The sequence below is a fragment of the Streptosporangium sp. NPDC051022 genome (genome assembly GCF_040683035.1).
Taxonomy (GTDB): domain Bacteria; phylum Actinomycetota; class Actinomycetes; order Streptosporangiales; family Streptosporangiaceae; genus Streptosporangium.
Genome location: NZ_JBFBCF010000032.1, coordinates 55,193 through 106,319 on the forward strand (window position 1 = coordinate 55,193; position 51,127 = coordinate 106,319).

Here is a 51,127-nt window from a genome sequence, read left to right on the forward strand (position 1 = left end):
GGGAGCCCGTCCGCCCGCTGGCTCAGGAGCTCAGGAGGAAGTAGCTGAAATACCAGCCGGGACGAGGGACATCGTCGGCGGTGTACTCGCACGGTTCGGCGTCCAGGACGGGGCGGTTCGCGAGGATAAAGTCCCGGTGGTCGTTGCACGTTCTCCTGCTGGCGAAGGGGCCTGCCAGCACAAAGCGTGGGACGGTCTGAGCAGTGACGGAGCTGATCTGAACGGCGGAAGCGGGCGCGGCACCGGCCAGGACGGCGGCGCCCAACGCTGCCGTCAGCAGGGCTGCGGCTGAGAGTTGGCGAATCTTCACGGGTGGCTCCTTACGGCTGGGCAGAAGGACGTCTTCGGATGGGTACTGATCCAGAGGGGACAGGGAGTTCGCGCTTCCCTGGGCTGGCGCGGGACGTGAATGGCGCTACGGAAAGCCGCTCGGGCCTGACCGCGTCGCTGGACTTCTCCGCCCACTGGCTCAGTAGGCGAGGAGGAAGTAGTAGCCGTCCGGAGTGCTCTGGCTGCCGCCGGAGCCGTAGTAGTGAAAGCAGGGGGAGACATAGCCGAAGTAGCCATGTGTGCTGGCGTACATCTGCCGGCTCTGGCACTCGGCGTCGGTGGTGTAAGGGCCCTGCGGATCAACGCGCATGGCGGCCTGAGCGACGGCGGAGCCGATCTGGGGGGCGGCGGAGGTAGGGGCGGCACCGGCCAGGACGGCGGCGCCCAGCGCCGTCGCGAGCAGCACGGCAGGTAATCGGCGGATCTTCATGGTGGCTCCTCAGTCGGGCGGAAGGACACCTTCAGAGGAGCACCGATCGGCCAGGCCGGGGAGCTCTCGGTTTTCCATATTTCGGCTGCATGGCGTGCCGTCCGCAGGCTGTTTCGCCAGGCCTGAACGGCAGAGCGCCCTGCCCGCTCACGACTCATCGGCACCGGGGACGGGACCTGGTCTTGCGAGCCGTTACATGATCATGACGTGGCGATGACAGATCAAGTACAGAGGCGGGTCAGGGTGATGGGCGGTCAGTGACCTGCTGCCACCCCATCCACTCGGAGGTCGATCGAATGATGCGCTCTCTCACCCTGTCCACCGCCGTGGTCTTCACGGTGACGGCCTTCAGCATGGCCCTCGCGCCCGCCGCGGGCGCTGTCCCGTCTGCTCCTGGCAGCGCCGGGCAGCGCCCACCCGGCGGCAAACACTGTGTGGTGCACCTGGCCCCCGGCTCGCACTCGGTCGCGCCGTCCGGCCAGCGTTTGGTCCTGCTGTCGGTCCAGAACAGGACCTGTTACCGCACCTTCACCGAGGCCATCGCCGACGCCACTGGCGGGAGGATCACCGACGCTCCCCGCGAAGCCGCCACCGCCATGGCCGACCCCGAATTCGACCGCCGCATGAACGCTCTTGGCCAGACCAACGACCAGGCGACCATGCAGGGTAGTTGGGTCCCTCTCAGTCTTGAGTTTGAGCACGGCAACTACGGCGGTGACAGCACGGCCATACACATTTCGTATCCTGCCTGCACTCCCAAACACGATGTCTTGACTCTACTCAATCTGGATGGTTCTGATAAATTTGGCCGGTGGAACGACAAGATCTCCTCCTTCCGTTCCTATGGTGACTGCGAGGTCAATCACTACGAGCACTTCGACTTCGGGGGTGACAGCACCGGCTGGAGCCGCAACGCCGGGTGGCTCGGCTCCATGAACGACAAGACCAGCTCCATCGCGTGGCAATAAGGGATTGACGTCCCCGGGCCGGGCTGACGCGTGCCCCCATGAGCACCCTTCTTGAGCTGAAGGGACACGCGGCGCTGGGGATGGCAGACGTAACGGGCCTGAACAACAGGACGCCCTGCTCGCCCTCCTGCGTGGAGGGCGAGCAGGGCGCTTGTTTCTCGTATCAGCCCTAATCTCTCCGAGTTCCAGGGTGTATTGATTTGCGCTACTTGTTGCCGTTTTTGGCTGATGTGGGCAGGCATATAAAGGTAGCCCCTTGCGGAAACGGCGCATAGTCGCCTGTGAAAACTGTCTCCGTGGAAAGGCGTGGTCAAGTAGCCTTTCCTCGCATGGGTCACAAGACGCTCACCTGAATGTTTCTCACGTCTGTGCCACGTCATCGGGTCGGTACTACCCGGTGAACACCAGGCGGAGGACGGCCGGCCTTTCCGGCCATCAGGTGAGGAACCGTCGCGTGACGTCAGCACCCCTCCCGTCCCCCGACGGGGACAAGCGTGAGAGGTCGTCGCGGATCTACAGCACAGCGAAGAAGGTGTTTTTCTTCCTGTTGGTCCGCGGGCTCTGGGAGATGATCCGCCTGCTGTGGCGGGGCACTCCCTGGGACGACGTCCTGTAAGGACACCGCCCCAAGAGAGCCATCTCATGCCGCTTGCGTGCCCGTCAGGACGGTGATCAAGGGGGACTCACGGGGAACCATGGGTACTCACCCCCCTCCCCAGCAGGTCAGCGTCTTCCCAGCTCAGTGACCGGGTGCGATAGAGACTTCCCAAGCTGACAGCGCGGGTTCGATTCCCGGAGAATGGGCGAATGACCCATGATCCAGTCGAACCTGTCCTTGTTATCGGCTCAGACGAGCCCATCGAACTCGTCGGCAAGGAGCTGTACACGGTCGCGTTCGTGAGGGACTACGTCGAGTTCCACTTCAACGAGGCGAAGCTCACGGCATTGACTGACCCCCGTATACAAAAGGACTCCCAGGCTTGGGTCTTCCCTCAGTCAGGATCACGAGACGCTCTGTGCGCTCTCATTGATAAGACAGTTCAAGCTGTCAGCCTCAGGGGCGATGAGCACATCTTGCTTGACTTCGGAGATGCCACCCTCACCATCCCTCTGGACGAAGGCAGTCGCCTTCCCGGCCCAGAGGCTGCACACTTCTTCCTTCTCAGCGAAGATGGGACAGCTCGAATTAAAGAGATGAGGGTCTGGTAGCGCCGGCGGTCATCTCAGCCCGACCCATTGAGTCCAGGGTTGCAGTTCGGGTTGCAGTACAGGGGCATTCAGAGCCGTTCGGGGATGTTCCCAGCCGGCGTCAGTGTTGGGTGATCGCTGAGAAGTCCCGTACGAAGCGGGTCAGGAGGTGGGCAAGGGCGGCTCGGTCTTCGGCGGTCCAGCCGACCGTGGCCTCGGCGATGATCCCGCAGCGGAATGTCCGAATCTGTGCGAGCACGTCCCCTCCTTCGGGGGTGAGGGCCAGCAACGACCGGCGGCCGTCGTGCTGGTCGGCCTGACGTCGCAGCAGCCCGGCCTGGAGGGCCTGCGAGGCGAGTCGGCTTGCCCTGGGCTGGTCGACGCCGAGCAGGGCTGCGGCCTCGGTGACGGTCAGCGCCGAGCCCGGCCTCTCGGCCGCCTCGACCGCGTCGAGTAGCTCGAAGACCGCGTCGGGCAGCCCGGCGTGGCGGCCGGCCTGCTCGCCGCGACGCTTCGCCAGCCCCGCCAGTGCGCGGCGCTGCCGGCTGCGGCGCAAGGCGACGACGGCCGTCTCGATGACCGCCACATCCGTACTCGGCTTGCCCGCCACGATCCCTCCATGCATAATCGAAGACAATTATATGTAATCTTACATGCAACTTGGAGGGTTCGTGGACGCACCCAAGCCCATCGGCTACTGGCTCAAGCACCTGCACAACCTGCTGGAGAGGCAGCTCGACGTGACCCTCGCCGACCTCGGTCTCGGACGCCGGCACTGGCAGATCCTCAACACCCTCGCCCGCGGCGAGGCCACCCGCGACGAGCTCAGGGCGGCCCTCGCCCCCTTCTGGACACCGGGTGAGCCGGACCTGGACAGAGTCCTGGAGGACGTCACCGCCCGCGGCTGGACCCGGCCCGGTCACTCTCCCGAGGGGAACCTCCTCGCCCTCGCCGACGAGGGACGCGCCGCTCACGCGGACATCGCAGTACGTGTTGATGCGACCCGCGCAGCGGTGCTCAGGGACCTGACGTCCGAGCAGTACACCGAAACCGTACGGATCCTGTCGGTCATGGCGGGCAATGTGGAAGCGGATCTCGCCACCCGGTAGTGCCGGTGTCCGGTGGTGTCCGGTGGTCAGGTCGTGGCCCGGATCGCCCGGCCACCCCGGCGGATGCCTTGATCGGCCGAGGCTGAGCTGTGGCTCCGCAGGTCGAGCAAGATCGGAATGCGTCTTTGCAAGCGGGAGGTCGCGGGCGGCGAAAGCTCAAAGGCCGTTGTGCTCCGCCCACTCCGCCAGCGTCTGTATCGGCCCGTTCATCAGCTTGCGGGCGATCTCTGTCTTCGTGGCACGGTCAAGATTCTCCGGTAACCGGTCGAACGAAGCAGGTAAGACATCCAACAGGGCGTAGACCTGCTGGCCGTCTCGTACGGTCAGCAGCAGCATGCAGCGCCAATGCGGCGAATACTCTGGCCGATGTTCCAAGCGATGAACAAGCGCCGGCCACAGATAGTGAGTCGCTGTGCGGTCGGCATGCTCAGACAGTAACGCGACGCCTTGCAACTGGCTCAGTCCGCACTTCTCCGCTTCCGCGTTGAGTTGGAGGAGCTCGGTCGTGTCGACTGCCCTAACCGTTCGCGGGATCTCTGAAGACACGGTTCAAGCATTCCGCAGTACTGATCGTGGGGAGGACCGGATCGGGGCCAGATGTTCCCCCGGCCGGTCTCATGAACGCATGGTGTGGCGGCTGATCACTGCTGTCCTGCGAGGGCTCTCACGTCTTGGCGGGGACGGGCCATCGGTGCCCGGCGGCATGCAGCGCGCCGAGAGCGGTGAGGTCGTTCGTCACCATCACTTGTGCCAGCCGGGCGGCAGCGGCCAGTACGGCCGGCCATCCGGCCGATTCCATGTACGCCTCGTCGGCGGCGGTCGCCCCCACGAACTCCTGCACTTCGACATAAGCGGCGCCGAGGTCGGCCATCAGCGCAACCTCCTCATCGGTGCGGAGACTTTTCCCCAGCCAGGGCTCCGGCGCGGATGCATCGCAGAAATCGTCGAAGAGAACGTGGACCACATAGTCGAGATTCTCAAACGTGGTGGGATCCAGCCACACCTCACGTTGCCAGGACGGACTCGCGAGTGCGACGACTGCGGGAACTATGTGCAGGCGGTACTGGGGGAGCTCGATGCCGTGATCGACCATTCGGCCAGGGTAGTAAGAGGCTGATCGTCGGGCTACGCATAGTCGTGATCCAGCTCCGTACGCCCCCGTTCCAGGTGGACCAAATGGGCCGATCGATTGACGTTCACCTGCAGGATGTTCGCCACCGAAATTGTTCGGGTGACAGCTGACATGATCACTGTGAATCTCGGACCAGCCGACGCGCTCGTCGTCAACAACGCCCTCAACGAGATCTGCAACGGTGTTCACCTCGACGGACGGGATTTTCAGCCCCGCATGGGGATCGACCGAGAGCAGGCGTTCGCCGTACTGCGCATGGTCAACGGCTCCATCAAGGTGATGAGGGAACGACGCCTGGCCGAGGGCAAGGAGGGGGAGACCGCCGGGCCGTCAGGCGGAGTGACCAGGGGCGGCCGTGACCGTTCACCGCTGGTCGAACACCCGGTTCGGTCGCCCCGCCTGCCGTACCGGAGATGAAGGCGAGATCGGGATTCCCCCGCGCGTCCCCGGTCCCTGATCCGTTCGGTCACCACGCGGGAATCGTGTCGCCTTCCGGGTTCCTGTCAGTCGATCGGTTCGAGGAACTCCAGGCGGTTGCCGTGGGGATCCTCGCTGTGGAAGCGGCGCATTCCCGGAATGTCGTCGTTGAAGACGACGGGATATCCGGCCTTGCGCAGGCGTTGGGCCCATTGGTCGATGTCGCGGACCAAAAGGCCAGGGTGCGCCTTGCGGGCCGGGCGGAAGTCGGCCTCGACCCCAAGGTGCAACTCGATGCCGTCGTGACCGCGGAACCAGCATCCGCCGCGCGAGGCGAGGGCGGGAGGCTTGGGAATCTCCACCAGCCCGAGCACGCCTTCGTAGAAGGCCCGGAGGGCGGGTTCACTGTTGGGGGGACAGGCCAGCTGGACATGATGAAGCATCGCGACTCCCTCCATGTATCTTGATATGAAGATACTTCATCGTGTTGTGAGGCGCGCTCTACCAGCCCATACTCGGCGAGGCCCGGTGAGCTCCGAGAAGACCCGACAGGCCTCGGTGGGGCTCGGCGGGGTTGGGCGGGGTTGGGCGGCGGGTGGCGCGGCCGGTGAACGTCACGCACACGGCCGTCCCGTCGCCGCGGCCGTTCACCGCCGCAGGCGGCCGCACTGCCGCCCACGGCCGTTCCGGGCGGCTCTCGGCCGCCATCCGCCATCCGCCATCCGGCGTTCGGTGTTCCGTGTCGCCAGATCGGCCCGGAAGCCGTGGAAAAGCCCTCCCGGCACATGACGGGGCGATCTTCCACAAGCTGGGACGGAGCCGGAATCGTGCCGCCATAATCCGGCCTGTGAAACTCGAAATCGACCCGGAACGCAAGATCCACACGGGAACCTGCGACTGCTGCGGAACCCCCTTCGAGCGCGTGACGGGGTTCATCAACAACGACGACGGCGCCTACGCCATCTACTACGCCTCCTGCTACCACCACGACGGAGTCCACGAAGCCTGGATCGACGTCGTTCTCGACGACGCGTGGAACCCCGACGACCCCGTGAGCACGCCCGGCCCCAACCGCGTCACCATCGGATGCCGTGTCGGCCCCGTCGCCAACGACCCCGACCCCGCGTGCACGCTGGTCCCCGCCGCGTCCGTCGCCCCCGACACCCCTTTCTACGGCCGCAAACTGGATCGTGACGAGGCGCTCCGGCACCCGTGGCTGCCCGCCTACTGGCAGACCGTCGACCACATCCTGGAACACGACGGCACCGTCCGGCAGCACATCTACGGCATCCCGGCGGACACTCCCTGACAGGGCCGGGCCGAGCGCCGGGTGTGGCGCCGGACCTCCGCCGATGACGGCCGAATTCCCGAAGCCACAGGTGGCGGTTGACCTGGTACGCCATTCCTGCGGATGAGCGCTGCCGTACGGCCCGCCGAATCGGTCCCGTGTTCGATGCCCTGAAGGCGCCGTGTCGATCAGAGTGACGGCCTGGGGTCGCCGCTGTCGGGTGATCCGTGAGTTGTGGCCGGAGCCGGGCCGATCACCGAGGCCCGTACAGGCCCTCGGCGTCGAACGGCGCGACCGGCGTCCGACCGTCTCGGGGCAGTCACCCGGACGCGGCCATCGGACCGTGCGGTCCGTCCCGGCTCGACGTCGTTCACGATGCCCGTGGCCGGTACGGCCGGCCGCGAGCAGTCGCGGCACTCATTGTTGGGGAACGCGACACCGGCCGGACTCTCCGTACTGTCCAGAGGGGAACGGAAGTGACAGCCACGCTTCAAGACATATGGTAATAAAGAGTTATTTTTGGGATTAAAGGGATTGAATGATAAAAGATTGAAAATCGTGTCCCTTTGGGAGTGGGGGAGAACTTAAGCTGGCCACGTTTGGGAACGATCCAAGGTGGTGTGCGTGTACGACCAGAATCCGCCAGGATTTCACCAGCCTTCATATGGCTACGGGTATGCGGGGCCGCCGACCCTTACTCCCCCTCCCCCCAGGAACACCAGTGGTCTTGCCGTCGCCTCCCTGCTTCTCGGGATCTTCTGGCTGTGTGGCCTGGGAAGCCTTCTCGCTGTCATTCTCGGGCACATTGCTCTCTCGAATATTCGGACTGGCCGAGAAAAGGGCCACGGGATGGCCGTAACCGGTGTGGTGTTCGGATACGTCGGTCTTGTGGCCACGCTGTTCTTCTTCGTGGTGTCCGTGATGAGCTCCGGCTCCCCTGAGGAGAGAACCGCGGTCGTCGCGACGGAGACGGCCGGAGCCCGAGAGGAGGTGGCCGGACCGCAGGGGAAGGACGCGGAGGAGGCCACACCCGTACCGTCGCCCACCAGGTCGGCCTTCGCGTGGAAGAGCTACAAACAACTCTCCGGCAGGGGGTTCGACAAACTGGTCAAGGACCCGGATGCCTACACCGGTGAGCGGTTCATCCTCTACGGCGAGGTCTTCCAGTTCGACGCGGCCACGGGGAACGACGCGTTCCTGGCGAATATCGGGCCCACCAAGCTACAGCCGTCCTCCGGTTACGTATCTTTCGATCAGAATGCCGCCTTCACCGGGCCGAAGTCCCGGCTCTCGGATGTGGTCAAGGGCGACCTGTTCCAGGTTTACGTGACCGTACTCGGAAGCTTCAGCTATGACACGCAGATGGGAGGAAACACGACGGTGCCCAGCTTCCGGATAGACCGGATCAAAGTTTACGGCAGTACCAAGTAGCGGGCCGTCGCAGCGGACTTTCTTCCCCGGAGTGCTATGACCGCCGGTTCACCCGAGCCTTTCGGGTCACATCGGCCGCCGTGCCCCCGGGGCGCCGCCTGTCCGCTGCCGCCCGCTGAGCATCGGGGCGGGGCGAGCAGGGCGGCCGGGCGGATCTCACCGATCGTCGTCGTGGGTCGCGGCGGCCGCAGGGCGTGGTGACCTGAGGTGTGGACGGCGGTAGCCGCCCCACCGGGGCATGGCCGCTCCGCCCGGCTGGGACGTATTCTTGCTGTCGCACACGAAAACGCGGTCCGGTTGGTAGCCCGGGCAGTGCTCGTCTCTCGTATCCGCCCTCTCCAGGGATGTCCGGTGTGCCGGAAGCGGCCTCGTCAGGCCGTCCTTCGGTATACCCCTGGGAGGGCGTCATGGTTTCGCTGTCGGTTTACTTCGAGGGCCCCTTCTGGGTCGGTGTCCTGGAACTCGTCGAGGACGACGAGATCCGCGCGACGCGGTTCGTCCTCGGCTCGGAGCCCACCGACCCGGAGCTCTACGAGTTCCTGATGCGGCACGGGAGCGCCCTCCTGGAACAGACCGCCAACGCGCGTGCCGTACCCGCCGGAACGCGCGCCGCGGGGGCCGAGGGGAAGGTCAACCCCAAGCGCGCCGCCAAACTCGCCGCCCGCGAGGCCGCCCGCGTGTCCACCAGGAGTACGGCCTCGCAGGAGGCCATGCGGATCGAGCTGGAGAGCCGTAAGCGGGAGGCGGTGACCGACCACCGGGCCAGGAAGCAGGAGCTGGCCGAGTACAAGCGCGAGGTCGCCAGGAGGAAGCGCATCGAACGCCGCAGGGACAGGTGACCGGACACCGGGCCGGGGTCGGAGGCCCCCGGCCACCCAGACGTCATCGGCCACCCAGACGTCATCGGCCACCCAGACGTCACCGGTCGCCTAGGTGTCACCGGTCGCCCAGACGCTGCCGATCGCTCAGGCACCGCCGGTCGTTCAGATCACCGGTCGTTCAGACGCCGCCGGTCACGGAGATCGCCTGGCCGGTGATGCCCGTGTTGGCCGCGGAGCCGAGATAGACGACCGCGTTGGCCACCTCGGCCGCGTCCAGCAGGCGGCGGATGGGCGCGCGGTCGCTGTAGGCGTCGCTGATCGGTTCGAGCCGCGACCTGTTGCGGGCGGTCGTGGTGAGGCCGGGCATGACCACGTTGGACAGGATGTCGCCGTCCCTGCCGAGGCTGAAGGCCGCCGAACGGTTGAACCCGTGCAGCGCGGCCTTGGCCGCCGCGTAGTACTCCGCGCCGATCATGCCGTCGGTCACGAGGCCGGAGGAGATGTGCACCAGGCGCCCGAAGCGGCGTTCACGCATGACCGGGGCCACCAGGCGGCTCAGCCCGATGTAGCCCTCGATGTTGCACCGCAACGTCTCCACCCACTCCGCGTCGGGCACGTCCTCGAAGGACTGGTCCGGCGAGGGCCTCCGGCCGCCCGTGCGCAGGGCGTTGTTGACCAGCACGTCGATCCGGCCGGTCCACTCCAGGGCGGCGGCCACCAGGGCGGTGGCGGAGGTGGGGGCGCCCAGTTCGTAGGGGACCACCAGGGCGCGCTCGCCGATCTCCTTCGCCAGCGTCTCGACGTCGTCGCGTGCGTTCCGGTAGGTGAGCACCACGTCGGCGCCCTCGGCCGCGTACCCGCGGGCGATCTCCCTGCCGATGCCTCCGGACGCCCCGGTCACGATCACCGTGCGTCCGCTCAGTCCGAGGTCCATGGGAAGCTCCTTGGTCGGTCACCCGGAAATCGGTTACCTGGACAATCGAAATCGAGCCGTGTGTTCCCGATCACTTCAGCCGGAGGAGTGCGTCGCGCTGGGGTCGGGTCAGTTCGGACAGGAAGGCGTTCTCGGCGGTTCGCCACAGTTCGGTGACCGGTTCCTGCAGCGCCCTGCCCGCGTCGGTCAGCCAGAGCCGCTGGACGCGGGCGTCGGCCTCGTCGCGCCGCCGTACGACCAGGCCCTGCTTCTCCATACGGCGCAGCACCTGCGTGATGTTGGCGGGGGTGACTCCCGTCCGGGCGGCGAGAACACCCTGGCACAGGCCGTCCTCGCGCCAGAGCTGGGCCAGGTAGATCTCCTGGCCCAGGTGCAGGCCGAGAGTCTCCAGGCCGGCGGCGATCCGGCGCTTGTGCGGGCCGAGCCGGGCCAGGAGCGCGTACATCGCGCCGTCCAGCAGGCAGTAGCCATCCTCCACTTCTCGGAAGGTAGTTAACCCATTAACTGATGTCAACGGGACTCCCGCCCACAATCCCACGGGGCCTCCAGCCCCGGCCGGACCGGAGGCCGACCGGAGGCTGGAGCGGAGAGAAGGGCCCCGCGGCCGTTCGGAGGCGGGTCGCTCACAGGTGGACGCGGGGGTCGGCCGACAGCGGGCGCGACAGCCGTACGGTGATGAACTCGTCGTCGTCGGGCCTGCCCGGCGTACGGCCCGCCGAGAACGGGAAGTTGTTGTCGTTCAGCACGCCGAGGGTCCGGTCGTCGAGGATCACGACGTCCTCGATGGTCTGGAACGGGAAGCGGAAGGTCTCCCCGAACCCACCCAGGCCGCGGGGGTTGGCGAGGTCCAGCAGGTCGGCGACCTGGGTCTTGCGCAGGTTCTGGTCGCGGGTGTCCACCAGGTAGATGCGCTTGGTCCTGGCCGCGTCACCCTGGAGGTTGTCGCGCTCGATCACCAGGAACCGGTGCCGGTCGACCGCGATCATGTCGCCGATCGAGTTGTCCGGGCTGTCCAGCGGGTAGGTCCACCTCCTGGCGGTGTAGGACCGCTTGCGCAGGTCGAACTCGTACAGCCGCAGCGTCCCGGCCGGGTCGCCCGCCACGGTCCCCTCCAGCAGCGGGTAGAGGGTGCGGCCGTCGACCGAGCGGGCCATGCCCTCGAAGCCCTTGCTCGACGCCAGGTTCGGCTGCTCGCCGTTCAGGAACGGGTTCTCCGGCGCCTTCACGCCGGGCAGCGAGACCGGGGTCTCCAGCAGCCTGCCCGTGGACGAGAAGTGCAGCAGGAACGGGCCGAACTCGTCGCCGATCCAGTAGGTCCCGTCGGACGTCCGCACGGTCGACTCCACGTCGAAGTCGGCGCCGGTCAGCCTCCGGTCGGGGCGGGTCAGCGGCCAGGTCACGTGACCGTCCGGGTCGCTCAGGTCGAACCCGCCCAGCACCTCGACTTCGCCGCTGCGGAAGTCCGGCCTGATCCGGTGGACCCGCAGCAGGAAGTCGGCGCTGTTGGCCTTGGCGCCGTAGCCGTTGTCGGACAGCACGTCGAAGGTGCCGTCATGGCGCCGTACGACACCGCTGAAGCCCTGCACCGGCTGCCCGGTGAACGGCGGGGTCACCCCGTTGATCGGGGTGGTGCCGAGCAGGCCGCCCGACGGCTCGCTGCCGGGCACGAACGTCTGGGCGGGCAGGGAGGCCAGCCCGGTCAGGGTGGCCCGCCCGAAACCGGGGTTCCGGGGATCGCCGAGGCCGGGGTTCCGGGGGTCGGCCATCGCAGGCGCGGACATCGCCAGCGCCAGTACGGCCACGCCAAACGTGATCGCCATGCGTCGTCTCATGGCGGGCACGTTAGGCAGTCCACGTGAACGGCCGATGTTGTGCCGCGGGCCGTACAGCGAAGAACCCCGCGCCCCGGAGACGCGGGGCCGCCCGGGGAGCGGGACCGGAGCGGGACCGGAGCGGGACCGGGGCGGGATCGAAGGGGGGCCGGGGCGGGATCGAAGGGGACCGGGCGGGGAGCAATGGGGCCATGCCGACGCCGAGGCACTCCCGCCGAGGGGCCAGGGCGCGTCCGTCGCCATCCGGTCCGTCATGGAGGTCTGGCCCGCGGCGGCCCCCAGGATTCCCGCCAGGACGGCGGACGGCTGGAGGCATCGGCCGATCATCGGGCTGAGCGCCACGCAGCCGCTGCTCTCAGCCGCTGCTCTCCGCCGAGTCGTCGTTCGAGAAGGCGGGCAGGCTGGAGCTCTACGGCACGGCGGCGGGCCGGAGCACCGTGCTCGCCCGGACACCCGACCTCGAGGGAGTACGGGGCTACTGCATACAGGACGTCGAGGTGGGGGCCGACGGTATCGTGTGGTGGGGCAAGACTCCCAACGACCCGGGCGACCGGGCCGACTTCTGGGCGGTGCCCCGGACCGGCGGTGAGGAGTGCTCGCGGGCCGACGCCACCGCCGTCCCCCGCCCTCCGAACGCCCCCGTTCCCACGGGCAAGGTCAGGACGTGCACGACGGTCCAGAAGGGGGCGGCGAGGAGCTCACGGTAGTGAACCTCCTCGCCGGGAACTGACCCCGCCCTCCAAGGGGGCCCGGATCATCGTTCCGACGAGAGCTCCTGGGCCAGGATCGCCGCCTGGACGCGGCTGCGGAGCCCCAGCTTGTTCAGCAACCTGCTGACGTGGGTCTTCGCGGTCGCCTCCGCCATGTCCAGCTCGACGGCGATCTCCGCGTTCGACAGGCCTCGCCCGATGCAGGCCAGCACCTCGTGCTCGCGCGGCGTCAGGCTGTCGATCTCGTACGGCCTGCGCTCCGGGACCGCCGCCCCGAACGCCGAGATCAGCTTCCGGGTGACCGACGGCGAGATCAGCCCGTCCCCCCTGGCCACCACCCGCAACGCCTCGACCAGCGCGTCGGCGTCGGTGTTCTTGAGCAGGAACCCGGCCGCCCCGGCCCGTAGCGCGCCGAAGACGTACTCGTCGATGTCGAAGGTGGTCAGGATGAGCACGTCCGTGACGCCGCTCAGCTCGCGGGTCGCGGAGATCCCGTCCAGTTTCGGCATGCGGATGTCCATCAGCACCACGTCCGGCCGTAGCTCGCGGGCCATCGCCACGGCCTGCTCGCCGTCCGAGGCCTGCCCGACGACCTCGATGTCGTCGTGGCCGTCGAGGATGAGGACGATTCCGGCGCGGACGGCCGCGTGATCGTCGGCGACAAGAACCCTGATGGTCAAGAGATCTCCTCGGTCGGCAGCGCGGCGTGGACCCGCCACCCGCCGTCGTACGGCCCGGCTTCGAAGACACCGCCGAGCAGGGCGGCCCGTTCCCGCATTCCGATGATCCCGGCACCCGCGCCGGGAAACACCAGCGCCGTGTCCCCGGAGCCCGGATCAGTGGAAGATCTCGGACCCCTCTCGTACGGCTCCCGCCGGCTGTCCGAGAGCCTCCGTCCCCTCCTGGGGGATTTCCTCTCCGCGCCACGAGATCCCTGTCCCCGGCGGGGGAGCCCGCGCCCGGCGAAGGACGACCACACGGTCCCCGGCGGACCGGATAGACGGGAGAGAGCAGGGAGACCGGTGGAGCGGGCAGAAGGGGTGGTACCGGAGAAAGCCTGCGATACCGGCTCCTCTTCCGCCTTCGTCTCCTTCTTCGAGAGGGATGCGTGGAGGACCTCCTCCGAGAGGCCTGAGAGGCCTGAGGGATCTGAGGGGTCTGAGAGATTCGAGAGCTCCGGGAGGGAGACGGGGAGGACCTCGGAGGGACGCTCGGGTGTGGGCGAGCCCACGACACCCCGTCTCGCGTCGCCCACCGGATTGTCCGCGGTGAGCGTGAGGATGCCGGGACCGTACCCGATCACCAGGTCGACGGTTCCGCCGCCGTGTTTGAGCGCGTTCGTCAGCGCCTCCTGGACGATCCGGTATCCGGCGAGGTCGACCGCCGCGGGCAGTTCCCGCGCCTCGCCCTCCACGCGCAGCCGTACCTCCAGGCCGGCCTTCCGCGCCCGCGCCACGAGGACGTCCGCCTCGGCCACCCGCCGCCGGGTCGTCTCGGCCTCCTCTCCGTCGCGCCGGAGAAGTTCGATCATGCTGCGCATCTCGGCCATGCCCTGGACGCTGTTCTCCCGGATCGACTCCAGGACGCCCTGTACGGTTCGCGCGTCGAGGTCCTTGCGGGAGAGCACGGCCGTGGACTGGATGGCGATCGCGCTGAAGTGATTGGCGATCATGTCGTGCAGTTCCCTGGCCATCCTGGTCCGCTCGGCGTCGACCGCCGCCCGCCGGTCCAGTTCGGCCAGCCGCGCGACCTGTTCGGCCCTGGCCCGCTCCGCCTCGGCCTGCTCGTGGGACTGCCGCACGATCAGGCCGGTGGAGACCGGGGTGGTCCCGACCAGGCCCAGCTCCACCACGATCATCGCCATGTAGCGCAGATCGTGCAGGACGACCCAGGCCACCGCGCCGCCGACGACGGCGAAGGCCGAGGTGATGCCGAGCAGCCACCTGCCCAGTCGGGGCGGGCCGTACCGGGTGGCGGCGTAGAGGTTGTCGGTGAAGATGACGATCGTGCCCAGGGAGTATCCCACCAGCAGGTCCGCCGTGAACGCGACCAGCCCCAGCACGAGGGCGGCGACCGGGAAGGTGCGCCGTACCGCGACCCCGAGGCAGGTGATCAGCAGCGGTCCGGCGAGCACGTAGGCGGGCACCGTCGCGGGAAGGTCGGGCGCGATGGCGTGCAGGTAGCCGGGTGTCGGCCGATACGTGTAGGCGCCCACGGCGAGCAGGACGAGACCGCCCGCGAAACACACCGCCGCCCACAGCGCGTCGTCCCGTCTCATGCCCCTCATCCCATCATTTCGGGAGGGAGACCGGATCCGGCTGGGGGCGGGCTCGCCGTACATCGAAGGATGTAGGCCGGTTCGTCAGCGCAGACGATGTTTCGCGGGGACGCGGCACCGACCATGAAACCATGATTCTGGCGGTAATCATCGGTTGCGAGATCGGCTTCTGGGTCCTTCTCGGGCTGGGGCTCGCCTCTCGCTACCTGTGGGGCCTGCGGCGGCTCAGCACGGTCCTGCTGATCTCGGTGCCACTGCTCGACCTGGTCCTGCTGGGCGCCGCGGTGATCGACATGCGGGGTGGCGCGGAGGGAAGCTGGCGCCACGGCCTGGCCGCGGCCTATCTCGCCTACTCGATCGTCTTCGGCCACCGAACCCTCCGCTGGGCCGACCAGAAGTTCGCACACCGCTTCGCCGGAGGCCCGGAACCCTGGAGGCCCCCGGAGGGCGGCATGGCCAGGGCCCGCTACGAGTGGGCCATGTGGCTGCGGATCGTCCTGGCGTACGGCATCGCCTGCGCCCTGCTGTTCGGCCTGATCTGGATGGTCGACGACCCAGCCCGGACGACCGCCCTGATCAGCTTCATGCGCGACCTTCTGCGAGTCCCGGTGATCGCCCTGCTCTGGCCACTGGGCTACACGCTGTTCCCGAAGAAGGCCGAGAAGGACCGGGGCGCGGAGGAGTCGCGGACGCCGGACGACGACAGGACGAAGACGCCGATCAGGAAGTGACCGTCCCCATAAGGCGGACGGCGTCCGAAGGCGGATGACATCTGGGGGCGGACGGAACCCCGAGGGCGGACGGCACCTGGGAGGCGGCGGACGACACCCGGAAGGTCACCAGCGGAAGGTCACCAGCGCTCCCAGTGCGTGACCTCCTCCATCGGCACCCTCCGCGCGGGCCGGAAATCCGTCCCGATCGTGTACGCGACGGGTACGAAGGCCACCTGCATGACCCGCTCGTACGGTATGCCGAGAACCTGAGCCCCCTCCCGCTCCAGCCGCAGCGGCCCCAGCCAGGCCGTACCCAGCGCACGGGCCCGCGCGGCCAGCATGAAGCTCCACACCGCCGGCATGATCGAGCCGAACGTGTTGGCCTGCTCCAGCACACTCGCGTTCTCGGTCCGCCCGGTGATGCACGGGATGAGGAAGGCAGGCACCTCGTGAATGTGGTCGTAGAGGTGCCGTAACCCCTCCCAGACCCGCTCCATCGACCCGGGGAACGCGTACGCCCGCCGCGCGTCCTCCTCCGGTATCGGCGCCCCCGGAAGGTTCATCCCCGCCCGCCACACCGCCGCGAGCTTCTCCCGCTGCTCCTTCTCGGTCACGACGACGAAGTGCCAGCGCTGGCGATTGCGCCCGGTCGGCGCCTGTACGGCCAGGCTGAGGCACTCCTCGATGAGCTCGCGAGGAACCGGCCTGGTGAGATCGAGTCGCCTGCGGACGGCTCTGGTCGTGGAGAGCAGCTCGTCTGGGGTCATACGGCCTCCTCGCAGATTTCGATATCAATCGAATTGTGCGACTAGATTTCGATGCTTGTCAAAGTCCCGAAGTAGCATGGTCGCCATGCGCGCCCTGAACCACCCGGACATCTCCGCCGTTTCCCTGCCCAGCGTGCTGAACGCCCTGGCGGACGAGATCCGCCTGACGGTGGTCCGTCAGCTGGCCGAGGCAGGAGGCGTGGTCTGCGGCCAGTTCGACGTCCCCGTGAGCATGTCGACCCTCTCCCACCACCTGAAAGTCCTCCGCGAGGCCGGCCTCCTCCGCGTCACCCCCGAAGGCAGCTTCCGCCGCCACGAACTCCGCCTGTCCGAGATGGAGGCACGCTTCCCCGGAGTCCTCTCCTCCATCCTCCAGGCCTCCTCCTGACCCACCCCCCTCCCGGCTCCCATGGCCGGCCGCCCCCAACGACTCGCTCCTCGGCGGCACGCCGAAGGCGGATCCTTTAACCGGTTCGAGGCATCGCCCGGAACCCGCTATGATTACTTACGCAGCGAGCGGCCGTAGCTCAATGGATAGAGCATCTGACTACGGATCAGAAGGTTAGGGGTTCGAGTCCTCTCGGCCGCGCAGATGCAAGAAGGCCTCTGAGCAGGGATTTCTGCTCAGAGGCCTTCTGCTTTTCTTGATCGTCTCGGCGCCTTGCTAACACCCTTGCTAACAGCGGGTCCCTCACTGTCCGTTGACGGCCTTGGCGAAGACGTCGGCCGCGGAGGCTTCCGCCGCCCGGATCACATGGGCGTAGACCCGGAGCGTGATGGACGGGTCGGCGTGACCGAGGCGGGCCGCGACGACGTGAACCGGGACGCCGGCCAGGAGAAGCGTCGTGGCGTGAATGTGCCGAAGGTCGTGAAGCCGGGCGTGCGGAAGCGGCTCTTTGGGCTTCGGCCCGGTTTTCGGGTCGTTGTGGCGGCGGATCGTCGTCGCGACGAGCGAGCTGACCGTGTCGGGGTGGATCGGCTCGCCCCAGCCGGTGGTGAACACGTGGTCGCTCGTACCTTTCCACTCCTGTCCGACCGCCAGCTTGTCGGCGGCCTGCCTGCCCCGCTGCGTCTTCAGGACTTTCACCGTCCCGTCGTCGAGGCTGATGATGCGTTTGCGGCCGCTCTTGGTGGTCCCCTCGATGCGCTCGCCGTCGATGAAGGCGGCCGAGCCGGTGATGGTGATCTGCTTGTCGTCGAGGTCGACGTCGGACCAGCGCAGGTTGAGCAGCTCCCCGCGCCGGGCACCGGTGTAGGCCGCCACGTGGAAGAAGGCGAACAGCCGATGCGAGGACATCGCCTGCAGGAAGGTTCTGAGCTGGTCGACGGTCCACACCGTGCCGGGCTCTTGAATGTCCCGTCGAGGGCGCTTGGCCCGCTCGACCGGGCTGGAGGAAAGGATCTGGTCGACCTCCACCGCGTCGCGGAACGCCTTGCGGAGTACAGCGTGCACGTAGTCGATGGTGCGTGGTGAGAGCTTGCGGCCGTTCTTGCCGCCACCGGTCATGAGGTCTCGGTAGAGCTTGGTGATTGTGACGGGGCGGATCCCCTGGAGCCGCTGGCGTCCGATGTGCGGCTTGACGTAGCGGGCGATGATGTCGCGGTAGTCCTTGAGCGTCTTGGGCTTGATCTCGATCGCGTGTGCCTCGATCCACTCGTCGAGGTAGTCGCCCACAGTGATCGAGTTCCGGTCGACGTACTCATCCCGCCGGGCCTTCACTCGGGCCTCGTCACGCGCGGCCTTGGCGTCGTCCTCAGTCTCGAACCCGCCTACCCACTTGGGCTTGCTCTCACCGGTCTCGGGGTCCTTGACACGGACCACGTACGACCAGGTGTTGCCCCGCTTCATGATCCCATCCCGGAGCTGGGGCCTGCTCTTCTTGGCCTTTCTGCCGGTCTTGCCGGGCTCGGGATTCTCAGGAGGCATGGTCATGCGGCGACCTCCTTTTCGGTGAGCTCGGCGAGGGAAGCTACAAAGGCTTCAAGGGCGAACACGGGGATACGGCGGGAACGGTCGATGCGGACGTAGGCCACCGCGCCGGAGGCCATGAGCTGGTAGAGCTTGGCGCGCGAGATGGCCAGCGCTTCTGCCGCCTCGTCGACGGTCAACAGGAGCCGCGTCATACGGCGCCTCCGGTGTCCGGGGAGGAGCCAAGTGGTATCCCAGTAAGCGCTCTTGCCAGAAGCGCGTCACCGGCGGACAGGCCCTTGCCCGCGTACTCCCAGTGGGCGATGACGAGGACGGTGTCCTCGTCGAACAGGGGCAGGCGGCTGGCGGTGATCTCGTCGGTGCGGGTGTGGTCGCGGCGTTCGTCGCGGATGGCGCCCATGGTGGTGGAGTAATGGCGGGATCGGGTGGAGAAGTGGCCGCGGAATCCCAGCATGTGGGCCCATTGGGTCAGCCGCAGGTCGGCGTATTCGTCAAGGTTGCCCAGGCGCATGCATTCGGCGATGAGGCGGCGCGGGTGGTCGCGCAGGTTGAAGGCGTGCAGGTCGTCGAGGGGGTTGATGCGCCGGTCGAGGGTGCCGACGCATTCGGCGGCCTTGGTAGCGTACTTGGCGATGTAGCCGGCCACCGCTTGGTCCGACAGCTCCCCGTCCATGGTGATCTCGCGGACGTCGAGCTGTCGTCCCCACCGCAGGATCCGGGCAGGCTCGTCAGCGGTGGCGGGGGTGGTTGCGGTGACGGCATGGGCGGCGTGCCGTACGGCGTCGGCCAGCAGGTCAGCGGTGGCCCACGCCGGAGGCGATGAGCTCGGTCCGTCAGGGCCATCGAGGCGGATGACGGCGTGGAAGTGCACCACCCCGCGGCGCTGGTACTCGGCGACCTTAGCGAAGGAGATCGTGCACTGGGCGCGCAGCTCCCTCAGTGTCAGCCCGGCGGCTTTGGCGACGCGGCGGCGCAGGGCGTCGGTGAAGTACTTCCACAACTGCGGGGCCAGGGCGTTGAACAGCACCGAGCCGATGTAGTCGTAGCAGTCCGGGCACAGCGGCTCGCCCAGGCAGGATTCGTCGGCGCCGTGCCGGGCGGTGCAGGACATCACCCGGCCGTGCGGGCAGGTCTCGGCGTCGCGGCGGGCGTAGCAGGGCAGCGGCCTTCCGTTCTTCTCCCGGGGGGTGTGCACGGGGCCGAAGGAGGGGGCGGTGAGGGTGACGAACAGGCATGGATGAGAGGTCACCGAAGCCGGGACGCCCTTGCCGCCGACCAGCCCGGCGCGGATGAGATGGTAGGTGTCGGCCCGGTAGACCTCGGCGCAGGCCGGGCACCGGGAGGCGCGGCGGGTCTTGCACGGCAGCCGGAGCACGCCGTCGGGTTCTCCTGCGGTGGTGTAGGAGTGCAGGAGCCAGCCGGTGGCGCGGTCGACGTGCAGGATGCGGCCCCGCAGGTGGATCGGCTGGCGGCAGCCGCCGGTGGCGCGGAACTGGGCGGCCCAGCGGGGATAGTTGCGGTCGTTGAGGCGGGTGATCATGCCTGCGATCGCGTGCGGGTCAGGGTGGGTTGTGGGCAAGATGGTCTCCTCCTTTCACTCGTTGGGGTGAGGGGGGATGGCCCCCGACCTGGCGGGCGTCTTGGCGGATGTACGGCCAGGCCGGGGGCGCCGACGGGTTTCAGCAGAAGCCGAGGCCGTCGCAGTGGGTGCAGGTGGTGCCGAGGCTGTCGCTGCCGGTGCCGCCGCAGGTGCAGCACCGCCACCACCGGGACGGGATCTCAGCCGCCGTCACCGGCTCCTCAGGCGGGTCAGAACTCATGACGCGGCTCGGGAACGTCGGGACCGGCGGTGCTGAGAATGGCGGTCCACTCGACATGGACAGAGCCGAAGCAGCGCGAGACCGTGTAGAGGCCCAGCGGCAGCAGCCGCGGATCCACGATGGTGCCGCACAGGGCGGCGATCCGGTCGATCTCGGCGCACAAGTCCTCGTCGGTGGCCTGCTCGGGGTAGTAGGTGATGATCGCCGGGTCGGTCGGGACAGGGACGGCGGGGTTGGCCTCCAGGAAGATGGCCAGGTCCCGCAGGCCGCCGATGAAGGCGGTGCGGCGCTGGGTGTCGGTGGACATGGTTGGTTCTCCTTTCACGGGGCGTCCGGCGCGGTGCGCAGGGTGCGCAGCAGGTCGGAGGCCAGTTGGTGGGACACACCCAGACGAGCGCGCAGCGTGTCGCGGCTGATCGGCCTGCTGTGCGCGGTCTGGTATTCCTCGGCCACGCGCCGGGCGTAGTCGAGGAGCTCTGAGGACGGCCCGTCCTGCTCGGCCTCGACGGCCTGGACGGGCGCGGAAACCGGGACTGGTTCGGGGACGATCTCTGGCACGACGAATGAGGCCGGGGACGACTCAGGTCGGGGGCCGGTTGCTCGCCGTTCGAGCATGGAGACGGCGACGAGGAACGCCCCGGCGGGTGTGGCGGCGGTGATCCATCCCCAGGGGGTGGGGTTGGCCTGGTTGAGGTTGGCGGCCAGGGACAGGACGATCCCGGCGACCAAGACGAGGGTGGGCCAGGAGATCCATCCGTTCCGGCTACGTCTGGTGTGCTTGTCGCGCTGGCGTTCCCGGGCGGCCATGACACAGGTCAGGTCGACGCACACGGCCACCGCCCAGGCCATCCACCCGGTCTGACCGTGTTCGGCGGCGGTGTCGCGGATGTGGGTGAACGATCCGGCACCCGCGATGGCGGCCAGCGCCAGGATCGGCCCGGCGTCCAGCAGCCAACGGATGAGGCGTCGCATCGTGCCCCCCTTCCTTACAGCGGATCAGGCGTTGAGGAGTTCGTTCAGGACGGAGTCGGGCAGCTCGATCGTGTGGACGCCCGCGGTGATCTGCCCCCAGGACAGGGTGAGACCGGCGTAGGTCCGGGCCGCATGTTCGGCGGCCTGCTCGGAGACGTGGAAGGAGCGGGCGCGGTACCACTGGCCGTCCTGGGAGGCCACGATCGCCACCCCCGGCGTCTCGGAGGCGATGGCACGAGCCGACACCAGGGCAGCCGGATCCAGGTCGCCGAGCGTCATGGTCGCGGTCTCCGGATCGTTGACCCGGTGGCAGATCCGCCCCGAGCACTGGGCGCGCAGTGCGGTGACGCCGGGGCCGAGGTCGGAGCCGATGCGCTGGCCGCAGCAGAACAGATAGATCCCGAACGCCCGCCCGAGCTGCGCCACCCGCAGCAGGGACGTGGAGGTCTTGGCGATCTCGTCTTTCTCGCTCTTGTCGGCCATCAGGTACAGCTCAGCCAGCTCGTCAACCAGGACCACGACCGGCGTCGGCCGTACGACGGGGGGAAGCTGCCAGATGTTGCGGGCGCCCGCTCTCCGGCACAGATCCATCCGGTTGAGCATGAGCGTCACCAGGTCATCGAGCAGGCCCACACTTTCGGCGCGGGTGGTGGCCAGCGCCGACAGCCGCGGAAGATAAGGGGTGAACTCCACCCCGCCCTTGAGATCGAAACCGACCAACGCCACCGGTTGCGGAGCCAGGCCGACGATGAGGGCATTGGCGAGGTTCGACTTGCCGGATTGCGTCGCCCCGGCGTTGAGCCAGTGCGGCACGGTGCGAAAGTCGATCACCCACGGTGCGCCGGTCTCCAGGCGGCCCACCGTGACCTTGAGCAGTTCCTCCGACGGCGGTAGCTGATCGACCCGCACCAGGGGATCTCGGATGGTGGCAGCCAGGACGACCCGTCCGGGACGCGGGGACGACACCCGTACGGCGTGCACCCCCCAGGAATGCGCGAGCCGCTCGGCGACCTCGGTGTAGTCGTCGGGGATCTGGCCTTCCAGCAGGCAGACGGTGACGCGCCAGCCGTGCCGGGTCGGCAGCGGGAACCGCATCCACGGCGTGGTGTCGACCGCGACCCGGCGAAAGCGGCGCCGTACCTTCACGGTGCCGGTGGAGATGAGCGAGCCGGGGGTGAGGGTGAAGGCCCAGCGGGCGCGCTTCTTGGTCAGCCCGCCCCCCAGGGCGACCTTGCGCCAGGAGGCCCGCACGCTGATCGCGGTGAGCGGGTAGCCGGCCACCGGCCAGAACGACCGAGGATGCAGGCACCGCCAGGCCGCCAGCACGACCAGCGTGCAGGCCAGGACGAGCAGCGACTGCGGCAGGTCAGGCATCGCCGCCCCCGCTGCTTGGTCTGCCGGAGACGGGGACGATGGAGGCGGCCTTGTAGCTGATGCCCCACCGAGGGCCGTTGTTGCCGGGGATCTCCCAGACGTAGCCGAGCATGCCGGTGGGGACGACGTCCTGACCGGGAGCGATGGGCGGTTCTCCGGAGGTTCCGACCTTGACCAGCTCGATCCTGCCCAACTCGTCCTCGGCGAGGAGCACGGATTCGTAGACCTTGTTGCCGTCCTTGTCGGTCTTGATCTTTCCGCTGTCCTGGTCGATGACGCGAGGGCGGGCGGCTTTGACGCAGGTGAAGCGGAGCCGGTGGGTGTCGACGGGGATCGGGATGTTGCGCATGGATGGACCTCCTTGTTCGTCTCGGTCAACATAGTCAACCTAGTTGGCTCAGATGTCAACGTTCTCATGGTTGGCCTGGTCGCGTGTCTGTGCTGAACTAGAGACACCCACGACCGAAGAAGAGGGCGGATGGTCAAGAACACCGGGCGACCCGGCTACCTGCAGATTGCCGACGACCTGCGCGACCAGATCCGGCGCGGCACCCTCGCGCCCGGCGACCCGTTGCCCTCCACCACCCAGCTCGCGACCGCCTACGACGCCTCGCTGAGCGTGGTGAAACTCGCCGTCGGCGTGCTACGCAACGAAGGGCTGGTCATCGGCCAGCAGGGCAAGGGCGTGTTCGTCCGTGAGGATGCCGCCCCCGCCCCGCCGGCCTCCGACGAACTGGCCGAGATTCGCGCCACGCTGCGCGACCTGTCGGCCCGGCTGGAACGGGTGGAGTCGAAACTCGCCGATGAGTAGCACGCTCATCCGCGCACGTGGCAGCCGGTGACCCGACGAGCCAGGCCCGCCGCCCGGCTCGGCGGCGCCGCCCCGAGCTGCATCCGCCGGTCCTCCTGACGCATCCCGACCAGGACGACCACGTAACCGACGACGATCACCACGCCCAGTACCAGGCCGATGATCAGCGGGATCATGGTCGTGCTCACGTCCAGATCACCCCCGCCTCGGCGGTGCCGTAGGGGCGGTTGGCCGGACGTCGCACCTGACCGCGCCGCCGGTTTGCCCTGCGCCGGGCCACCTGGCGCCGGGTCCATCGGTCCCGCGCCCGGCACTTGCGGCAGACGAACTGCCCCTCCTCCAGGACCGCGCCGCACTCGCAGCCGGGTGTTTCGTCGATCGGCCGGATGTAGTTGATCACTGCTGTCTCTCCTCTCGTCGCTGCCGGTGATGCCTTGCGGTATCGAGAGTGCGACGAGGAGTCAGGACGTGATCACTACAGGATGGGACATGTGCAGGACGTCCGGTCTACGATTGCCAGGTCCCTGGACGTCCCCGCTGACAGGCAGGTGAGATGGCGAACGAGCGGTTGCGGGTGGCCCTTCTCGAACACGGCACCACCGTCGACGCGCTGGCCGAAGCCGTCCAGGTCGACGCCAAGACCGTGGAGCGGTGGATCACCCAGGGCCGCATACCGTATCGAAAGCACAGATTCGCGGTCGCCAAGCTCCTCGGCGTGGAGGAGTCCTACTTGTGGCCGGACGCGCTGACCCCCGCGCAGGCTGTGGCCGTGTCCGAGAGCGAGATCGTCACCGTCTACCCGCACCGCTGGGCCGTACCCAAGGACACCTGGGGACGTCTGTTCTCAGCGGCCCGGGAAGAGATCGACGTGCTGGTCTACAGCGGCATCTTCATCGCCCAGGACACCGGCATCATGCGTCTGTTCGCCGAGAAGGCCGACGCGGGTGTGCGCGTGCGCATCCTGCTTGGAGACCCCGACTGCGTAGAGGTCGCCCAGCGCGGCGCTGACGAGGGCGTCAACGACGGCATGGCGGCCCAGATCAGGACGGCGCTTTTCCTCTACCGGTCCCTACGCCAGCACGAGGGCGTGGAGATTCGCCTCCACGACACCATCCTGTACAACTCCATCTACCGCGCCGACGACCAGCTCCTCGTCAACACCCACGTGTACGGCAAGGCCGCCTACGACGCGCCGGTCATGCACCTGCGCAAGGTCACCGGCGGCGACATGGTCTCGACCTACACCAGCAGTTTCGAGGCCGTCTGGAACCGAGCCACCCCGGTAGGGTCATGACCCATGACGGCTCGCCGGATCGACTTCTACGACGACCCCGCCGCACCCGCCCCCAACAGTCTCGTCCCCTCGGTCAACGTCATCGTCGTCAACGACGCCGGCGACATCCTGATGATCCGCCGCTCCGACAACGACAACTGGGCGGTGCCCGGCGGCGCCATCGACCTCGGCGAATCCCTGCCCCAGGCGGCGATCCGGGAGACGCTGGAGGAGACCGGCATCACCTGTGAGATCACCGGCCTGGTCGGCACCTACACCGACCCCCGCCACGTGATCCTCTACACCTCCAACGGCGAAGCCCGCCAAGAGTTCTCCATCGTCCTCACCGCCCGACCCGTCAACGGCGAGCCCACCCCGAGCGACGAGTCCCGCGAAGTCCGCTGGGTCCCCCGCGACCAGATCGACTCCCTGACCATGGATCGATCGATGCGGCTACGGCTCGGCCACTACCTCGACGGCACCACCGGACCACACATCGGGTAAGCACGCTCACGCCGTCGAACGTCACGACGACCCAAGATGCCTGTACGTTCATATCCCTGAACGTTCCCTCGTCTTGGAAGGCGGTCTCATGGCCGAGCGCACCCTCACCGATGAGCTGTACGACGCCGAACGCCGCCTTCAGGCAGCCATGCTCGCCGGAGACGTCGAGGAACTCGATCGGCTGCTCGACGAGCGGCTTGTCTTCACCGGCCCGCCGGACGGAGCGTGCCACCCGCAGGCCAAGCAGCTCGACCTGGACAACCACCGCTCACGCCGACAGGCCATGACCAAGCTCGTCGAGGAAGACCTGACCGTGGTCGTCGCGGACACCACCGGCGTCACCTGCTTCCTCGGCACGCTGGAGGGCATGTTCGCGGGGGAGCCGTTCGCCATGCGGCTGCGCTACACCCGTACCTGGGTCCACACCGACGAGCACGGCTGGCGCATCCTGGCCGCCCACGCCAGCCCGGCGTAACGTCAGGTCCCCGCGTCCAGGGCGGCCTGTACGGCGTGCACGGCCGCGGTGATGCACGGGGTCGCCTTCGTGATCGACCGGCTGACCAGATGCTCTGGGCCGTACCGGGAATGGATCTCCAGCAGCCGGGCCTCCGCCTCGACCGGCAGACCATCCGGACTGGTGGTCATGTCGCAGTAGGTCAGCGCCTCGACCAGTTCGGGGCGTTCCTTGTCGAACTCGGCGTTCAGCACGTCCAGCAGGCCGCGCTCGGCCGCCTCGTACTCCGCGCACGTGTGGTGAGCCACCAGCCGGGCGATTGTGTCGTCGGCCCGGTGGACGTCGCGCAGGTACCGGGCGCCGTCCAGCGCGTGAGAGCCCGTGTCGACCAACGCGGGGGAGTATCCGATGTCGTGCAGCCAGGCCGCCGCGGTCAGCAGGTCACTCTCTGCGCCGAGGATCGGTGTCAGCGATTCGGCCCGCGCGGCCACGCCCTGAGTGTGCGCCCACCGGCGCGGCAGCGGCTCTTCCAACAGTTGCCGGGCCAGGTCACGCGCCCATTCGGCTTGTCCCATGCGCTTCACCATAGAAACCGTCTCCAGAGCCCTTCCAGAGATGACGCCAGACGTCCTAAGACGTCTCAAAGCACTACAGAGCGGACGAAACGCCCCTTACCGTGTCGCGTCACGACCAGCCCCTCACTCTCCAGTTCGGCCAGGGCCTGCCGGACGGTGTTGCGGGATACCCGGTACTGCCGTCGCAACGCGCTCTCACTCGGCAAAGCCGTCCCCGCCCCCAAGACACCCGTCGTGATCTGCTCGCGCAACTCTGCGGCGATCTCCTGGTAGCGGTACAGCGCCGCCCGCTGCTCCGGGTCTTTCACCCGGCGTCCCGCGCCGGGCATCGTGTCGATCAGCCCTTCGTCCTGCAGGACGGCCAGCGCCCGCCGGACCGTGCTGCGGGCCACGTGAAAACGCTGGGCCAGCGCCGCCTCCGAGGGCAAGGCGCCGGCCGGAGGGTAGTGACCGGCAGTGATCTGCGCGCGGAGCCGTTCGGCGATCCGGTCGTAGACCTGTTTGCCGGTCAACCACCCGTCGGTGTCGTCGGTCATCCGTCAGCGGCCGTGTGCACCGTGGATGTTGCCCAGGTCGATGTTGAGCGTGCCCTGCTCGCCCTCACGCCAGCCACGCCGGACCGCTGCGGCGATGTCCTCGGCGGCCATCGGCAGGTGGATTGTCGAGGTGCGCTCGTCGGGCTGGTCGCCCCAGTAGAACCAGTGGAAGACGACCTGGACGTAGATGCGGCGGGTGCGGGCGTTGTGGTCGGTGATCTCCAGGCAGGGCTGGCCGTTGTGATCGGCCGTCAGGAAGGTCGGCACGTACAGCGGGGCGAGGTGACCGTGCAGCGTGGTCAGCAGGTCCTGCTGATAGGCGAGGATCTTCTCTCTGGACATGGTCGGGTGCTCCCGTCGGCTCGAAGGACCCAGATACGAGGTACCGGGTGTGATGCCGCTGAGTTTTCTGCGCGGGGTCGGACACAGGCACCACGACTTGAGGGACGTCCGGGGACGTCTTATGTTAGCGTCGCTGGTACCGACCTGCTCCGGGAGGTACACCCGCATGAACGAGAACCTTCGCCATGCCCTCATACGGGCCCGTCTGCACCCCCTCGACGTGGCCACCCACCTGACCGTCGACCCCAAAACCGTCTCCCGCTGGCTGGCCGGCCGGGTGCCCCACCCGCGCCACCGTCTCGCCGTCGCCGACCTCCTCCACGTCGACGAAAACGACCTGTGGCCCGAAAGCGCCCGCCGACATCCAGGACTGTCGGCCGAGATCAAGGCCGTCTACGCGCACCGCTGGGCCGTACCGGCCAACGTCTGGCGCGCCTTCTTCGAATCCGCACAGACCGAGATCGGCATCCTCGTCTACAGCGGCCTGTTCCTCGCCGAAGACGCCGGACTACTCCGCATCCTGACCCAGCGAGCCGCCACCGGGGTACGGGTGCGCATCCTGCTCGGCGACCCCACCAGCCCCCACGTCGCCACCCGTGGAGTAGACGAAGGCGTCGGCGGCGACGTCATGGTCTCCAGAACCAGGAACGCCCTCACCCTCTACCGCCCCCTCCAAGCCGTCGATGGGATCGAGATCCGACTCCACGACACGATCCTGTACAACTCCATCTACCGCGCCGACAACGACCTACTGGTCAACCTGCACATCTACGGCACCCGCGCCCCCGAAGCCCCCGTCATCTACGTCACCGGCAACGAACCCGACAGCACCGCCGCCACCTACCTCGACAGCTTCGAACGAGTCTGGACCGGCGCAGTACCCGCAGCTCAGAACAGCTGACAGCACACGGACCAAGATCGAAAGAAACTTATCTATCCGTCTTTTCAAGGCGCGTGCCGCCTGCGGCGTCCCGCGCGCGTCGGGCGGTCGCTGGCCGCGCTGCGGCTCTTCGGCCGGTCGCGGCCAGCGCCGCCCACGCGGGGGACCGCAGGGCGATACGCTATGTGGGCGAGTCGCTGTATAGTGCCGCACAGGCCTCGGATCTAGGCCTCAATTGTGCTTGCCCGTAGAGCCGAGTGATCTCGGAGCAGTAGGAGCGCGATAGGTGCCGAGCCCGTTCCCTTCCCTGAAGGCCCGACAGATGCTGAGGATCTTGCTCGGCTTGGGCTATGAGGAAGTTGACCGTGAGGGCTCGCATAGGAAACTTGTCTGCGAGGGAAGACCTCGACTGACGTTCGCGTTCCATGACAGGGATGAGCTTGCGCCGGGAGTGGTGAGGGACATCCTTGTTAAGCAGGTAGGTATGGGGAAGGACGATGCGCTGAAGGTGGTGCAGGGTGACAGCTGAAACTATTCACCTCATCATCCGTGCAGGCGAAAACGACCTTGATCTGTATGCCACCTCGCCGCAAGCTCCAGGCCTTATTTATGGGCGTAAAACTTATAAAGAGCTGCGGGCTGATCTTGAGAGCGTTCTAAGTTTCCATTTTGAGCGACCAGGGCCGTTCGACGTAATCGAACACAATGAACGACACTATGGCCAACTAGGAAGCGAAAATGAACTCGTTACAAGGTTGGCCGTTGACGAACACCGTGATGAGCGCCAGGAAGTATATACGCGGATAGGTCGCGCTCTCGGGATTCCTAGTCAGGCTAAGAGCCTAACGACTGCCCCAGCTAACGCTGTTGGTGAGACGGTTTTCTTGTGTGCAGTCTTTACTGACACGATCGAATGGGTGCTTTCGCAGCTTGACCCTGATGGAGATGTGATCAATGTTGCCGTCGCAACAGCTGATGAACTTCTCGTCACCATCCCATTCGCATATGCTGCGGAGGTTGAAGGAACAGTATCCATGGATAAGAAGGAATATACCATGAATACTACAATGGCTGAAATTGTTCGAGACATTGAGATCGAGCATTCTAGCGCTGATTTGCGCCCCGTTCTCGTGGAGACTAAGGTTCTGGCTGTGCATTAATAAGCTACCTTCGGGCTGCCGCGGGGCTTCCGTTCCTCGGGCCTTGGCGGCCCTGTGGTACGGGTCCCCTTGCCATCGGATGACTTGGGCTAGCCGCCGGCGGGGGTGTTGTGTACAGCGGTGCATACAGTAGATCTGTCCTACTTCCCGACATGGGCAACTGTCATGATTCATCGTTGTCTGTGATCCACTTGCTGATGGCCTGCAGTCGCTGTGCAACTAGACCTATAGCCGCAGTGGGCTTGAACTGCTCTCGATCTGCTCCGCTGAGTGCCGAGAGGAAGGGCGAGCTCAAGAGATGAAGCGCGTTTGATACTAGGTCAGGATCGAGATCGCGTAGATCCCGCTGAACGTCCCTCTCTTTTAGAAGGCCGTCGCCATAAGGGGCTCGCTGCTCGGCTACGAGTCTGCCCAGGACTGCCTTGAGCGCGTTCAGTTGATGAACACGTGCTGTCCAGGAACTCTCGACTATCTCATGTCGCTGCTTAACTGTCAGTTCCGGGTCCAGGAACCTCCGGATCTCCTCTGTTGAGAAGGGAAACTGCTCATGCAGGAGTAGGAGTCGTCCCAAGGTTTCCGTGTGCATGAGTGCAAACCCATGATTCTTACTCGCTTCAGAGTGGGTGTCGGCATGGAACTCAGGACCTATGGCGACAGTGGCTATAGCACCAACCTTTTCCCGGTGCCGCTCGAGCTTAACTGCGCGTAACTCAGATGGCGGAACTGGTCCCGCACTTGCGGTCTTGACCTCAATGGCTATTGGGGGAAGCGCTGCCGAGGTGGAGCAGATGATTGCGTCGGTCTTGCCTGGACCTCCTATCGGCTGAACTTCAAATCCGAGGAAGCGGAATGCTTCACACACAAGCTGCTCAACCTGCTTGTGCTTGGTTCCGTCCCTGCTATCTCGCGCGAGTAGATCCGCTAGCTTAACGGCGGGAGATGACCTAGTAGCCGCAGGACGCGCCTGATTCGTGCCTTCGTCGGCCGCGATTATGGTGACCTGGGCGCGGTCTTCAAGGGGAAGGATTTCAATCAGCCCTCGCCCAACTGGGGTGAGGCGAAACTTCTGATTGGAAACCTTCTCAACAACGTCAGCGTCGAGCAGGAATCGAAGGCGCACGGAAACCGCTTGTGGATTTAGAGGGTCGCGGCTGTATAGCGAACTGAGCTTCGCTAGGTCAGACGCTGATCTATCCGCTTCCTCTAGCTCTCGGAGGAGTTCGCCGACGAACCAGACGGAGGAGTGTACGAGCGCGACAAGATCAATCGTGTCATTGGATTCGAGCCATTGACGCGCACCTTCTGTCGCGCCCCAGTGATTCATTCGGCTCCTGTAGATGAGTCCCGCTGCAAGAAGAGAGTTCCGCGCTTGTCGAGTCGATGCAGGTGCCGATCGGAACTCTGATTGGATTAGTTCCTCGAGTACTTGTTCCTGAATATCAGGGATGGCGGACTCGACGGTTGTGGCCATGAAATCGAGTGGACCACGACCGTCAGGACTAGGGAAGTACAGTGATCGCGCTGTTTCGCGCGACGCGTGTCCAGATGTTCGCAACCCCTCCAGTAGCTTGCCAATGATACCTGTCCGCTGATCAATCTCAGTGGTTTGGCTGCCTACTAATGGCGGATTGCCAAGTGTCAGCCCGGCCAATATCTCCTCTCCCTTGGGTGTGATCCGAATGAGACCGTCATACATTTCAACCGCGCCGGCCCCACGTAGCCACGTAGTGCGCCGCCTGATTTGATCCAATGCGTTCCAGCCCATCGCATACCGCTGGTTCGCGCACTCTAGGAGGGAGTCATGTGATGATGGACCATTTGCCAGATACGCTAATAGTTCTCCGAAGAACCTGACGTCCCTATGAAGATGGCCGACCAAGGCATGCATGGTGGGGTTACGCAGCCAGTCACGCGCGTTTGGAGTGAGGGTGAGGTTTTCACCGGAGCGCCTGACGAATGACTTGCCGAGCATTTTCAACAACTGCTTGGCCGTAACATCATGGTTCTCGTCAACCAGGATCGACGACGTGAGTGCAACGCCATCTACCGTCCGGAGAACGTCGGGCAGTCGCTGCACCCACGTCTCGACCGGTCCAGGCAGAGTAGGGGCAGTTTGCGATCGCTGGTACCAGTCGCTGCTAGCATTATCGCCATCGGTAGGATTACTCATACCATTAGGATGGCAAAGGTAGGGGACACTTGCAACCGCTATATAGTAGCCCCTAGCTCAGATAATGAGGCCTATCGCTGGGTCGCTAACTTTGCGTGCTCTCGGGTGGTGCGGTCCGGCTGCGGAACCATGCTCTGACCTACTGAATAGTGCAGTCGCTGGAGACACGTCCGGGCTGGCCACTGGCTACGGGGCTATACAAGCAGCGGGCGCCCCACACGATCACACGTCACCAGACCGCATCTGCCACGTGACCAGGGCGAGGAGCCCTCTACGTCGTGACTGGCTCCCGTTTGCAAGTAGGCACTCAAGTCCACGGTGGTGATCCGCGTAGAGTCAGTTGCTGTGCAACGGCTTGTGCTTTTCGACCTGGACAACACGCTCGTGAACCTCGACGAGGCGTTTCGGGAGTGGGCCGCGGAGTTCGCCGACGAGCACGGCCTTGGAGACAAGGCGGTTAATTGGCTGCTCGCTCTCGACCAGGCCGGCTGCCCCCATCGTGAGGTCTTCTTCGGCAAGGTGCGCGAGCGCTTCGTCCTGTCCGAGTCAGTTGAGGAGCTGTGGAGCCGCTACCGGAAGCGCATGCCGTATCTCGTTCGCTGTCGGCCTGAGGTGATGGATGGATTGTCCCGACTCCATGCGTTTGCTTGGAAGGTGGCGATCGTCACCAACGGGACCGCGGACAACCAGCTTGGCAAGATCCAGCGAACGGGACTGGCCGAGGCAGTCGACGCTTATGCCCTCTCTGGACTCGAAGGCGTCCGCAAGCCCGACGTCGGCTTGTTCGAGATCGCTGCCAAACGGTGCGGCATGTCCCTTGCTGATGGAGGATGGATGGTTGGGGACTACCCGGTTGCCGATATCGGCGGTGGACGGGCGCCCGGTCTCCGAACGGTCTGGTTCGACCGGGGAACGCGGTCGAACCGGGAGCACGAGGCGGACCACGTCGTTACGGACGTACTCCAGGCGATGGAGATCCTGTACGGCGAGCGTTGACCGAAGGCCGTGCGCAGCTTGCGGGGGAGTGCCGTACAACAGTCGCATACAGCAACACCGTCTTACGCGATCACACCTCACCGAACCGCATCTACCGCCTGACCAGCGTGTGAGCCTCCCGACCTGGCACCCGCCGTTGACTCATAATGAAGGGGGCTGAGGTTTGATTCCCCAAGGCGACTCTAGATAAGAGGCCCCACCGGGTTTCGGTGGGAACCTTTTGCTAACACCCCTGCCGCACCACAATCCACACTCGCTTGACCGCGGTAATGCATCATGTTGGTGCTGCGCCATCGTAGCGATGGAGCCGAACTCTGTCTTTCTTTCCGAACAATGCTTAGAGGCCCGCCCTAATGTTGTTGATCGATTGGAGAATTCTTTCCTTGTGCCAAGTCAGCGCATTAGAGTTGGATTTGGCTGCCAGGGCACTCTCTGGCACGCCACTTTCTAGTAACATGCATACTCTCAAAACGGAGTAGACCGACTCTGAAAGATAGTATAGATCTCCGTTTTTAAAGGTTCGGGAATCGCTCGCTAGGTGGGTTAGCTCATTACGGGTCTGAGAAATGGTTTGCGCCCAGCGTCCAGCATCACCGATTAGGTTACGTGTTGCAGGACGTGAGCGTGTGGCCAACCTTCGCATCCTTTTGCTGAGAGGAGGCTCGTTCCCGTAGCTGAGTTTGTCGGTAAACCAGTCTCTGTGCTTAACAGGAGTGATTTCAGCGTAGGCTTGAACCACTGCGTCATACTCGTCGGGTTCGATATACGATCCTCCTTCTGTCAACCGATGGAAGGCCTCGGCAGCGTACGTGACGTTCAAAAACCTATTTTCTACATAAATTCTGTCCGTATTGCGAACGCTCATAAGTGAGGAAAGAGAGCGCTGAAACTTCGGTGAGGCATCGAGCCATTTTGCTACCGCATTGATGCCACCAAGCTCGGAAAAAGTGAGAAGCATGTCAAAGTCATGGAGGCGCTTATGGTGATCGATAGTAGCTGGTTTCAAGCGAGGCGCACGGTATTCAATTACCTGCTCATATCCCATTGGCGTACCAGCAATCGAGTGAGCGATTAAATCGGGTCGCCCAAGCGATACATTTTCGATGGCGGCATGTCTGTCGATGCATAGCATTACCAGATCTGACAGGCGTGCTATATCTTTCTGGATCTCGTCGAACTCTGTGAGCTTCGAGTAGTCGATGCGAAATACCGCGTCTTGTGTAACAAGCGCACGCTTAAGGTAATCTACATCATATGCCCATTCGTGCTCTAGACTCACGCAACCACGTGAGAAATCAGAAGAGATTCTTTTGGGTTGGGTGTAAGAGATTTCATACCCGGAAGGCGTTGTGGGAGTGCTGGCGCGCCTATTGGCAGTGATGCCGCTGTAGCCTATCCAGTACGCAAGCTGGGTTAGCTTCAGTGACACCGACTGGAAGGCAAGCGTGCTGTCCTCTAGATGCCAGCCGAGGAACATCTCATTAAAATAGATGCTCTGTTGAGGAATGCCTGGGGAGCTGAAGGAGGAGCCCTTACTATAGCCACGATTTAGCGTTACTTCGGCCTTGTCTATCAAGCCAAAAAGGCGAGTTTCTGCACCTGTGGTATCCGAGGCGCTTTCAAGTCTGCCGATTAGCTGTAGTTCTATTCCCTCTTTTGGGTTGAATTGCAATCGTCCTGGAATTCGACTCTCATGATTGCCTGGTAGCCAGAACTCTCCGAAAGAATCAAGATCCTTCATGGGGGTGCCTATTCACGTATTGTCCTTCGGGGAACAAGTAAGCCCTCTCAGGGTACATCGGACGGGTGATGTTCCACAGCAAATTTCCTAGCGAGTGTGCTTGAGGCTATTCCTATTGCGTGCACGCGCCGCTGATCCTGATGATCATTCGGCCACCGCAGCTCAACTGCCTCCTTAGCTGTGTGGAGACTCTCCTTAGGAGCTGAGGGGTTTGGGGTCGTGCAGCCTCAGACAGTCTCGCTCGATATGTGAGACGTGCTTTTGGCAACAATGTTTGCGCGTTGCTTGGTCTCACGGCCGTCACGTTGGGCCACCTGTGACCGGGACATCCGCCGCCGCGTGTAGCGTGCGAAGAGCCTACTTGTGTGACCACATGTCCGGCGCTGGCGAATGAAGGCCCTGGCTACAAAGAGCAATGTCCGGACCCGTTGCGAAAGCATACGATTGCTCTAAGCAGCAGCCGGGGGGTTCCACATATTGGCCCTGCGGTGTCCACTGCGAGCACCGAAGCCTTGTCTGTGTCCGTCGCCGGAACTTCTTGGTTCGGGGTAGTCGGTCACGCTGCTGCTCGCTGGCGAAGATCATTCGCTCCCGGCCCTGTTCCACACTGTTGCGCACGATGCCCATGAGCTTTCCGTTCGCCTCCCGCAGGATGGCTTTCTCTCCCAAGAGGTTGTTACTGAGAGCTACAACGCGGTGTGGACTGACGGGCCAAACAATGTAAGGCGCGGTTAGGAGATTTGGGCGGATGTTTTGCCTGAAGGGGACCAATACTGGTGTGTCACACGTCATGAAGCGGCCCTGGGGATCGTCCCATACCTCGATCTGCCGAGTCGTCAGCACATCTGCAGCATGCCACATGGCCGAGAACAACGACTCGGTATGGATTCCTGCCGCCAAGTGCGGGTCCTTGGGATCGTTCATCGACTTGAAGTCTCGCGGATTTTGCGCGACCAACCACGCGTTGTACTGGCGTTGAAGCCGACGCTCTTGCAGGGTGCGCATGCGCTGGACAGCCATAGTGATCCCGAGCGCGATCAGATCATCGAACTCCAGCTCGTCAGGGTCTTCTAGCTGGTTCAACAAGCTCTGCACCCGCCGAAGCTCGGTGTCTACAACTCCGAAGAGCAGCTCCACCCTGTTGTGGGCAATGTTATCTGGCCCCACGACCCGGTAGAAATGCTCCGCGACACACACGTCACTGAGGCCGAGTGGTCGCACCGTGCCTGAAACTGTGTCGAGGGCCCATACCCGCTTGCCATCGAATGACCACTGTCGAAGATAGGTCTGGGGGACGTAGTGGTGTCGGCGGCTGACTATGTCCTTGGCTTTTCGCAAGTTTAGGAGCTTGTCCATGTAGTCATGCGCACGTCCGGGCAGAGACTTCCCACCTGCCGTGATGGGCACCTGTCCCCACGGGTTCCGGACTTGCTTAAGCATCTGCCAGCCGCCGCGACCGAAAGAATCTGACCCTGTTGTCACGTCGCCACGATAGTTAGTAACACCGACAGAGACACGCGGTGTCAGTCCCGACCTGCGGGGAGCAACTCCACACTCTGCTCAACTGCATGGGTGGAACGCCCGGCGTGCAGAACCCACTTCTGCGACTAGCAGGCAGGCCAGACTGGTGGTCAGGTGTCGTACGAGCCGTCCCAGGGTTCGTAGAAGCCGAGGGCTTCCAGGTAGAGCTCGGCGTGTTCTTGTGCCTTCGGAGGTCTCGATGACGAGGCCGAAGAGCACGTCGTCGACTTCGTGGCGGAAGGGCCGGATGGCGATGTCGCCGTAGCGGAGGCCGGGGAGGGCGTTGAGCCATTGCTTCAGCCGCTCCTGCGCTGTGTCGACGGCGGCCCGGTAGTTGTCGTCGGTTCCGGTGCGCTCGATGCGGGAGTCGAGGTGGTGGCCGGCGGCGTTGAAGGTGTGCAGGACGGCGTGCCAGCGTTTGTGCGTCTGCCAGTCGTCGGTGTGCGTGTAGCCCTTGGGGAAGGCGGCGACGACGGAGCCGAGGAACTGCCCGCCCTCCCAATGGCCGATGGTGTCGGTGCGGTAGTCGGGTTCGTAGCTGATGGGGATGATCTCGGGGACTGCCATGGGCGGGAAAGTAGCGATCGGGTCCGACAGAGCCTCTGCGCTGCGCATGAACTTGCTAACGGAAGTGCTAACACCGTCCCTGGACGCGAGTGGACGTCCACAGAAGGTGATCAAGTGTGAGATGGCTCTGAGTAGGACTTTCTGACACCTGTGGACGTCGGTGGACAGTCTCGAACTGGCTACGGATCAGAAGGTTAGGGGTTCGAGTCCTCTCGGCCGCGCAGCAGGTCAGAGGCCCTCCGGGATCATCCCGGAGGGCCTCTTTCATGTCCGTACAGCAGCGAAATACAGCAACGCCGCCCCACACAGGCAGTCGTCTGTGGACATCACGCGTCGAGGCTGGAAGCTCTCGCAGAGCTGGGGACTCCCGGTCAGGCTTCCGGAACTGGCAAGCTCGCTCAGGCGCCGCCGAGGTCATCCCGGAGGCGGCGAACCCATTCGGCGGGGAAGACCTGTTCAAGCCGCTCCTTGCTGATCTCCAGCATCCCCTCCTTCGCCAGCGGGAGGAGCGCGCCGTTCTGCACGGCCTTGTGGTCTTCAGGAGCCGGGCAGATCAGGACGGCGAGGATCCGGCACGTCCGTTGCAGCTCCTCGACACCGCTGGCGTGGATCATGCCCTTGATGGGCTCCCATGCCGTCCGTACGGCGAGAGCCACGGGCGCTTCGAGAAGAGGGCTGTGCCCCTCGTCCTTCCGAGACTTGAGGATGATCGCCGTCACATATTCAGGCACTTGATCCATGGCTTTGGAGAACCTCTCGATGCCCTCAGCCAGAGCAACGAGGAGGTCGCACCAGAAATGCTCGGTGAGTCTTCTTCGGGTTTCCCGCTGACTGCTTCCGCCGAACCTTTTGTCCAGTTCCTCGATAACGGGGCCGGTGAGGAGGTCACCGACTTCCTGGATGCGTTCGATCGTGCTTGGATTTTCGGCCAGCCAGTCGATGAGATCGACTGTTGCGCTGTCGGTGGCGGCTGCCTGCCTGTGCTTGGACGGGCTCCGGCGCCCCTTGGGAGGTTGAGTCTTCCTCCACGCGAGTTCGCTGCGTTCTCTCGCCTCCTGTCGACCTACGGGAGATGGGGCGCGGGCCAAGGTGAGGCCGTAGGGCCAGCCGTGTTGTGCCCCGCCGTAGTCGGAGCATCGGCACTGGTGCAGCTTGGCGCGCTCGCAGCTCTTGGGGTGCGTCACTCGGCCTCCATGAAATTCGGCGTTGAGGTGAACTGGGCAGCTCACTGGAAACCTCCTCTTTTAAATCACGAATAACGGGCAGTGAAATTGCCGTGATGGCTATCTCGGTTTATCTATTTGGCTATAAGAAAAAGCTCTTGCATGCAAATAAGGTCCTTTGGGGATGATCCCAAAGGACCTTAGGTGACGAGTGATGAGCTATGCCTCGGCTGGAACGTTGAGGCTCTGATTGAGCCGGTCGAGTGCCTTGCGGGTTTCCGGGGTGGGGATCTGGGTGTAGACGTTCATGGTCATCGAGATCTGCGAGTGACGAAGGACGCGCATCGCGACGTGGGGATGGACGTCGAGTGTGGCCAGGAGCGAGGCGCAGGTGTGCCGGGTGTCGTGACGCGGATCGTCAGCACGCCCGCCCGGCGGCAGTGCGCCTCAAGGCCCAGAGGTGAAGTTGCGCGGTTCGATCGGCGTGCCGCTCCATCACACAGGTCAACGTGGAGCGGCTGGTGCTGAATCGCGGGCGGCTACTCGGAGGGCCGTTCGGTTGTCGGAGCCTGGGGCGAGGCGAGCGGCAGGACATACTCTTCGGCCAACTTCGCGAGGTGCAACGGAAGTGGCTGGGAGAGCGGGTGATACTCATCGTGAAAGCGCAGTTGGTGGGCGGCTGCCGCGACCACGGCAGGCCGATCCGGAGAGGTGTCGGTGCGGCCCGCGGCCGCCAGAGCGGCCTTGGACAGGCAGCCAAGCACGGTCAGTTCCAGCGCTTGTGGGTTCCAGGCGGTGGCTGCGGGGCCGTGCGGCCAGTTCTTGTCGGGAACCAGTTTGCGGAGGTCGCGCCGTACCGTGCCTGCGGTCGGCGGCTTGCCGACGGTGCTGAAGAACACCCGGTTGTCCGGGGGAGCGTCTCGTGCCGCCCAGAGACCTGCGGAAAACCCCGGCGTCTCCTCGGCCTCGCCGGGCGCATACCACTGAGGCGTCTCACCACGGGTGTTGGCGTCCCGGAACAACACCATGCGCAGGTCCGCCCCATGAAGCGCGAGCCGGGTAGGCTGCTCCCCACAGAACGTGACCATGTCCCTGACCAATTGCCCGTTGCTCAGGCCGGGCCAAACCTTACGCAGATTGCCGCTGTTCACCAGAAGCAGCGTTGGACGGTCACGCACCTGGTAGAGCAACGACCTGATCTGACGTTCGACTTCGTCGCGCTGTTCCTCGGTGGTCAGTGCGGTTCGGCCTGAGCAGGGCTGCGACGGGTCGTCTGCTGCAATGCTCTTGGCGGCGATGGCGAGCAGCAGCTGAGGGTAGGGTACCCACTTCTTGCGGGAGTCGTCCCAGCCGTGCACGGGGTGAACTCGCTCCCGCGGGCGGATCCGGAGGGCAACCAGATGCTGCCCGGCCTGCCGGGTAGGCCCATTCGCCTGCCGCCGGATGTACCAGAGCGAGAGGTATTGGAGGTCGTCTGCCAGTTCCTCGTCCAGCCGCTGGTCGGGCGGAACCACGGCGCCGAGCTGGCGCATCCCGTCAGCCAATGTGGACCTGGCGCGCTCGCTCAGGGGGCCGTCGGCATCCTCGGGCACGACGATGAACTGACTGACTCGCCCGGCTGCGGCACAGCCATGCCGAAGTGCCGACTTGGGATCGGAGTCTTGCGCCGGGAACCGCTCGGACCCTAACGTCTCCACGATCGCCAACCCCACCGGATCGGTTCGGCCGAGCAGGGCAGCTGTTCGTGTGGCGCGCTCCCGTACGGCCTCGGCCAGCGCCTGAGCTCGTGAGATGCCGGATTCCCGTGCGATCTTCAGCGGGGCGCCCAGGTCCCGAAGCGGCCAGGTACGGAGCACGACGCGCAGGTCTCCGTGCCGCCACTCGTGTTCGCCGTCCGCTCCGCCGGGGCCGACCTGGAGGCCGAGCCACTCAGAGAGCGCCGCGACCAGTGCATCTCGGGTGTCCTCGGTCTGCCAGAGTACGTCCACGTGCAGCGGCTGCCCGTCAAGCGTCGCGTGCACCGCGTCACGCCGGGCTTGTGCGCGACGCTGGGAGTGAATCGCTTGTTCCTCCGGGTCCTTCGGTCGCACAGTGGGAAGCAGCACAGGTTTGGACCGCCGGTGCGCACGCTCAAGGTCAGACACTCGGCGCAGCATCGGCCGGAGACCTTCTTCAACCCAGCGGTCGAGCAGTGACCGTTCGAGCGGCATGAGTCCGGTGCCGACACCGTGCGGGCCCATCGCGGTGCTGTGCACGATGCCCGCGGCGATCCCGTCCCTGCCCTCGATCCAGTCGACCGGCTCGGCGGCCAGCTCGACTGGTTTGGGATAGGCACGCATAACATCCAGTTCGGGGAGCAGAGTGACCAGGCTCTGCCTGCCCCAGGCGAGCATGCCAAGGCGGCGGTCAAAGGTCAGGTAGTTGGCGGTGAGCCGTTGGCGTCGACCGTCGGCATCTGGCCACGGCAGCGGTGCGTCGAGCAGGGCGGTCGCACCGCGGCCCTCCGGTAGCCGGACGGGCGATCCTGTGGCCCAGCGGCGGATCCCGTACGAGACATGTACCCGGAATCGCATGGCGAACGGCACCGTCTGGACGGTGACGGTCACCAGGCCGGAAAAATACCAGGTGCGCCGGCCTCGGGTATACGACCGCGGTGGCCAGCTGACCAGCTCGACCCCCTGGTCGCGAGTGACCAGCCGGAAGGAAAGCTCGGTGCCGTTGAGGTGAAGCGGGCGGGCGGCGAGTCTGGCGCCGATTCGCTCGGGCAGTAGGTCGTACAGCCTGCGGTCGGGCTGGGCTGTGCCGCCCAGCGAGAGCTCCACGGCGGTGAGGTCCACGGACTCGTGTCGCCACCGCGGGGTGTGCTGGTCGATCAGCGCCAGTGCCCGTTCCAGAGCGACCCGGTGGTCGGCCGCTCGCTCGGCGTTGGGGTCGGTGCCGGGCGGCAGGGTCATCACCCACGAAGCCAGCAACGGAGCGACCAGCTCGGCGGGCATGTCAGCGGACGCGTAGATCCAGGGCGCGTCGGTACCGGTTCCGGCTCCCCGGCCCGTGGCCACCATTCCCGGAGCGGTGGCGCGCAGCAGGTCGTTGAGCTTGCTGATCGGCAGGCCTACCGGTTGTTCCCGACGGCGCCATCGTCGGCGGTAGAGGTCCATGAACTCCGTCCGCCATTTCTCAGGGAAGCTGATGACCCGATACTGCTCGGTCCAGGGTCCGGCCTGCGGGTCCGGTTCGTAGGCGGTGGTGGTGATCAACTGGTACATGCGGTGTCCCTTTCGTCGGCGGACTGGGTGAGGCAGCGGTTAAGAGCAGTCCACATCGGTCGATAGAGCGCCTTAACGATGTGACGGTTGTCCGTGGGAACGGCGGTGCCCGCGGTGAAGTAGGGCTCGAGCACGGCGTGGATGCTGTGCAGGAGGCTGGTCCGCGGAGTGTCCGGCCGACCGGAGGAGGCCAGGTCGGGAGAGAACGCGGCGTCGACGAAGGCGACTCGGGTGGGCACCGCGCCGCGTACGCTACGTCCGATCACCTGCCAGATCAGTACGAGCATGTCCCAGGTGACCTGCACCCGGTCATCGCCCAGCCGGCTCCAGGCCATGCTTCTGGCGAGTACCCGGTACCACTGGGAACGAGCCAGATCTCTGACCTTGCGGGCACCGAGGCCCAGAGTGGGCTCGCTCCGGACCCAGTCGGCGAACTCCCCGTCGTCGATAGCTCGTACGATCCAGTCATTGATCGCGTGTACCGCGAGCCCGAGATCGTCAGGGCGCGGATTGGGGCGGGCGAGGAAGTAGATTGACCCGATCGCGGCGTGCTGGCGGTCGACATCGAGGATGTTGTGCCCGCGCTCCACCGCCAGCAAGGGCGCCACCAGGATTTCGGCTCTGGTGGTGGCCAGCGTCTCGACGTCGCCGCGGTGCAGTATGGGGGCGTGGTGCTCATTGTCGTCCGATCCGGTGCCCGGGCCGCGGTAGTCGTCGGACACCAACCGACGGACCCTGCCCCTCCAGCGTTTGTTGAGGGTGTGCAAGGTGTCGGCCACAACCTTGGCCTCCTCGTAGCTGCCGACGAGAAGCAGGATGTGGCGGCGACTTTCCGGGAGAAGCCTCAACTCCTCCTGCAGCCGACTGATGCCGGTGTCGTCCCTGCCGAGGGCAACAGCCATCCGGCGCAGAATATCCGCCCTCTGGTCAAGCGGCTCCCCGGACAGCGGCTGCGCCTCGTGGAACTCCTCGCACGCACAGCTCGCGCGGCATTCGCAACCGTCGCGGATGAAATCGAAGCGGAACTCGCTCTGCTCGGCGATCCGGTCCAGTTCCTCCGGCGCGGGTTCGATGATCACACCGATCGGCACCGGGATGTGGTAGCGGCTGGAGAACCCGGCCCAGCTGCTCCCGGACATCAGCAGCACGTTGGCGCTGGGACGCGCATCCACTACCGGCAGATCGGGCATCGCTCGCAACAGTTCCCGGCCGACCCCGCTGCAACGGAAGAAGCGCAGCTCACCGGTGCGCACTCCGCCGAGGTCCAACCCCTCCATCAAGAACTGGAAGCCGATCACATTGCCCATCGGCGCCTCGGGAACTGTTGGCCCGTAGTCGAGCGGCCTCCGATACATCTCGTTGAAGCCCAGATTGAGCGCCGCGGCGACGCGCGGCCACATAGCGTTGATCAGGGCGAGTTTTGGCTCCAGCGCGCTGAGCAGCAGCGTGAACTCGAAGCGGGTCATCAGCAGAGTCAGCCACTGCTCGGGATGCTCAGGTAGCGGCTCCGTCCTTCTGCGCCCGGCGGATTCGCGACCCGTCTCGTACAAGCCCGGCGTCCGTACCCGCTTGCCGGCGACGAGTGTGCGCAGCTTCTCGTACCGCTCGCGGCCCTCGTCTGTGGGCTCCAGCAGTGGGCCGAGGCCGAACAGGCTGCGAAGGATTTCCTCCAGCCGCTTCCTGGTGCGCTCACGGAAGTTGGTGTGCAGAAGTTCACCGACCAGGCCGGTGAGCTCGACGCCGTCCTCGATGGGCCGCCGCCGGTCCCCGAAAGGGTTTTCCCGGAACGCGTCCAGTATCTCGGTGAGCCGCTGTCGTGGGGCCCAGTGCGGGTGCACAGAGTCGTGTTCCGCCGCCTCCGCCGGTATGTCGTCGCGGTCTTCCGGGAGCGGATATCGCTCTTCCAGTAGGCGGAGTTGGAGGGTCCACGCGCTGAAGTACCCGGTCCTGACCCAGTCGCGCAGGTCGACATCACGGACCAGCATGGCGACCAGGCGGTCGGCGGCGCTTTGCGTGGTGTTGACGGCGGCCGACCAGTTCTCCACGTCGCGGTCGGATAGTTGAATCCGGCCGGCACTGGCGAGCTCGCGGATGCGGTGCTGGTTGACGTCATCAAGGAAGGATCGGGTTTCGGGGCCGCCACCGATCAGCGGGATGGCCGGCGCGAACATCCGGTCGAGCTGCATCTGGACCCGGTCCGCCTCATCGACGATCACCAGGTCACTACGGCGGCAGGAGAGTTCGAGGTAGCGGATGCGCTCACGGTTCTGCGGGTGCGGCACCGCGGAGTCGACGAGGCTGGCGGGCGTGGCGACCCATATCGCCGCGTTCACCAACTCGCGGGCGCCGTGATGGCGGGGGCAGCCGGACCAGTAGGGGCAGGCCACTCGATGTCGACTCCACGAGTCGTCCACGAGGTCGCTGCGGCGGCTGGGTGGTTGCAGCCTGGTGCAGGGCGCCTCGCCGAATCCCAGTAGGTCCTCGGGATGTTCCCCTTCCGTGTACCGGAGCGCGTTCAGAGCGCAAGAGGTGCTCAGGTACGCGAACCCGGGGTCGTCGTGGGCGAGCAGGTTGCGTGAGCCGCGGCCGACCAGTCGACGGTGGAGCCGCTCGGCGTGCTGCTGGCGGCCAGAGGCGCCGAGCACCGGGGCGGCCGATCTGGGCACGTATGTGTTGTACAGCTGGACCAGCTTGAGTTGTTCGGCGACGTCCCCGACGACGACGGTCACCTTGAGGTGCCGTCTGGCCAGGTGCACCGCCAGTACGTCCCGCAAGGTGCTTTTACCGGCGCCGACGATGCCCAGCAGGTGCTGGATCCGCGCCACCTCGAAGCCTTCCGCGCGGCGAAAATCCCCGGTCTGGCGCGTGAAGAGATGGATCGCCCGTAGCCGTCCGATCCAGTCCTCGGACTTTACCGAGTCCATGAACGCCGCTGTCGCCAGTAGGTCGTCCCATTCGAATGTCAGCGGTTCGCCGCCGTTCGCCGGCGGCGAGGTGAGATCGTGACCAACCGGCGGCGGTAGAGACGGCTCAGGAAGTCGGATGGTGGCCAGGTGCCGGCCGATAGGGAAGGCGTGTCGGCCGGCCTTCGCGAATGCTAATGGCCGTCCGGCGAACGCCGGTGCCTCATTCAACAACCTCTCGTAGGTTTCCCAGCGGTCCGGCGCCACCGACAGCGAAGGGCGGCGGACGGCCGGACGCTCCGGGTCGGCGACCTCGTAACCGCGAAGCTGGCGGTCGAGCAGCTGGTACTCCTGGAGTGCCTCGGTCCAGGCCAGGCGGCGGCCCCAGGTCCACAGGGTATGCCGTGCCACACGGAGGGTGCGCTGCCCGGCCTCGTCGACGGTTCCCCAGGCCCGCGCGAACGGGTACCCACTGAACAGCGTCCAGGCGTCCACGGCCGGCTCTCCGGCAGCGAACCTCTCCTGGAGGAGGAGTCCGACCTCGATCTCGCATAAGGAAATCAGCCGGGCGGTCTTCAGATCGGGGGCGGCGTCCGACAGGTGGTCGGTCACCTCGCTCAGGGTTTGGGCAGTGCTACGCATGACTCCTCCTCGACAGACCGGTCGGCTGCGGTGCGGTGAACTCGCCCGCGGACAGCAGGCGCACCTGTGCGCCATCTGGCAGGCCACGGCTGAAGCTCTGCCGGTGCCCGGGACGTGCCGCCAACCCATCCGGCACCACGACGTCCAACGGCCCGCCGAGCCGGATGGCGACCTCAGCGGCCCGGAGGGCGGCCAGCACCGGCTGTTCCCGGTCGTGGACCTGGAACGCGCGGAGCATTCCGTCCTGGTCGGTGACGTGGTGGACGCCCAGGCCCGACGGGAGCAACCGAGGCTGATCCTTGAGCCGGGAGCGGACCATCTGCTCAGTGCGGCCGGGAAGCGCCAGGAAGATCCGTAGCGGGAACGGCAAAGCCAGGGCCTGCCCGGACTGATGGGACGACTCCAGTTCACGGCCGCTGGACGGGCAACCACCTTCACACCAGGGACCGTCTGCTGTCACAGGCTTGGCGAGCAGAAGACACCCAGTACAGCGATGCACCAGCCCGTCGATCGAAAAGCGATCGGGCACGGGGGTGTAGAGGCCCTTGACCAGCCTCCATGTCACGGCCACGGTCGGCCGCAGCAGCTCCGCCGGGTTGAACCGGAGGATGACCGGCCGACGGATGAGGAAATCGCGGCATGCCGCGAACCGCTCCACGGTGCCGCAGGCGTCGGCGAGTGCGGCCAGCAAGGCTTCGGCTTCCTGCTCCGGCGCGCCATGCGTGCCGAGGGAAGCCAGCTCAGCGCAGGTACGGGTCGGCTCGTCCGCCGTAGAGTGGATCAGTTGGGCATCCACGGTCAGGAAACCGCCAGGCAGTGCCAGAGGCCACCCCTCCAGCCCCGGGTTCCGGCACCAGGACATCAGCCCCGGCACTCCGGGCGGCACCGGCAGTCCCCGGCGCAGACCCGCCAGCACCACACGGTCCAGGGCGAGTTGAACGCTCGGTGGATAGGGCAACCGGAACTCTGCCGACCGGGCTACCGAGGTCAGGTCGATCACGCCGCGGGCAACCGTGACCAACAGGTCGAGGTCCATCCGCTCGTCCTCGGTCACTGGCTCACCTCCGGTCCGCCTGACTGCCGCGCGGAGCACCAGCGCGCCACCTCGCAGCCGGCGCATTCGGGACCGGGGACGGCCTCGAAGAGCATTTGGGAATGCCAGCCCGACACCTGCTCGCGCAACACCGCCTTGGCGGCCGACCGGGTCGAGGTCGCGAACGGGTCAAGGGTGCGCAGGTCGACGCCGGCGGGACGCAGCAGTTCCAGCTCGACCCTTCCCTTGGCCCGAGAGCCGGGCAGGGTGCCGCTGCCGATGATCTGAACGGCCAGGGCCAGCTGGGGGTAGGTGGCGAGCACGTCGCGACGGGGGCGGTCACTGCCCGAGGTCTTGATCTCCCGCCACACCCAAGAGTCCGCGTCCTGGTACAGCAGGTCGGGCTCTGCCAGGACGACCAGATCGGCCGCGGTGTCGTCAAATGTCATCCGGGGCTCGGTCCGAAACTCCGCCCGTGGCCCGGCCGTACGGATCGGACACACCTCTGCGTGGTGGCGTAGCAACTCCGCACCGAGTACCTGCTCCTGATCGGGAAGCCGGTGTCCCTCGGGCACCCAGTCCACCGGGATCTCGGGGACGCACGGCGTCCGCGGCCGCCGGGCGTGCCGTTCGGCGATGAATGTGTGGACCGCTCGCCCGCGCTCCACAGCCGCCCCCCGTTCTACCGCCTCGTCGACCGGAAGCCGAAGGCTCCGCAGGTAGCCACGGGCCGGACAGCCCTGGTGTCCCCGGCCTGTGGTCGAGGACCAGCTGCGGCGTGGCCGCCCGCGTTCGGTGATCCCGAGCAGCCCCGCGGCCTTTGGAAGGGCAGGGCAGACTGGTGCGATGGCGCATGAGACGCAAGCGGTACCCGGCCGGTACTCTCTGCTGTCCAGCAGCGCGCGAACGGCGGGGGCCCCGTCGGCCCGGTACGCGGCAAGCGCTTGGTGCCGGGTGCCGTCGAAGACCAGGTCGGTGCGGCCGTCGTACAGGGCGAACTGAACGACCCTGATCCGTTCGAGCCGCGGATCCCGGTCTCCCTCCGCCGCGACCAAGGCGGCGATCGCGCATTCCGCCGCGCTTCGTGCACGGAGGCGGTTGACCGGTAGGCGCAGCTCGCGCAGCCGGCCGTCGGTGGACTGGAAACATCGGCCCCAGGCGCTGATCCGGTACTCCACGCTGTCTCGGCCGTCGCCGGTCGCGTACCGGTACCTGTAGACCCAAGGCTGGCGGACGGGGTGCAGGTCCGGGTCCGCGGGGAACGCCTTCTGATACATCCGCAGCGCATGCTCGGTCCACTGTCGTACACCGTCATGCAGCGGACGGCGGCGGCCACGAGGCTCGCTCGGCTGCGGTTCATCCACGGGGCGTTCAAGTTCGTCGGCTGCTGCCATGAACGGGCCGTTGAGAAAGGACTCCAGTGCCTCAGGCTTCTTGGTGGCTGGTGCACGCGGCCGCATCCCGCGCGCCTTTAGCGCGTCGGATGCCGGGCACCGGTATCGTTCCGGGCCGAACATGCCGAGCCGCACGTGAACGACGGAGGATTCCCCGACCAGGCCGTCGGGGGGCCAACTCCCTGTCATAATCTCCTCACTTCTCTGCGCCCAGGGGCGTGTGATCGAGCCGCCCGAGGATTTCCCTTTTCCGTACGGAGCGAGTGCGTTGCTTCCTGGAACTCTCCTTGACGGTCGTTACCGAGTGCTGCGAAGGCTCGGCCAGGGAGGCGAGGGCGAGATCTTCGTCGCCAGGGACGAGCGCGGTCGCCGGGACGTGGCGGTCAAAACACAGTTCGCTCGCACCTTCGAGTCAACGACCGCCTATGCCTCCGCCGCCCTCCCCTTGGAGGACGAACTTGGTCGACTGCGACCCATGAGTAACGTGCCGGGGATCCCAGAGGTACTGGGAGACGGCTATTACGGACGGAGCAAACGGCGGTACATCGTGATGGAACTGGTCGATGGCGTAACAATCGCGTCGTGGATCATCGAGCATCAGCCCGTTCCGGCGGCCGCGGCCGTCTCAGTCGTCGCGCAGCTCTGCGAGATTTTGGACGGCGTGCACGCCAGGGGGTACGTGCATCGGGACGTCTCGCCGAACAACGTGATGCTGCAGCCAGACGGCCGGGTCCGGCTCTTGGACGTGGGCATCTCCACCGGGGCCGGGGACATCAACGAGGATCCTCGCGGCACTCCCGGCTACGCCCCACCGGAGCAGTACGACCGGACTGCGGAGATGACCCCGCAGGTCGATGTCTTCTCTCTCGGCGCGCTGCTGTTCGCGATGGTCGTCTCGCGGCTGCCATACAGCGATCTGGAGGGCCGGCCCGACTCCACGACCCCGGCATTTCCACATGACTTCCGCGCGGAGATGCCCGAGACACTCCGGAGCCTCGCACTCGCCATGGTCTCCGTCGACCCGCGTGAGCGGCCGGACGGTATGACAGAGGTGCTGCGCAACCTGCGGCCGATGCTGCCCACACCTGGCTCAGCCGCCTCCTCCAAGGCCACACGTCCCGACCCGACCACGCGTTACCGCCTCGGATCGCCGCTGCCATGAGCCGCTCGCGGACGGCGGGCCTCCGGCTCGCCGTCATGGCAGGCACCTCAACCGTTCGACGGCCGCGTCGAGGTCGTGTTCGCCGAGTTGTCTCAGAAGGGCCCGAGCCCGGACGATCGCCTCCTCCGCCTCCCCAGGCCGGCCGCCGCCGCGGAGCGTGTCCGCGAGCCAGACCAGCGTCCGGGCCTCCCTACTGCCGTAGGTCAGCGACCGGTACAGGTCCCGAGCGTGCTCGAAGTCCGCGATGGCGGCCTCATACTCACCGAGGGCCGCCCGGATCCGGCCTAAGCTGAAAAGCGCGTGCGCCTGACCATTGACATCATCGGTGTCGTTGAGCAGTGTCAGTGACTGCAGGCAGTGCTCCAGACTCTCGTCGTACCGGCCCAGGTCGTAGAGGGCGCTTCCGATCCCGTTCAGCGCGGCCCCTTGGCCGAGCAGGTCGCCAAACCGCTCGAACGCGGGCAGGGCTACGGTGAAGTGCTCCAGTGCCTCACCCGGTGCGCCGCTCTCGCGAAGCAGGACACCGAGGCTGTGGTGTCCCAGCGCAGCACCCGGGACATCTCCATCGTCCTCGCTCACCCGCACGGCGCAGCGTAGTTCACGTGTCGCCCGCGGAAGGTCCCCAAGGCCCCGGTGAGTGCCCCCGAGCATCCGGTGAACCATGGCCACGTCCGCTGGACCGCCCTCTCGACCCGCGGCCTCAAGGGCACCGGTCAGGTATTTGAGCGCGTCGAGATTCCGGCCGGAGCGCCACTGGAAGGTCACCAGGGTCATCGACAGCAACCACGTATATCGGTCAAGACCACGCTCCTTGGCCAGCACGACGGCCGCCGTCAGGGTCGAGTATTCGGCCTCGAACCAGGACATCGCGTCCATCGCACACGTAGGAGCGACGACTTTGACGCCCCGTGGTTCGCCGATCGGTAGCCAACGGCCTGGAACCAGCTTGCGATCACAGGCCCAGGCGTTGTGCAGCAGGAACTGCAGCACCCGCTCCAGCACCCGGTCTCGGTCGGCTTCGTTCTGTCGGTCCGCCAGTTCGCCAGCGTAGATGCGGACCAGGTCGTGGAGGTGGAAGCGTTCGAAGATCGGCTCGGTCACCAGGCTCATCCGCATCAGGTCGTCGATCGCGTTGTGGACGCCGGCGGCGTCGTCCGGTTCGAGCGCCCGCAGCGCCTCCCAACTGAGCGTCGGCCCCGGGTGGACCGCCAACTGCCAAAAGAGCCTCGATGCCGACGCCGACAGGAGCCTGTGGGACGCCTCCAACGACAAACGGATGCTCAGATCCTCCGAGCCGAGGTCGAGGGCGCGCAGTCTGGTGCTCTCCTGCCGCAGTTCGCGGACCATGCCCGCGAGTGCCTGCGCCGGGCGCTGCGCGATCCGCGCGGCCATGATCCCCAGCGCCAAAGGCACACCGGCACAATGCTCGACCAGGTCGTCGACGAACGGGACGGCCATGCGCATCCGCTCCTCGCCCAACCGTGTCCGCAGCAGTTCGGTGGCCTCCTGCCGGTCCAGCGGAGCGAGGTCGATGAGCTCGGCCCCCTCTCTGATCGCCAGACCGTGCAGCTGGCGGCGGCTGGTGACGATCGCCGCGCTGGCCCCGAGGCTGGGAAGCAGCAGCCGGGCATGGTCCTCGTCGAGTGCATTGTCCAAGATCAGCAGAACTGCACGGTCCGCGAGCGCGGTCCGGTAGGCGGAGACCATGCCGTCCATCGTCGGAGTCACGGGGCGAACTCCAAGCTCGTTCAGAAATCTGGCCAGGACGGGGCCATGCCGCTCCGGCTCTCGTGGTGAGAATCCGCGCAGGTCGGCGTAAAGGGTCCCGTCCGAAAAGCTCTGCTTGACCAAGGTCGCCGCTCGTGCGGCGAGAAAGGTCTTCCCAATACCGGGCATGCCCGTGAGCACGGCGACTCGGCTACGTCCGACGGTCCGCCCCAGGAGAGTCTCCACGAGCCGGTCAAGCTGCGGCTGACGGCCGACCAGGTCAACGGGCTGTGCGGGAAGCTGATGGGGGATCGAACGGACCGGTGCGGGTGGGACTCTAACCGTCGCAGGGGCAGGCCTCTCCGGTTTGGCGAGGAGCAGCAGATGGACTGTGGGTCGGCCGAACCGCCGCTCCCAGTGGGCGAGCAGCGGCTCGATCTGGTCCAGTCTGCCGAGAGCGTTCAGGGAACGCACCTTAAGTTCGAGCAGGGTCTCGCTGTCCGGCCAACGGATCAGCCCTGCGTCGGCGCGCTCGAGCGCCGCGAGGGGCTCCCCGCATTCCAGCTCGGCGAGGGCACATGCTGCCGTCACCTCCCGAAGTTCGGCGATGAGTTCGGCCCGCTTGTGTTCGAAGGTCTCGCCGGGCATGTCCTCCAGAGGTATCGTCCGCCATTCGCCAAGTGCGGATCGGAGCGCCTTGAGCCGCGCCGACGAGTTCTCTGCCGTGTTCGCGGCGCGCTGGAATTCTTGGAAGCGGGTGTAGTCGATGCTCTGCGGATCGACGTTAATCTGACAGAAGCCCCGCTCGTTCCGATGGGTGACATCCGGGATGGATTGCCGCAATTGATAAAAACACTGGCGGATTCGATTGGCGTTCGAATCCTTGCCCGGCCATAGGTAACGAGCGATGCCGGCGTGTGAGACACGCTGACCGGGAGCTAGCAGTAGCACGGCTAGGAGTTCGAGGGCTTTCGCCGACCTCATCCTGACTGGCAGCCCCGCCCTCAGTGCCACCACGGGCCCTAAGACATGAAACTCCATCATCGTCAGCCCCTTGTTCACCTGCAGTAACACGCCGCCGATCGGCCGCTTTGACTTGACACTGGAAAAGCATGCCATCATGTGCCGGACATGCATTAACGATCGACTAACGCTCATAAATTGGCAATCGCTCGACCGATCTGCCACTCTGCGTCTACTCCACCCCGACCGTTCCATGGAGATCGGAGGAAAGCTGAGCACTTTCAGCTGGGCGCGGCTTCGGGGGCGTCCAAATACGACCCAAAGAGTGAAAATTCGGATGTTTGGGGCAGAAAACCTAAATGCGGAGGAATTTATGAACTCGATGCAGCAAAAGCGCGGTCGGCACGGCACCAGCCGCCATGTGCCGAACCGACGGACTGAGGCGACAGTGCCTCCCCGGCGCCCGAAGCGGCCGCGCCCGACACCTCGCCCCGCCCCTCGGCCAGCCTCGATTGCACGGAGCGGTCGGGAATAGAAGCCGGTCCAACCGACTACCCAACGGATCTAGGAGACCGAATCCTTCGTCGAACTCAAGCTAGGCCCGGGTTGCGTCCACGGAGGTGGTGTACGGCAGCTCCGTACAGCGACACCGTCTTCACGATCGCGCCCCACCAGCCCATACCCACCGCCGGATCAGGCCGGGATGCCGCTGACGAGGTGCCCGATCTTCCTTACGAATTAGAAGGTTAGGGATTCGATTCCTCTCGGCCGCGCAGCAGGTCAGAGGCCCTCCGGGATCATCCCGGAGGGCCTCTTTCATGTCCGTACTGATCAAGAAGTGCGGGCGTGACGTAATGCCAGGTACCCGCTGGGCGCTGCTTGCCCTGGTGACAGCCTGAAAGCATGAGGTACTCCGATAG

The 51,127-nt window shown here is 65.8% G+C and carries 55 protein-coding genes and 1 tRNA gene; 21 read left to right on the plus strand and 35 right to left on the minus strand.

The window, feature by feature from the left end; genetic code table 11:
• Nucleotides 1–22 precede the first annotated feature (22 nt).
• Nucleotides 23–310, minus strand: a complete 288-nt coding sequence (locus AB0N02_RS37195; RefSeq protein ID WP_363956680.1) for a hypothetical protein — start codon at nucleotides 308–310, stop codon at nucleotides 23–25.
• A 159-nt stretch (nucleotides 311–469) separates the two neighbouring features.
• On the minus strand, nucleotides 470–760 hold the full coding sequence (locus AB0N02_RS37200) for a hypothetical protein (protein ID WP_363956683.1): 291 nt from the start codon (nucleotides 758–760) through the stop codon (nucleotides 470–472).
• A gap of 296 nt (nucleotides 761–1,056) precedes the next feature.
• On the opposite strand from AB0N02_RS37200, the gene AB0N02_RS37205 reads away from it, so the two are divergent.
• The 3 genes from AB0N02_RS37205 (at nucleotide 1,057) to AB0N02_RS37215 (ending at nucleotide 2,937) form a co-directional block, all read left to right on the plus strand.
• Nucleotides 1,057–1,728, plus strand: a complete 672-nt coding sequence (locus tag AB0N02_RS37205; RefSeq protein ID WP_363956686.1) for a hypothetical protein — start codon at nucleotides 1,057–1,059, stop codon at nucleotides 1,726–1,728.
• 454 nt (nucleotides 1,729–2,182) lie between these two features.
• The gene (locus AB0N02_RS37210; RefSeq protein ID WP_363956688.1) at nucleotides 2,183–2,344 is read left to right on the plus strand and encodes a hypothetical protein; all 162 of its coding nucleotides are present in this window, start codon (nucleotides 2,183–2,185) and stop codon (nucleotides 2,342–2,344) included.
• Between the two features lie 191 nt (nucleotides 2,345–2,535).
• Nucleotides 2,536–2,937, plus strand: coding sequence for a hypothetical protein (locus AB0N02_RS37215; protein ID WP_363956691.1), 402 nt, complete (start codon nucleotides 2,536–2,538; stop codon nucleotides 2,935–2,937).
• Nucleotides 2,938–3,037: 100 nt separating this feature from the next.
• On the opposite strand, the gene AB0N02_RS37220 is transcribed toward AB0N02_RS37215, so the two are convergent.
• On the minus strand, nucleotides 3,038–3,526 hold the full coding sequence (locus tag AB0N02_RS37220; protein WP_363956694.1) for a MarR family winged helix-turn-helix transcriptional regulator: 489 nt from the start codon (nucleotides 3,524–3,526) through the stop codon (nucleotides 3,038–3,040).
• A 61-nt stretch (nucleotides 3,527–3,587) separates the two neighbouring features.
• On the opposite strand from AB0N02_RS37220, the gene AB0N02_RS37225 reads away from it, so the two are divergent.
• Nucleotides 3,588–4,025, plus strand: coding sequence for a MarR family winged helix-turn-helix transcriptional regulator (locus AB0N02_RS37225; RefSeq protein WP_363956697.1), 438 nt, complete (start codon nucleotides 3,588–3,590; stop codon nucleotides 4,023–4,025).
• A 156-nt stretch (nucleotides 4,026–4,181) separates the two neighbouring features.
• Here the strand turns inward: AB0N02_RS37225 and AB0N02_RS37230 are convergent, their stop codons facing one another.
• Together AB0N02_RS37230 and AB0N02_RS37235 are read right to left on the minus strand one after the other, a co-directional pair.
• Nucleotides 4,182–4,571, minus strand: coding sequence for a hypothetical protein (locus tag AB0N02_RS37230; RefSeq protein WP_363956699.1), 390 nt, complete (start codon nucleotides 4,569–4,571; stop codon nucleotides 4,182–4,184).
• Between the two features lie 118 nt (nucleotides 4,572–4,689).
• Entirely contained in the window at nucleotides 4,690–5,118 is a 429-nt protein-coding gene (locus tag AB0N02_RS37235) for a hypothetical protein (RefSeq protein ID WP_363956703.1), read from the minus strand.
• A gap of 159 nt (nucleotides 5,119–5,277) precedes the next feature.
• Here AB0N02_RS37235 and AB0N02_RS37240 point away from each other — a divergent pair, with 159 nt between their 5' ends.
• Complete coding sequence (locus AB0N02_RS37240; protein WP_363956706.1) at nucleotides 5,278–5,574, plus strand: hypothetical protein; 297 nt, start codon at nucleotides 5,278–5,280, stop codon at nucleotides 5,572–5,574.
• 86 nt (nucleotides 5,575–5,660) lie between these two features.
• Here the strand turns inward: AB0N02_RS37240 and AB0N02_RS37245 are convergent, their stop codons facing one another.
• The gene (locus tag AB0N02_RS37245; RefSeq protein WP_363956709.1) at nucleotides 5,661–6,017 is read right to left on the minus strand and encodes a VOC family protein; all 357 of its coding nucleotides are present in this window, start codon (nucleotides 6,015–6,017) and stop codon (nucleotides 5,661–5,663) included.
• A 404-nt stretch (nucleotides 6,018–6,421) separates the two neighbouring features.
• Here AB0N02_RS37245 and AB0N02_RS37250 point away from each other — a divergent pair, with 404 nt between their 5' ends.
• From AB0N02_RS37250 to AB0N02_RS37260, 3 genes are all read left to right on the plus strand, one after another.
• Complete coding sequence (locus AB0N02_RS37250; protein ID WP_363956712.1) at nucleotides 6,422–6,883, plus strand: hypothetical protein; 462 nt, start codon at nucleotides 6,422–6,424, stop codon at nucleotides 6,881–6,883.
• Nucleotides 6,884–7,486: 603 nt separating this feature from the next.
• Complete coding sequence (locus AB0N02_RS37255; RefSeq protein WP_363956715.1) at nucleotides 7,487–8,293, plus strand: DUF4190 domain-containing protein; 807 nt, start codon at nucleotides 7,487–7,489, stop codon at nucleotides 8,291–8,293.
• A gap of 407 nt (nucleotides 8,294–8,700) precedes the next feature.
• Nucleotides 8,701–9,132: a YjdF family protein gene (locus tag AB0N02_RS37260; protein WP_363956718.1), complete on the plus strand. Its 432-nt coding sequence runs from the start codon at nucleotides 8,701–8,703 to the stop codon at nucleotides 9,130–9,132.
• A gap of 160 nt (nucleotides 9,133–9,292) precedes the next feature.
• On the opposite strand, the gene AB0N02_RS37265 is transcribed toward AB0N02_RS37260, so the two are convergent.
• From AB0N02_RS37265 to AB0N02_RS37275, 3 genes are all read right to left on the minus strand, one after another.
• Entirely contained in the window at nucleotides 9,293–10,048 is a 756-nt protein-coding gene (locus tag AB0N02_RS37265; RefSeq protein ID WP_363956721.1) for an SDR family oxidoreductase, read from the minus strand.
• 70 nt (nucleotides 10,049–10,118) lie between these two features.
• Entirely contained in the window at nucleotides 10,119–10,526 is a 408-nt protein-coding gene (locus AB0N02_RS37270) for a MarR family transcriptional regulator (protein ID WP_363956724.1), read from the minus strand.
• A gap of 145 nt (nucleotides 10,527–10,671) precedes the next feature.
• Nucleotides 10,672–11,868, minus strand: a complete 1,197-nt coding sequence (locus AB0N02_RS37275) for an esterase-like activity of phytase family protein (protein WP_363956727.1) — start codon at nucleotides 11,866–11,868, stop codon at nucleotides 10,672–10,674.
• Between the two features lie 449 nt (nucleotides 11,869–12,317).
• Between AB0N02_RS37275 and AB0N02_RS37280 the strand changes: the two genes are divergently transcribed.
• Nucleotides 12,318–12,587, plus strand: a complete 270-nt coding sequence (locus AB0N02_RS37280) for a hypothetical protein (RefSeq protein WP_363956730.1) — start codon at nucleotides 12,318–12,320, stop codon at nucleotides 12,585–12,587.
• A gap of 47 nt (nucleotides 12,588–12,634) precedes the next feature.
• Here the strand turns inward: AB0N02_RS37280 and AB0N02_RS37285 are convergent, their stop codons facing one another.
• Both AB0N02_RS37285 and AB0N02_RS37290 read right to left on the minus strand, forming a co-directional pair.
• Nucleotides 12,635–13,270, minus strand: coding sequence for a response regulator transcription factor (locus tag AB0N02_RS37285; protein ID WP_363956733.1), 636 nt, complete (start codon nucleotides 13,268–13,270; stop codon nucleotides 12,635–12,637).
• Nucleotides 13,267–14,868 (minus strand): histidine kinase, encoded by a 1,602-nt coding sequence (locus AB0N02_RS37290; RefSeq protein WP_363956735.1) that lies wholly within the window; start codon nucleotides 14,866–14,868, stop codon nucleotides 13,267–13,269. The genes AB0N02_RS37285 and AB0N02_RS37290 overlap by 4 nt, the downstream gene beginning before the upstream one ends.
• A 131-nt stretch (nucleotides 14,869–14,999) precedes the next feature.
• On the opposite strand from AB0N02_RS37290, the gene AB0N02_RS37295 reads away from it, so the two are divergent.
• Nucleotides 15,000–15,599, plus strand: coding sequence for a hypothetical protein (locus tag AB0N02_RS37295; protein WP_363956737.1), 600 nt, complete (start codon nucleotides 15,000–15,002; stop codon nucleotides 15,597–15,599).
• Between the two features lie 119 nt (nucleotides 15,600–15,718).
• Here AB0N02_RS37295 and AB0N02_RS37300 read toward each other — a convergent pair whose 3' ends face one another.
• The gene (locus AB0N02_RS37300; RefSeq protein WP_363956740.1) at nucleotides 15,719–16,348 is read right to left on the minus strand and encodes a nitroreductase family protein; all 630 of its coding nucleotides are present in this window, start codon (nucleotides 16,346–16,348) and stop codon (nucleotides 15,719–15,721) included.
• Between the two features lie 85 nt (nucleotides 16,349–16,433).
• Here AB0N02_RS37300 and AB0N02_RS37305 point away from each other — a divergent pair, with 85 nt between their 5' ends.
• Nucleotides 16,434–16,736 carry a helix-turn-helix domain-containing protein gene (locus tag AB0N02_RS37305; protein ID WP_363956743.1) on the plus strand — a complete coding sequence of 101 codons (303 nt, stop codon included), beginning with the start codon at nucleotides 16,434–16,436 and terminating at the stop codon, nucleotides 16,734–16,736.
• 128 nt (nucleotides 16,737–16,864) lie between these two features.
• A tRNA-Arg gene (locus AB0N02_RS37310) sits at nucleotides 16,865–16,937 on the plus strand.
• A 102-nt stretch (nucleotides 16,938–17,039) separates the two neighbouring features.
• Here the strand turns inward: AB0N02_RS37310 and AB0N02_RS37315 are convergent.
• The 7 genes from AB0N02_RS37315 to AB0N02_RS37345 all read right to left on the minus strand — a co-directional run bounded on the left by AB0N02_RS37315 (nucleotide 17,040) and on the right by AB0N02_RS37345 (nucleotide 22,793).
• Nucleotides 17,040–18,281, minus strand: a complete 1,242-nt coding sequence (locus tag AB0N02_RS37315) for a tyrosine-type recombinase/integrase (protein WP_363956747.1) — start codon at nucleotides 18,279–18,281, stop codon at nucleotides 17,040–17,042.
• Nucleotides 18,278–18,472, minus strand: a complete 195-nt coding sequence (locus tag AB0N02_RS37320) for a helix-turn-helix domain-containing protein (RefSeq protein WP_363956750.1) — start codon at nucleotides 18,470–18,472, stop codon at nucleotides 18,278–18,280. Before AB0N02_RS37320 ends, AB0N02_RS37315 begins: the two co-directional genes overlap by 4 nt.
• The gene (locus AB0N02_RS37325) at nucleotides 18,469–19,818 is read right to left on the minus strand and encodes a replication initiator (protein ID WP_363956837.1); all 1,350 of its coding nucleotides are present in this window, start codon (nucleotides 19,816–19,818) and stop codon (nucleotides 18,469–18,471) included. The genes AB0N02_RS37320 and AB0N02_RS37325 overlap by 4 nt, the downstream gene beginning before the upstream one ends.
• 269 nt (nucleotides 19,819–20,087) lie before the next feature.
• Nucleotides 20,088–20,405 (minus strand): hypothetical protein, encoded by a 318-nt coding sequence (locus AB0N02_RS37330; protein WP_363956753.1) that lies wholly within the window; start codon nucleotides 20,403–20,405, stop codon nucleotides 20,088–20,090.
• Between the two features lie 14 nt (nucleotides 20,406–20,419).
• A complete protein-coding gene (locus AB0N02_RS37335) occupies nucleotides 20,420–21,070 on the minus strand; it encodes a DUF2637 domain-containing protein (RefSeq protein ID WP_363956756.1) in 651 nt (216 codons plus the stop codon).
• Nucleotides 21,071–21,094: 24 nt separating this feature from the next.
• Nucleotides 21,095–22,444, minus strand: coding sequence for an FtsK/SpoIIIE domain-containing protein (locus AB0N02_RS37340; RefSeq protein ID WP_363956759.1), 1,350 nt, complete (start codon nucleotides 22,442–22,444; stop codon nucleotides 21,095–21,097).
• The gene (locus AB0N02_RS37345; protein ID WP_363956762.1) at nucleotides 22,437–22,793 is read right to left on the minus strand and encodes a hypothetical protein; all 357 of its coding nucleotides are present in this window, start codon (nucleotides 22,791–22,793) and stop codon (nucleotides 22,437–22,439) included. Before AB0N02_RS37345 ends, AB0N02_RS37340 begins: the two co-directional genes overlap by 8 nt.
• 129 nt (nucleotides 22,794–22,922) lie before the next feature.
• Here AB0N02_RS37345 and AB0N02_RS37350 point away from each other — a divergent pair, with 129 nt between their 5' ends.
• On the plus strand, nucleotides 22,923–23,255 hold the full coding sequence (locus AB0N02_RS37350; protein ID WP_363956765.1) for a winged helix-turn-helix domain-containing protein: 333 nt from the start codon (nucleotides 22,923–22,925) through the stop codon (nucleotides 23,253–23,255).
• Between the two features lie 5 nt (nucleotides 23,256–23,260).
• Here AB0N02_RS37350 and AB0N02_RS37355 read toward each other — a convergent pair whose 3' ends face one another.
• Complete coding sequence (locus AB0N02_RS37355) at nucleotides 23,261–23,443, minus strand: hypothetical protein (RefSeq protein ID WP_363956768.1); 183 nt, start codon at nucleotides 23,441–23,443, stop codon at nucleotides 23,261–23,263.
• On the minus strand, nucleotides 23,440–23,655 hold the full coding sequence (locus AB0N02_RS37360; protein WP_363956771.1) for a hypothetical protein: 216 nt from the start codon (nucleotides 23,653–23,655) through the stop codon (nucleotides 23,440–23,442). The genes AB0N02_RS37355 and AB0N02_RS37360 overlap by 4 nt, the downstream gene beginning before the upstream one ends.
• A gap of 153 nt (nucleotides 23,656–23,808) precedes the next feature.
• Here AB0N02_RS37360 and AB0N02_RS37365 point away from each other — a divergent pair, with 153 nt between their 5' ends.
• From AB0N02_RS37365 to AB0N02_RS37375, 3 genes are all read left to right on the plus strand, one after another.
• Nucleotides 23,809–24,549, plus strand: a complete 741-nt coding sequence (locus tag AB0N02_RS37365) for a DUF5919 domain-containing protein (RefSeq protein ID WP_363956774.1) — start codon at nucleotides 23,809–23,811, stop codon at nucleotides 24,547–24,549.
• A gap of 3 nt (nucleotides 24,550–24,552) precedes the next feature.
• Complete coding sequence (locus AB0N02_RS37370; protein ID WP_363956777.1) at nucleotides 24,553–25,032, plus strand: NUDIX domain-containing protein; 480 nt, start codon at nucleotides 24,553–24,555, stop codon at nucleotides 25,030–25,032.
• Between the two features lie 88 nt (nucleotides 25,033–25,120).
• Nucleotides 25,121–25,507, plus strand: a complete 387-nt coding sequence (locus AB0N02_RS37375) for a nuclear transport factor 2 family protein (protein ID WP_363956779.1) — start codon at nucleotides 25,121–25,123, stop codon at nucleotides 25,505–25,507.
• Nucleotides 25,508–25,509: 2 nt separating this feature from the next.
• Here the strand turns inward: AB0N02_RS37375 and AB0N02_RS37380 are convergent, their stop codons facing one another.
• From AB0N02_RS37380 to AB0N02_RS37390, 3 genes are all read right to left on the minus strand, one after another.
• The gene (locus AB0N02_RS37380; protein WP_363956782.1) at nucleotides 25,510–26,061 is read right to left on the minus strand and encodes an HD domain-containing protein; all 552 of its coding nucleotides are present in this window, start codon (nucleotides 26,059–26,061) and stop codon (nucleotides 25,510–25,512) included.
• Between the two features lie 65 nt (nucleotides 26,062–26,126).
• Nucleotides 26,127–26,597 (minus strand): GntR family transcriptional regulator, encoded by a 471-nt coding sequence (locus tag AB0N02_RS37385; RefSeq protein WP_363956785.1) that lies wholly within the window; start codon nucleotides 26,595–26,597, stop codon nucleotides 26,127–26,129.
• Between the two features lie 3 nt (nucleotides 26,598–26,600).
• Nucleotides 26,601–26,939, minus strand: a complete 339-nt coding sequence (locus tag AB0N02_RS37390) for a hypothetical protein (protein ID WP_363956788.1) — start codon at nucleotides 26,937–26,939, stop codon at nucleotides 26,601–26,603.
• Nucleotides 26,940–27,105: 166 nt separating this feature from the next.
• On the opposite strand from AB0N02_RS37390, the gene AB0N02_RS37395 reads away from it, so the two are divergent.
• From AB0N02_RS37395 to AB0N02_RS37405, 3 genes are all read left to right on the plus strand, one after another.
• On the plus strand, nucleotides 27,106–27,840 hold the full coding sequence (locus AB0N02_RS37395) for a helix-turn-helix transcriptional regulator (protein ID WP_363956791.1): 735 nt from the start codon (nucleotides 27,106–27,108) through the stop codon (nucleotides 27,838–27,840).
• Nucleotides 27,841–28,105: 265 nt separating this feature from the next.
• On the plus strand, nucleotides 28,106–28,348 hold the full coding sequence (locus AB0N02_RS37400; RefSeq protein ID WP_184755393.1) for a type II toxin-antitoxin system HicA family toxin: 243 nt from the start codon (nucleotides 28,106–28,108) through the stop codon (nucleotides 28,346–28,348).
• Nucleotides 28,338–28,979 (plus strand): hypothetical protein, encoded by a 642-nt coding sequence (locus AB0N02_RS37405; protein ID WP_363956795.1) that lies wholly within the window; start codon nucleotides 28,338–28,340, stop codon nucleotides 28,977–28,979. The genes AB0N02_RS37400 and AB0N02_RS37405 overlap by 11 nt, the downstream gene beginning before the upstream one ends.
• A gap of 163 nt (nucleotides 28,980–29,142) precedes the next feature.
• On the opposite strand, the gene AB0N02_RS37410 is transcribed toward AB0N02_RS37405, so the two are convergent.
• Nucleotides 29,143–30,450 (minus strand): restriction endonuclease, encoded by a 1,308-nt coding sequence (locus tag AB0N02_RS37410; RefSeq protein WP_363956797.1) that lies wholly within the window; start codon nucleotides 30,448–30,450, stop codon nucleotides 29,143–29,145.
• Between the two features lie 1,044 nt (nucleotides 30,451–31,494).
• Here AB0N02_RS37410 and AB0N02_RS37415 point away from each other — a divergent pair.
• Nucleotides 31,495–32,145 (plus strand): HAD family hydrolase, encoded by a 651-nt coding sequence (locus AB0N02_RS37415; RefSeq protein WP_363956800.1) that lies wholly within the window; start codon nucleotides 31,495–31,497, stop codon nucleotides 32,143–32,145.
• Between the two features lie 337 nt (nucleotides 32,146–32,482).
• Here AB0N02_RS37415 and AB0N02_RS37420 read toward each other — a convergent pair whose 3' ends face one another.
• From AB0N02_RS37420 to AB0N02_RS37460, 9 genes are all read right to left on the minus strand, one after another.
• The gene (locus AB0N02_RS37420; protein ID WP_363956803.1) at nucleotides 32,483–33,886 is read right to left on the minus strand and encodes a HEPN domain-containing protein; all 1,404 of its coding nucleotides are present in this window, start codon (nucleotides 33,884–33,886) and stop codon (nucleotides 32,483–32,485) included.
• Nucleotides 33,887–34,243: 357 nt separating this feature from the next.
• A complete protein-coding gene (locus AB0N02_RS37425) occupies nucleotides 34,244–35,326 on the minus strand; it encodes a DUF4238 domain-containing protein (protein ID WP_363956840.1) in 1,083 nt (360 codons plus the stop codon).
• A 120-nt stretch (nucleotides 35,327–35,446) separates the two neighbouring features.
• Nucleotides 35,447–35,974, minus strand: coding sequence for a hypothetical protein (locus tag AB0N02_RS37430; protein WP_363956807.1), 528 nt, complete (start codon nucleotides 35,972–35,974; stop codon nucleotides 35,447–35,449).
• A 398-nt stretch (nucleotides 35,975–36,372) separates the two neighbouring features.
• A complete protein-coding gene (locus AB0N02_RS37435; protein WP_363956810.1) occupies nucleotides 36,373–37,158 on the minus strand; it encodes a hypothetical protein in 786 nt (261 codons plus the stop codon).
• Between the two features lie 198 nt (nucleotides 37,159–37,356).
• A complete protein-coding gene (locus tag AB0N02_RS37440; protein ID WP_363956813.1) occupies nucleotides 37,357–37,482 on the minus strand; it encodes a hypothetical protein in 126 nt (41 codons plus the stop codon).
• A gap of 194 nt (nucleotides 37,483–37,676) precedes the next feature.
• A complete protein-coding gene (locus tag AB0N02_RS37445; RefSeq protein ID WP_363956816.1) occupies nucleotides 37,677–40,403 on the minus strand; it encodes a DUF3962 domain-containing protein in 2,727 nt (908 codons plus the stop codon).
• Nucleotides 40,391–43,948, minus strand: a complete 3,558-nt coding sequence (locus tag AB0N02_RS37450) for a hypothetical protein (RefSeq protein ID WP_363956819.1) — start codon at nucleotides 43,946–43,948, stop codon at nucleotides 40,391–40,393. The genes AB0N02_RS37445 and AB0N02_RS37450 overlap by 13 nt, the downstream gene beginning before the upstream one ends.
• Nucleotides 43,941–45,002: a hypothetical protein gene (locus AB0N02_RS37455; RefSeq protein ID WP_363956823.1), complete on the minus strand. Its 1,062-nt coding sequence runs from the start codon at nucleotides 45,000–45,002 to the stop codon at nucleotides 43,941–43,943. Before AB0N02_RS37455 ends, AB0N02_RS37450 begins: the two co-directional genes overlap by 8 nt.
• The gene (locus AB0N02_RS37460) at nucleotides 44,999–46,258 is read right to left on the minus strand and encodes a PD-(D/E)XK nuclease family protein (RefSeq protein WP_363956826.1); all 1,260 of its coding nucleotides are present in this window, start codon (nucleotides 46,256–46,258) and stop codon (nucleotides 44,999–45,001) included. Before AB0N02_RS37460 ends, AB0N02_RS37455 begins: the two co-directional genes overlap by 4 nt.
• 421 nt (nucleotides 46,259–46,679) lie before the next feature.
• Here AB0N02_RS37460 and AB0N02_RS37465 point away from each other — a divergent pair, with 421 nt between their 5' ends.
• Nucleotides 46,680–47,537, plus strand: a complete 858-nt coding sequence (locus AB0N02_RS37465; RefSeq protein ID WP_363956843.1) for a serine/threonine-protein kinase — start codon at nucleotides 46,680–46,682, stop codon at nucleotides 47,535–47,537.
• A 33-nt stretch (nucleotides 47,538–47,570) separates the two neighbouring features.
• Here AB0N02_RS37465 and AB0N02_RS37470 read toward each other — a convergent pair whose 3' ends face one another.
• Nucleotides 47,571–50,318, minus strand: coding sequence for a tetratricopeptide repeat protein (locus AB0N02_RS37470; RefSeq protein WP_363956829.1), 2,748 nt, complete (start codon nucleotides 50,316–50,318; stop codon nucleotides 47,571–47,573).
• Nucleotides 50,319–51,127: the final 809 nt, after the last annotated feature.

Coding starts and splice junctions, on each gene's coding strand:
- AB0N02_RS37200 (WP_363956683.1), bottom strand. CDS start 760: ATGAAGATCCGCCGATTACCTGCCGTGCTGCTCGCGACGGCGCTGGGC.
- AB0N02_RS37205 (WP_363956686.1), top strand. CDS start 1,057: ATGATGCGCTCTCTCACCCTGTCCACCGCCGTGGTCTTCACGGTGACG.
- AB0N02_RS37215 (WP_363956691.1), top strand. CDS start 2,536: ATGACCCATGATCCAGTCGAACCTGTCCTTGTTATCGGCTCAGACGAG.
- AB0N02_RS37235 (WP_363956703.1), bottom strand. CDS start 5,118: ATGGTCGATCACGGCATCGAGCTCCCCCAGTACCGCCTGCACATAGTT.
- AB0N02_RS37245 (WP_363956709.1), bottom strand. CDS start 6,017: ATGCTTCATCATGTCCAGCTGGCCTGTCCCCCCAACAGTGAACCCGCC.
- AB0N02_RS37260 (WP_363956718.1), top strand. CDS start 8,701: ATGGTTTCGCTGTCGGTTTACTTCGAGGGCCCCTTCTGGGTCGGTGTC.
- AB0N02_RS37265 (WP_363956721.1), bottom strand. CDS start 10,048: ATGGACCTCGGACTGAGCGGACGCACGGTGATCGTGACCGGGGCGTCC.
- AB0N02_RS37275 (WP_363956727.1), bottom strand. CDS start 11,868: ATGGCGATCACGTTTGGCGTGGCCGTACTGGCGCTGGCGATGTCCGCG.
- AB0N02_RS37290 (WP_363956735.1), bottom strand. CDS start 14,868: ATGAGACGGGACGACGCGCTGTGGGCGGCGGTGTGTTTCGCGGGCGGT.
- AB0N02_RS37295 (WP_363956737.1), top strand. CDS start 15,000: ATGATTCTGGCGGTAATCATCGGTTGCGAGATCGGCTTCTGGGTCCTT.
- AB0N02_RS37300 (WP_363956740.1), bottom strand. CDS start 16,348: ATGACCCCAGACGAGCTGCTCTCCACGACCAGAGCCGTCCGCAGGCGA.
- AB0N02_RS37305 (WP_363956743.1), top strand. CDS start 16,434: ATGCGCGCCCTGAACCACCCGGACATCTCCGCCGTTTCCCTGCCCAGC.
- AB0N02_RS37315 (WP_363956747.1), bottom strand. CDS start 18,281: ATGACCATGCCTCCTGAGAATCCCGAGCCCGGCAAGACCGGCAGAAAG.
- AB0N02_RS37320 (WP_363956750.1), bottom strand. CDS start 18,472: ATGACGCGGCTCCTGTTGACCGTCGACGAGGCGGCAGAAGCGCTGGCC.
- AB0N02_RS37325 (WP_363956837.1), bottom strand. CDS start 19,818: ATGATCACCCGCCTCAACGACCGCAACTATCCCCGCTGGGCCGCCCAG.
- AB0N02_RS37330 (WP_363956753.1), bottom strand. CDS start 20,405: ATGTCCACCGACACCCAGCGCCGCACCGCCTTCATCGGCGGCCTGCGG.
- AB0N02_RS37335 (WP_363956756.1), bottom strand. CDS start 21,070: ATGCGACGCCTCATCCGTTGGCTGCTGGACGCCGGGCCGATCCTGGCG.
- AB0N02_RS37340 (WP_363956759.1), bottom strand. CDS start 22,444: ATGCCTGACCTGCCGCAGTCGCTGCTCGTCCTGGCCTGCACGCTGGTC.
- AB0N02_RS37345 (WP_363956762.1), bottom strand. CDS start 22,793: ATGCGCAACATCCCGATCCCCGTCGACACCCACCGGCTCCGCTTCACC.
- AB0N02_RS37350 (WP_363956765.1), top strand. CDS start 22,923: ATGGTCAAGAACACCGGGCGACCCGGCTACCTGCAGATTGCCGACGAC.
- AB0N02_RS37365 (WP_363956774.1), top strand. CDS start 23,809: ATGGCGAACGAGCGGTTGCGGGTGGCCCTTCTCGAACACGGCACCACC.
- AB0N02_RS37370 (WP_363956777.1), top strand. CDS start 24,553: ATGACGGCTCGCCGGATCGACTTCTACGACGACCCCGCCGCACCCGCC.
- AB0N02_RS37375 (WP_363956779.1), top strand. CDS start 25,121: ATGGCCGAGCGCACCCTCACCGATGAGCTGTACGACGCCGAACGCCGC.
- AB0N02_RS37380 (WP_363956782.1), bottom strand. CDS start 26,061: ATGGGACAAGCCGAATGGGCGCGTGACCTGGCCCGGCAACTGTTGGAA.
- AB0N02_RS37385 (WP_363956785.1), bottom strand. CDS start 26,597: ATGACCGACGACACCGACGGGTGGTTGACCGGCAAACAGGTCTACGAC.
- AB0N02_RS37390 (WP_363956788.1), bottom strand. CDS start 26,939: ATGTCCAGAGAGAAGATCCTCGCCTATCAGCAGGACCTGCTGACCACG.
- AB0N02_RS37395 (WP_363956791.1), top strand. CDS start 27,106: ATGAACGAGAACCTTCGCCATGCCCTCATACGGGCCCGTCTGCACCCC.
- AB0N02_RS37410 (WP_363956797.1), bottom strand. CDS start 30,450: ATGGCCACAACCGTCGAGTCCGCCATCCCTGATATTCAGGAACAAGTA.
- AB0N02_RS37420 (WP_363956803.1), bottom strand. CDS start 33,886: ATGAAGGATCTTGATTCTTTCGGAGAGTTCTGGCTACCAGGCAATCAT.
- AB0N02_RS37425 (WP_363956840.1), bottom strand. CDS start 35,326: ATGCTTAAGCAAGTCCGGAACCCGTGGGGACAGGTGCCCATCACGGCA.
- AB0N02_RS37430 (WP_363956807.1), bottom strand. CDS start 35,974: ATGGCAGTCCCCGAGATCATCCCCATCAGCTACGAACCCGACTACCGC.
- AB0N02_RS37440 (WP_363956813.1), bottom strand. CDS start 37,482: ATGCGCGTCCTTCGTCACTCGCAGATCTCGATGACCATGAACGTCTAC.
- AB0N02_RS37445 (WP_363956816.1), bottom strand. CDS start 40,403: ATGTACCAGTTGATCACCACCACCGCCTACGAACCGGACCCGCAGGCC.
- AB0N02_RS37450 (WP_363956819.1), bottom strand. CDS start 43,948: ATGCGTAGCACTGCCCAAACCCTGAGCGAGGTGACCGACCACCTGTCG.
- AB0N02_RS37460 (WP_363956826.1), bottom strand. CDS start 46,258: ATGTATCAGAAGGCGTTCCCCGCGGACCCGGACCTGCACCCCGTCCGC.